At 74.4% G+C, this 57030-nt stretch carries 49 protein-coding genes and 2 pseudogenes (1 of these 51 only partly in view); 22 read left to right on the top strand and 29 right to left on the bottom strand.

Annotation, left to right across the window (positions count from 1 at the left end; genetic code table 11):
• From RM540_RS03070 to RM540_RS03060, 3 genes are all read left to right on the top strand, one after another.
• Positions 1 to 730, top strand: the 3' portion of a protein-coding gene (locus RM540_RS03070; protein WP_311662020.1) for an HAD-IA family hydrolase. 443 nt of this gene lie to the left of the window's left edge; the window shows 730 of its 1173 coding nt (coding positions 444-1173); the start codon falls outside the window, past its left edge; it ends in the stop codon at positions 728 to 730.
• A gap of 119 nt (positions 731 to 849) precedes the next feature.
• The gene (gene mreD, locus RM540_RS03065) at positions 850 to 1323 is read left to right on the top strand and encodes a rod shape-determining protein MreD (RefSeq protein WP_311662018.1); all 474 of its coding nucleotides are present in this window, start codon (positions 850 to 852) and stop codon (positions 1321 to 1323) included.
• A gap of 105 nt (positions 1324 to 1428) precedes the next feature.
• Positions 1429 to 1977, top strand: a complete 549-nt coding sequence (locus tag RM540_RS03060; RefSeq protein WP_311662016.1) for a YqgE/AlgH family protein — start codon at positions 1429 to 1431, stop codon at positions 1975 to 1977.
• Between the two features lie 417 nt (positions 1978 to 2394).
• Here RM540_RS03060 and RM540_RS03055 read toward each other — a convergent pair whose 3' ends face one another.
• The 8 genes from RM540_RS03055 to leuS form a co-directional block, all read right to left on the bottom strand.
• Complete coding sequence (locus tag RM540_RS03055) at positions 2395 to 3027, bottom strand: response regulator (RefSeq protein ID WP_311662014.1); 633 nt, start codon at positions 3025 to 3027, stop codon at positions 2395 to 2397.
• A complete protein-coding gene (locus RM540_RS03050; protein WP_311662012.1) occupies positions 3024 to 4754 on the bottom strand; it encodes a PAS domain-containing sensor histidine kinase in 1731 nt (576 codons plus the stop codon). Before RM540_RS03050 ends, RM540_RS03055 begins: the two co-directional genes overlap by 4 nt.
• A 66-nt stretch (positions 4755 to 4820) precedes the next feature.
• Entirely contained in the window at positions 4821 to 6008 is a 1188-nt protein-coding gene (locus RM540_RS03045; RefSeq protein WP_311662010.1) for a cysteine desulfurase family protein, read from the bottom strand.
• Positions 6009 to 6280: 272 nt separating this feature from the next.
• A protein-coding gene (locus RM540_RS03040) for an IS5 family transposase (RefSeq protein WP_311662008.1) occupies positions 6281 to 7050 on the bottom strand; the annotation gives its coding sequence in 2 pieces (ribosomal slippage) (positions 6281 to 6736 and positions 6739 to 7050; 768 coding nt in all).
• 306 nt (positions 7051 to 7356) lie between these two features.
• Positions 7357 to 8694: a cation:proton antiporter gene (locus RM540_RS03035; protein WP_311662006.1), complete on the bottom strand. Its 1338-nt coding sequence runs from the start codon at positions 8692 to 8694 to the stop codon at positions 7357 to 7359.
• A gap of 75 nt (positions 8695 to 8769) precedes the next feature.
• The gene (locus RM540_RS03030) at positions 8770 to 9492 is read right to left on the bottom strand and encodes an HD domain-containing protein (protein ID WP_311662005.1); all 723 of its coding nucleotides are present in this window, start codon (positions 9490 to 9492) and stop codon (positions 8770 to 8772) included.
• Positions 9489 to 10334, bottom strand: coding sequence for an NAD(P)H-binding protein (locus RM540_RS03025; RefSeq protein ID WP_311662003.1), 846 nt, complete (start codon positions 10332 to 10334; stop codon positions 9489 to 9491). Before RM540_RS03025 ends, RM540_RS03030 begins: the two co-directional genes overlap by 4 nt.
• A gap of 209 nt (positions 10335 to 10543) precedes the next feature.
• The gene (leuS, locus tag RM540_RS03020) at positions 10544 to 13330 is read right to left on the bottom strand and encodes a leucine--tRNA ligase (RefSeq protein ID WP_311662001.1); all 2787 of its coding nucleotides are present in this window, start codon (positions 13328 to 13330) and stop codon (positions 10544 to 10546) included.
• A gap of 269 nt (positions 13331 to 13599) precedes the next feature.
• On the opposite strand from leuS, the gene RM540_RS03015 reads away from it, so the two are divergent.
• Positions 13600 to 13980, top strand: a complete 381-nt coding sequence (locus RM540_RS03015; RefSeq protein ID WP_311661999.1) for an AMP-binding protein — start codon at positions 13600 to 13602, stop codon at positions 13978 to 13980.
• 125 nt (positions 13981 to 14105) lie between these two features.
• Here the strand turns inward: RM540_RS03015 and RM540_RS03010 are convergent, their stop codons facing one another.
• The 4 genes from RM540_RS03010 to hutU form a co-directional block, all read right to left on the bottom strand.
• Entirely contained in the window at positions 14106 to 14993 is an 888-nt protein-coding gene (locus RM540_RS03010) for a formimidoylglutamase (protein WP_311661998.1), read from the bottom strand.
• A gap of 329 nt (positions 14994 to 15322) precedes the next feature.
• Positions 15323 to 16543, bottom strand: coding sequence for an imidazolonepropionase (hutI, locus tag RM540_RS03005; protein WP_311661996.1), 1221 nt, complete (start codon positions 16541 to 16543; stop codon positions 15323 to 15325).
• Positions 16540 to 18129 (bottom strand): histidine ammonia-lyase, encoded by a 1590-nt coding sequence (gene hutH / locus RM540_RS03000; RefSeq protein ID WP_311661994.1) that lies wholly within the window; start codon positions 18127 to 18129, stop codon positions 16540 to 16542. The genes hutI and hutH overlap by 4 nt, the downstream gene beginning before the upstream one ends.
• 23 nt (positions 18130 to 18152) lie before the next feature.
• Positions 18153 to 19820: a urocanate hydratase gene (gene hutU / locus RM540_RS02995; RefSeq protein WP_311661992.1), complete on the bottom strand. Its 1668-nt coding sequence runs from the start codon at positions 19818 to 19820 to the stop codon at positions 18153 to 18155.
• Between the two features lie 131 nt (positions 19821 to 19951).
• Between hutU and RM540_RS02990 the strand changes: the two genes are divergently transcribed.
• The gene (locus RM540_RS02990; protein ID WP_311661990.1) at positions 19952 to 20389 is read left to right on the top strand and encodes an Lrp/AsnC family transcriptional regulator; all 438 of its coding nucleotides are present in this window, start codon (positions 19952 to 19954) and stop codon (positions 20387 to 20389) included.
• Positions 20390 to 20461: 72 nt separating this feature from the next.
• Here the strand turns inward: RM540_RS02990 and RM540_RS02985 are convergent, their stop codons facing one another.
• Both RM540_RS02985 and RM540_RS02980 read right to left on the bottom strand, forming a co-directional pair.
• The gene (locus RM540_RS02985; RefSeq protein WP_311661988.1) at positions 20462 to 21250 is read right to left on the bottom strand and encodes a phosphatase PAP2 family protein; all 789 of its coding nucleotides are present in this window, start codon (positions 21248 to 21250) and stop codon (positions 20462 to 20464) included.
• Positions 21247 to 21903 (bottom strand): hypothetical protein, encoded by a 657-nt coding sequence (locus RM540_RS02980; protein ID WP_311661986.1) that lies wholly within the window; start codon positions 21901 to 21903, stop codon positions 21247 to 21249. Before RM540_RS02980 ends, RM540_RS02985 begins: the two co-directional genes overlap by 4 nt.
• Before the next feature lie 50 nt (positions 21904 to 21953).
• On the opposite strand from RM540_RS02980, the gene RM540_RS02975 reads away from it, so the two are divergent.
• Together RM540_RS02975 and RM540_RS02970 are read left to right on the top strand one after the other, a co-directional pair.
• Positions 21954 to 22373, top strand: coding sequence for a CoA-binding protein (locus tag RM540_RS02975; protein ID WP_311661984.1), 420 nt, complete (start codon positions 21954 to 21956; stop codon positions 22371 to 22373).
• A gap of 118 nt (positions 22374 to 22491) precedes the next feature.
• Positions 22492 to 22965, top strand: a complete 474-nt coding sequence (locus tag RM540_RS02970) for a PaaI family thioesterase (RefSeq protein ID WP_311661982.1) — start codon at positions 22492 to 22494, stop codon at positions 22963 to 22965.
• A gap of 220 nt (positions 22966 to 23185) precedes the next feature.
• Here the strand turns inward: RM540_RS02970 and RM540_RS02965 are convergent, their stop codons facing one another.
• From RM540_RS02965 to RM540_RS02955, 3 genes are all read right to left on the bottom strand, one after another.
• Positions 23186 to 23779 (bottom strand): Ntn hydrolase family protein, encoded by a 594-nt coding sequence (locus tag RM540_RS02965; RefSeq protein ID WP_311661980.1) that lies wholly within the window; start codon positions 23777 to 23779, stop codon positions 23186 to 23188.
• Positions 23780 to 23857: 78 nt separating this feature from the next.
• The gene (mgtE, locus tag RM540_RS02960) at positions 23858 to 25246 is read right to left on the bottom strand and encodes a magnesium transporter (protein ID WP_311661978.1); all 1389 of its coding nucleotides are present in this window, start codon (positions 25244 to 25246) and stop codon (positions 23858 to 23860) included.
• A 48-nt stretch (positions 25247 to 25294) separates the two neighbouring features.
• A complete protein-coding gene (locus RM540_RS02955) occupies positions 25295 to 26263 on the bottom strand; it encodes a ribosomal RNA small subunit methyltransferase A (protein WP_311661976.1) in 969 nt (322 codons plus the stop codon).
• Positions 26264 to 26307: 44 nt separating this feature from the next.
• Between RM540_RS02955 and RM540_RS02950 the strand changes: the two genes are divergently transcribed.
• Positions 26308 to 26715: a hypothetical protein gene (locus RM540_RS02950; RefSeq protein ID WP_311661974.1), complete on the top strand. Its 408-nt coding sequence runs from the start codon at positions 26308 to 26310 to the stop codon at positions 26713 to 26715.
• A gap of 42 nt (positions 26716 to 26757) precedes the next feature.
• Here the strand turns inward: RM540_RS02950 and RM540_RS02945 are convergent, their stop codons facing one another.
• Both RM540_RS02945 and RM540_RS02940 read right to left on the bottom strand, forming a co-directional pair.
• Positions 26758 to 27414, bottom strand: a complete 657-nt coding sequence (locus RM540_RS02945; protein ID WP_311661973.1) for a Uma2 family endonuclease — start codon at positions 27412 to 27414, stop codon at positions 26758 to 26760.
• 25 nt (positions 27415 to 27439) lie between these two features.
• Entirely contained in the window at positions 27440 to 28540 is a 1101-nt protein-coding gene (locus tag RM540_RS02940; protein ID WP_311661971.1) for a vWA domain-containing protein, read from the bottom strand.
• 245 nt (positions 28541 to 28785) lie between these two features.
• Here RM540_RS02940 and RM540_RS02935 point away from each other — a divergent pair, with 245 nt between their 5' ends.
• Complete coding sequence (locus RM540_RS02935; protein ID WP_311661969.1) at positions 28786 to 29433, top strand: response regulator transcription factor; 648 nt, start codon at positions 28786 to 28788, stop codon at positions 29431 to 29433.
• Positions 29434 to 29574: 141 nt separating this feature from the next.
• On the opposite strand, the gene RM540_RS02930 is transcribed toward RM540_RS02935, so the two are convergent.
• Positions 29575 to 30222, bottom strand: a complete 648-nt coding sequence (locus tag RM540_RS02930; RefSeq protein WP_311661966.1) for a hypothetical protein — start codon at positions 30220 to 30222, stop codon at positions 29575 to 29577.
• Between the two features lie 164 nt (positions 30223 to 30386).
• Here RM540_RS02930 and RM540_RS02925 point away from each other — a divergent pair, with 164 nt between their 5' ends.
• On the top strand, positions 30387 to 31169 hold the full coding sequence (locus RM540_RS02925) for an enoyl-CoA hydratase (protein WP_311661964.1): 783 nt from the start codon (positions 30387 to 30389) through the stop codon (positions 31167 to 31169).
• A 122-nt stretch (positions 31170 to 31291) separates the two neighbouring features.
• Here the strand turns inward: RM540_RS02925 and RM540_RS02920 are convergent.
• A pseudogene (locus RM540_RS02920) lies at positions 31292 to 32394 on the bottom strand (ISAs1 family transposase).
• A gap of 301 nt (positions 32395 to 32695) precedes the next feature.
• Here RM540_RS02920 and ccsA point away from each other — a divergent pair.
• Complete coding sequence (gene ccsA / locus RM540_RS02915) at positions 32696 to 35224, top strand: cytochrome c biogenesis protein CcsA (RefSeq protein ID WP_311661962.1); 2529 nt, start codon at positions 32696 to 32698, stop codon at positions 35222 to 35224.
• A gap of 171 nt (positions 35225 to 35395) precedes the next feature.
• On the opposite strand, the gene RM540_RS02910 is transcribed toward ccsA, so the two are convergent.
• Together RM540_RS02910 and RM540_RS02905 are read right to left on the bottom strand one after the other, a co-directional pair.
• Positions 35396 to 36217 (bottom strand): ZIP family metal transporter, encoded by an 822-nt coding sequence (locus tag RM540_RS02910; protein ID WP_311661960.1) that lies wholly within the window; start codon positions 36215 to 36217, stop codon positions 35396 to 35398.
• A gap of 75 nt (positions 36218 to 36292) precedes the next feature.
• A complete protein-coding gene (locus RM540_RS02905) occupies positions 36293 to 36967 on the bottom strand; it encodes a metal-dependent transcriptional regulator (RefSeq protein ID WP_311661958.1) in 675 nt (224 codons plus the stop codon).
• Between the two features lie 188 nt (positions 36968 to 37155).
• Between RM540_RS02905 and RM540_RS02900 the strand changes: the two genes are divergently transcribed.
• From RM540_RS02900 to RM540_RS02890, 3 genes are all read left to right on the top strand, one after another.
• A complete protein-coding gene (locus RM540_RS02900) occupies positions 37156 to 37533 on the top strand; it encodes a thioredoxin family protein (RefSeq protein ID WP_432280799.1) in 378 nt (125 codons plus the stop codon).
• Between the two features lie 72 nt (positions 37534 to 37605).
• A complete protein-coding gene (locus RM540_RS02895; RefSeq protein WP_311661957.1) occupies positions 37606 to 39270 on the top strand; it encodes a TonB-dependent receptor in 1665 nt (554 codons plus the stop codon).
• Between the two features lie 159 nt (positions 39271 to 39429).
• Positions 39430 to 39867, top strand: a complete 438-nt coding sequence (locus tag RM540_RS02890; RefSeq protein WP_311661955.1) for a TonB-dependent receptor — start codon at positions 39430 to 39432, stop codon at positions 39865 to 39867.
• Between the two features lie 24 nt (positions 39868 to 39891).
• On the opposite strand, the gene RM540_RS02885 is transcribed toward RM540_RS02890, so the two are convergent.
• Positions 39892 to 40176, bottom strand: coding sequence for a hypothetical protein (locus RM540_RS02885; protein WP_311661953.1), 285 nt, complete (start codon positions 40174 to 40176; stop codon positions 39892 to 39894).
• Positions 40177 to 40614: 438 nt separating this feature from the next.
• Here RM540_RS02885 and RM540_RS02880 point away from each other — a divergent pair, with 438 nt between their 5' ends.
• Positions 40615 to 41013 (top strand): acyl-CoA thioesterase, encoded by a 399-nt coding sequence (locus RM540_RS02880; protein ID WP_311661952.1) that lies wholly within the window; start codon positions 40615 to 40617, stop codon positions 41011 to 41013.
• Positions 41014 to 41053: 40 nt separating this feature from the next.
• Here the strand turns inward: RM540_RS02880 and RM540_RS02875 are convergent, their stop codons facing one another.
• Together RM540_RS02875 and RM540_RS02870 are read right to left on the bottom strand one after the other, a co-directional pair.
• Entirely contained in the window at positions 41054 to 41383 is a 330-nt protein-coding gene (locus RM540_RS02875; protein WP_311661951.1) for an ArsR/SmtB family transcription factor, read from the bottom strand.
• Positions 41384 to 41714: 331 nt separating this feature from the next.
• A complete protein-coding gene (locus RM540_RS02870; RefSeq protein ID WP_311661950.1) occupies positions 41715 to 43625 on the bottom strand; it encodes an ABC transporter ATP-binding protein in 1911 nt (636 codons plus the stop codon).
• A gap of 153 nt (positions 43626 to 43778) precedes the next feature.
• Here RM540_RS02870 and mntA point away from each other — a divergent pair, with 153 nt between their 5' ends.
• Positions 43779 to 44621, top strand: a complete 843-nt coding sequence (gene mntA, locus RM540_RS16465) for a type VII toxin-antitoxin system MntA family adenylyltransferase antitoxin (protein WP_311661949.1) — start codon at positions 43779 to 43781, stop codon at positions 44619 to 44621.
• Positions 44515 to 44828: pseudogene (hepT, locus tag RM540_RS16385) on the top strand (type VII toxin-antitoxin system HepT family RNase toxin). The gene mntA and the pseudogene hepT overlap by 107 nt, the downstream one beginning before the upstream one ends.
• 132 nt (positions 44829 to 44960) lie before the next feature.
• Here hepT and RM540_RS02855 read toward each other — a convergent pair.
• Positions 44961 to 45878 (bottom strand): ribonuclease Z, encoded by a 918-nt coding sequence (locus RM540_RS02855; protein ID WP_311661947.1) that lies wholly within the window; start codon positions 45876 to 45878, stop codon positions 44961 to 44963.
• A gap of 199 nt (positions 45879 to 46077) precedes the next feature.
• On the opposite strand from RM540_RS02855, the gene RM540_RS02850 reads away from it, so the two are divergent.
• The 5 genes from RM540_RS02850 (at position 46078) to RM540_RS02830 (ending at position 54294) form a co-directional block, all read left to right on the top strand.
• A complete protein-coding gene (locus RM540_RS02850; RefSeq protein ID WP_311661945.1) occupies positions 46078 to 47070 on the top strand; it encodes an AAA family ATPase in 993 nt (330 codons plus the stop codon).
• Between the two features lie 554 nt (positions 47071 to 47624).
• A complete protein-coding gene (locus tag RM540_RS02845) occupies positions 47625 to 48890 on the top strand; it encodes a cytochrome P450 (protein WP_311661943.1) in 1266 nt (421 codons plus the stop codon).
• A 150-nt stretch (positions 48891 to 49040) separates the two neighbouring features.
• Positions 49041 to 50285, top strand: coding sequence for an aminotransferase class V-fold PLP-dependent enzyme (locus RM540_RS02840; protein WP_311661941.1), 1245 nt, complete (start codon positions 49041 to 49043; stop codon positions 50283 to 50285).
• 394 nt (positions 50286 to 50679) lie between these two features.
• Positions 50680 to 51450, top strand: a complete 771-nt coding sequence (locus RM540_RS02835) for a sigma-70 family RNA polymerase sigma factor (RefSeq protein ID WP_311661939.1) — start codon at positions 50680 to 50682, stop codon at positions 51448 to 51450.
• A gap of 783 nt (positions 51451 to 52233) precedes the next feature.
• Positions 52234 to 54294 (top strand): peptidylprolyl isomerase, encoded by a 2061-nt coding sequence (locus RM540_RS02830; RefSeq protein ID WP_311661938.1) that lies wholly within the window; start codon positions 52234 to 52236, stop codon positions 54292 to 54294.
• A gap of 58 nt (positions 54295 to 54352) precedes the next feature.
• Here the strand turns inward: RM540_RS02830 and RM540_RS02825 are convergent, their stop codons facing one another.
• Positions 54353 to 55924, bottom strand: coding sequence for an AMP-binding protein (locus RM540_RS02825; protein WP_311661937.1), 1572 nt, complete (start codon positions 55922 to 55924; stop codon positions 54353 to 54355).
• Positions 55921 to 56985, bottom strand: coding sequence for an o-succinylbenzoate synthase (menC, locus tag RM540_RS02820; protein ID WP_311661935.1), 1065 nt, complete (start codon positions 56983 to 56985; stop codon positions 55921 to 55923). The genes RM540_RS02825 and menC overlap by 4 nt, the downstream gene beginning before the upstream one ends.
• Positions 56986 to 57030: the final 45 nt, after the last annotated feature.

Below are 57030 nucleotides of genomic sequence, written 5' to 3'. Positions count from 1 at the left end.
CGACCTCGTCCGCGTGGTCGCCGACAAGCTGGGGCTCCCGCCGGCCGCCTGCGCCCTCGTCGGCGACACGGTCTACGACGCCGAGGCCGCGCTCCGGGGCGGGGCGGCGTTCGTCGGCGTGGCGACCTGGGTGTGGTCGGAAGACGACCTCCGCGGCGCCGGCGCCCGCGCCGTCTACGCGTCGACGGCCGCCCTCGTGGGCGACCTCGACGCGGCCCTCGCCGCGGCGGCGCCGGGCGACCACGCGCTCTCGGACGACGGGGCGGGGCGGCTCATGGACGCCGCGCTCGCCCAAGCCCGCGAGGCGTTCGAGGCCGGCGACGCGCCCATCGGCGCCGCCATCGGCCGGGGCGACGGGACCGTCGTGGCCGTCGGCCGCAACCGGGCGGCGACGGACGGCGACCGGCTCCGCCACGCCGAGACGGACGCGCTCCACGCGCTCGCCGAGCGGGGCGGCCTGGACGAGCCGGGCCTGGTGCTCGCGACGACGCTCGAGCCGTGCGCCATGTGCCTCGGGGCCATGACCGAGGCCGGCGTCCACGCGTCGGTCTACGCCCTAGCCGCCCCGCCCAACGGGGCCGCCGGTCACCTCTCCCCTCTCCCCGGGCGGACGCTCCCGCTCGTGGCGCGCGGTCCGGGCCGCGACGAGAGCCTCGCCCTCCTCCGCCGCGCGGCCGACCGCGACGGCGGGTTCGCCGCGCGCCTCGTGGCGGCCGTCGACGCCGAGTAACGTGGGCGGGGCGGCGCCCGGCCCGAGTCCGCCCCGCCCGCCGGGCGTCGCCTGCCGGTCCCCCTCCGGCTCCGTAGTTTCCGGCGTCCCGCCCTCTGGGTTTCCGCCCCGCCCGACGCATGCCGTACGTACTCCGCCAGGTCGCCGTCGGCCTGGCCGTGGTTCTCGCTCAGTGGCTCCTGAGCAACCTGGGCCTGTGGGGCGTCACGCCAGACGTGGTCTTACTGTACGTGGCCTACGTGGCGCTCCGGCGCGGCCGCGTGCCCGGGGCCGTCACGGGGTTCTGGACCGGGCTCCTGATGGACATCGTCGTCAACCCGTCGACGCTGGGCGTCAACGCGCTCCTCAAGACGCTCATGGGGTTCGTGGTCGGCCTGTTCCAGTCCGAGCAGGGCGAGCACCTGCGGCTTACGCCGGTGCAGGCGTTCGTCGGCGCGCTCGTCGTGGCGGTCGTCCACAACGGGCTGCTCACGATCCTGCTCGCGCTCGACCAGGGCACGCGGACGCCGTTCCTGGTCTTCGGGCTGTGGCTGGGCGGCGCGCTCTACACGGCGGCCGTGGCGCTCGTCGTGGCGCTCTTCCGGGGGCGGTAGCGGGCGGGGCGGGGGCTCGCACAGCCGGCCCCTACGCGAAGCTGCGCCGCCGGACCCGGCCCCTCTGCGCGTGCGTTGGACAGGCTGCCCCCCGCCCGTCGCCCGATGTCCGCTCCCACGCCCGGCTCCCTGCTCGTCGCCGAACCGCCGATGGCGGACCCCAACTTCCGCCGAGCCGTGCTCCTGCTCTGCGAGCACACGACCGAGGGCTCCTACGGGCTCGTGCTCAACCGGCCGACCGGCCTCTCGCTGTCGGAGGCCGCCGCCGACCCGCTCCCGTTCGACGCCGAGCTCGGGCTCGGCGGGCCGGTCCAGCCCGACACGCTCCACTACCTCCACCCCTACGACCACCTCGACGGCGCGCTCCCCGTCTGCGACGACGTGTTCTGGGGCGGCTCGTTCGACGAGGTCCAGGAGGGCGCGCGGGCGGGGTGGCTGGACGCCTCGCGGTTCCGCTTTTTCGTCGGCTACTCCGGCTGGGGGCCGGGCCAGCTCGACGCCGAGGTCGAGGAGGGCTCGTGGATCGTCCTCGACGGCTCGGCCGAGGTCGTGTTCGCCGAGGGCTCCGACGCCCTCTGGCGCGGCGTGCTCCGCCGGCTCGGCGGCGAGTACGCCCTGCTCTCGACGTTCCCCGACGATCCGCGGATGAACTGACGGGGCAGCGGGCAGCGGGCAGCGGGCAGCGGGCAGCGGGCAGCGGGCAGCGGGCCAAAGATGCACCACCCCGCCCGCAGAACGTGAGGGCGGGGCGGGGTGGCCGCCGTAGCGGCGTTGCATGCAACGCCGTCGGGCCGCCGCCCACGGGCGGGGCGGCGCGCGGGCGGGGCGGCGCCTACCCAAACCGCCCCGCCCGCGTCACAACCACCTCGCCCTTTGGGTCCTATCCCCTCTTGGCTGCGCCGACGCTGCGCGGTGGCCAGGAGGAGGGCTGCCGCCGCCTCAAGACGGCGACGTGCCCGCCCACGACCGCCCCGCCCGCTGCTCGCCGCCCGCTGCTCGCCGGCCCCGCAGGGGCGGGGTGGAACGAAAAGGGCACCACCCCGCCCGCGCGCCACCCAGTCCCCAGTCCCCTCACTCCACCAGCTTGTTCTCGAGGGCGTAGCGCGTGAGTTCGGAGTTGTTCGACATCCCCATCTTCTGGAGGAGCCGCGCGCGGTAGGTCGAGATCGTCTTGACGCTGAGCGAGAGGTCTTCGGCGATGCCGCCGACGGTCTTGCCCGAGGCCAGGAGCCGGAGCACCTGGTACTCGCGGTCCGAGAGCGCCGCGTGGGGCACGGCGTCGGGGTCCGCGTCGAGCGCGTCGAGGAGCGCCTCAGCGAGCGTGCGCGTGAGGAACCGCTTGCCCTGGGCCACGCGGCGGACGGCCTCGACGAGGTCGGCCTCGGCGCTCTCCTTCGTGAGGTAGCCCAGCGCCCCGGCCCGCACCACGCGCACGGCGTACTGGTCCTCGGGGTGGGCCGAGAGGACGAGGAGCGGGAGCCCTGGGAACTCAGCGTGGAGCGACTTGACGAGGTCGAGGCCGCTCGGCCCGGGCATGTTCATGTCCATCACGATCACGTCCACGCGCCCGTCGCGGACGGCCCGGAGCAGCGCGTCGCCGGAGTCGGCCTCGGCGACCACGTCGAGGCCGGGCGTCTCGCGGAGGAGCTCGATGAGCCCGCGGCGAACGAGGGCGTGGTCGTCGGCAATCGCGACGCGGGTCATGGGCGGGGCGGGGCGAGGGGGAGCGTGCACTCGACGACGGTGCCCCGGCCGGGCACGCCGCGGACGTCGAGCGTGCCGCCGAGCGCGCCGGCCCGCTCGCGCATCCCGAGCAGCCCGAGCGTCCGACGGCCGACGGCGTTCCCGTCAAAGCCCCGCCCGTCGTCGGCGACCGTGAGCCGGACCGCCCCGCCCCCGAGCGTGACGTCGAGTGTGACGTCGACGGACCGGGCGTCGGCGTGGCGGGCCACGTTCGTCAGCGCCTCCTGGAGCACGCGGAAGGCGGCCGTCGCCACGTCGGTTGGGACCTCGGCCGTGCCCTCGACGTCGAGCGACGTCGCGAGGCCGGTCCGCGCCGCGAACCGCTCGACCTGCCACTCGGCCGCGCTCGCGAGCCCGAAGTCGTCGAGTACGCCCGGCCGGAGGTCGGCGGCTACCTGGCGGACGTGGCCGATCGTCTCGTCGATCGTCTCGCGAAGCTCGGCCAGCCGCGCCTGAGCCTCGGCGTTGTCGGAGAGGCGCCGGCCGAACCACCCGATGCCGAGGCGGATGGCCGTGAGCTGCTGCCCGAGCACATCGTGGACCTCGCGCGAGAGCCGCGCCCGCTCCTCCTCGCGGACGTCCTGGAGGTGCGTCGCGAGCGCGCGGAGCTCGGTCCGCGACCGTTGGAGCGCCGCCGTCTTCTGCCGGAGCGCGGTCACGTCGCGGATCATCGAGATCACCTCGCCGTCGCCGAGCGGGGCGAGCCGGACCTCGCGGTGCCGCGTCTCGCCCATCACCTCGACCTCGTAGTCGTACGAGACGACGCGGCCGGTCTCGCGGAGGCGGCCCACGTTGTCCGCGAACTTCCGCGCGATGTCAGTCTGGATCACGTCCTGGAGCCGGCGCCCGAGCATGGCCTCGGCCGGGAACTCGGTCTCGAAGACGGGCGGCACGTGGAAGTCGACGACCCAGCCGTCGTGGCGGAGCCGCGAGACCACGTCGGGGAGCGCCCGGACGACGGCGCGGTAGCGGGCCTCAGAATCGCGGAGCCGCTCCTCCATCTCGACCCGCTCGGTCACGTCGCGCGTGCTGACGACGCCGTACGTCCGCCCGCCCGCGCAGGCGGGGCGGCCGACGCTCTCGACGACGCGAACGCAGCCGTCGGCGTCGCGCACGCGGTACTGGGTCGCGACCGGCGCCCCGCCCGCGGCCACCGCACCCACGTACGCCCGCCGCACGCGGTCGAGGTCGTCGGGGTGGACCGATGCGAACGGCTCGCGGCCGACGAGGTCCTCGGCGGGGGCGCCCGTCAGCTCCTCGGCGGCCGGACTTGCGTAGAGCGTCCGGCCGTCGGCGTCGGTGAGCGTGAGGAGGTCGGTCGCGCACTCGACCATCAGCCGGAACACGTCGGTCTCGTCCTGGGCCGCCGCGTGCCGCGCGAGCGCCCGCCGGACGGCCCGTCGAGCGTCTTCGGGCGGGGCGGACGCCGAGACGGCCTCGTCGGCCCCGGCCTGGAGCGCGGCCTCCTCGGCGTCGTCGCCGTCGGCCACGACGAGGGCCGGCGGCCGCTCACGGGGCCGGCGGAGCCAGTCGGCGGCGGCGGCGGGGTCGCCCGCGATGACGACGAGCGCGGCGCCGCCGCGGGCGGGGAGGTCGGCGGCCGCCGCGCACGAGTGGACGGCCGCGTCGAGCGCGGCGGCCCACGGAGCACGGGGGCCGAGCCAGAGGACGTCGCCGGAGAGGAGCACGGGGCCAGGGAGGGACGGGCCGGAAACGTACGCGCTGCCGGTGCCAGTTCCGCTAGGGACGCCAGACTACCCCGCCCCGCCCTGGCGCGCGACGACGCGGACGAGGGCTGCCGCCGCGGCGTCGACGTCGGCCTCGGTCGTGCCCCGCCCGAGCGAGAACCGAACGGTCGCCGCGGCCGTCGCGCGGTCGAGCCCTTGGGCGAGCAGGACGTGACTGGGCTCGAGCGCCCCGCTCGTGCACGCGCTCCCGGCCGACGCCGCGACGCCCTCCAGGTCGAGCGCCGTCAGCAGCATCTCGCCGTCGAGCGTGCCCCGCCCTACGCCGGGGCGGGGCGGGAACGAGAGGCTGAGGACGTGGGGGGCGGCGCCAGGCGGCGTGTTCAGGTGCACAGCGTCCCCGAACGCGGCGACGACGCGCGCGCGGAGCCGGTCGCGCAAGGCGCCGACCTGGACGGCGTGGTCGACGCGCTCGGCGTCGGCGAGCGCGAGCGCCTCGGCAAAGCCGACCACAGCCGCCACGTTCTCAGTCCCCCCCCGGCGCCCTCGCTCCTGCGCCCCGCCCGTCTGCACCGCCCCAAACGACGTGCCCGCGCGGACGTAGAGGGCGCCGACGCCTTTCGGCCCGCCCACCTTGTGCCCGGACAGCGAGAGGAGGTCGACGCCCAGCGCGTCGACGTCGAGCGGCAGGAGGCCCGCGGCCTGGACGGCGTCGGTGTGGGTGGCCGCCCCGCCCCGCTCCGCCACGCGCGCGATGTCCGCGACGGGGTTGACGGCGCCCGTCTCGTTGTTGACGAGCATGGCCGAGACCAGCCCCGTCTGCTCGGTGAGCGCGTCCGCGACGGCCTCGGCCGTGAGCCGCCCCGCCCCGTCGGGCGGGAGCACGATAACCGGGTATCCCTCGGCGGCGAGCGCCTCGGCGGTTCGCAGCACGGCCTCGTGCTCGGTCGCCGACGTGACAAGACCGCCCCGCCGGTTTGCGGCCCGCCCGGTCTCGCGGAGGGCCGCGCCGGTGAGCACGCCGCGGAGAGCGAGGTTGTCGGCTTCGGTCCCGCCGCTCGTGAACACCACCTCGCCCGGCTCGCAGCCCAGAACGCCCGCGATGCGCGCCCGCGCCTTTTCCACAGCCACGCGCGCGCGCCGCCCCGCCCCGTGCAGCGACGACGGGTTGCCGTGGTGCTCGCGGAGGTACGGGAGCATCGCGTCGAGCGCTTCGGCTCGGAGCGGCGTCGTCGCGGCGTGGTCGAGGTAGGGCACGGGCGGGGTTCGGGGTTCGGGGTTCGGGGTTCGGGGTTCGGGGTTCGGGGTTCGGGGTTCGGGGTTCGGGGTTCGGGGTTGCCCCGCGCCGGCCTGGTCCGTCGATGAAGACCCGCCCCGCCCGCAACGCGAGAGGTCGTAGGGGCGACCGTCAGTCGCCCGGGGGCGGGGCGGTGTCATATGCAACGGTGTTGGCCAACGGCCTCTGGGCGGGGCGGCCAAGGCCAGACCGCCCCGCCCGCATCCTCCACCACCCCTAGGCGACGTTGACATTAGGCGAGCAGGATGAGCGTCGAGACCGCGTGGACGACCGAGAGGTCGTTGCGCGCCGTCTGCTCGTAGCGCGTACCGATCCGCCGGTAGCGCTTCAGTCGACCGATCAAGCGCTCGACCTGGTTGCGCTCGCGGTAGACCTCGCGGTCGAACGGCGGCTTCGCCGACCGCGCACCGTTCGGCTTGATCACCGCACCGATGCCCCCCGCCGACAGCGCCGCCCGGTGCGCGTCCGAGTCGTAGGCCGCGTCGGCGAGCACGGCCCCCGCATCGAGCCCCGCGATCAGCGGCAGCATCTCGTGGCCGTCGGGGGCCTGCCCGCCGGTGAGCGCGAAGCGCACCGGGTTGCAGAGCGCGTCGCAGGCCACGTGAAGCTTCGTGGTCAACCCGCCGCGGCTGTGCCCGAAGCCTTCGCGGTGGTTGGCCAGCTCGCTGGGCCCCCCCTTTTTGGCCGCCTCGCAGCGTCCTGGTGCACGCGCAGGATCGTGGAGTCGACCATGAGCCATTCCAGGTCCGGGTCCTGGACGCTCTCGAAGAGGCGCTGCCAGACGCCGCGTTTGCTCCAGCGGTTGAAGCGTACGAAGACGGAGTTCCACTTGCCGAAGCGTTCGGGCAGGTCGCGCCACCGCCCGCCGTTGCTGGCGACGAAGAGCACGGCCTCGAGGAAGAGCTTGTTGTTCGTCGCGGTGCGGCCTCGGTCGCCGGGCTTACCAGGGAGCAGGTGCCGGATGCGGTTGAACTGCGCGTCGGAGAGCGTATGGCGAGGCATGGTAGCAGCAAGAAGGGGAGGCTGCTATCGGCACCGACCCGCCCAACTCAAATGTCAACGTTGCCTAGCCCCTCCTGGCCAGGAGGGGGACTGCCGCCGCCTCGAGACGGCGGCGTGCCTGCCACGACCGCCCCGCCCCCATTTGCCTGCTGCTCGCCGCCCGCTGCCCGCTCCGGTCCCACGGGGGCGGGGCGGAACAAATCGGGCACCACCCCGCCCACGCGACTTTCCACTTTCCACTTTCCACTTTCCACTTTCCACTTTCCACTTTCCACTTTCCACTTTCCACTTTCCACTTTCCCCGCCCTACGCCTCGTCGCCGGCCACTTGCGCCTTCCGCTCCTCGGAGCCGGCGCGGCGGCTGTACCACGCCATGACGGGCGTGACCGAGAGGCCGTGGACGACGACGCTGGCCGCGATTGTGACGAGGACGAGGCCCAGCAGGCGCTCCGAGAAGCCGTCGTAGAGCCCGTGCGTCTCGGCGAACATGAGGTAGTAGACCGACCCGATCCCGCGGACCCCGAACCACGCGACGAGCTCGCGCTGGAGGTCCGACGTGGACGAGAACGCGAGGCCTACGGCCACGGCCGCCGGGCGGACGACGAGGAACACGACGGGCACGAACCACAGCGCGTCGAACGACCACTCGGCCAGGTGCAGCAGCGCGCCCACCAGGACCACGAGCGCGACCGCCCCGATCCGCTCCAGCTGCTCGGCGAACCCGAGGATGGCTGACGCCATAAAGGCCGGGGCCACGTGCTCGTCGACGGCGACCTCCTCCTCCTCCCCGTTCTTCGCCATCGCCTCGACGTCCTCGGCCGCCTCGTCGCCCGTCTCGCGGCGCTCCTCGTAGCGGAGCGCGAGGCCGGCGGCGAAGACTGCGAGGAAGGCGTAGGTGCTGATGAGGAGGGCCACCCCGTAGGCCAGCGCGACGAGCCCGAGCGCGAGGAAGTCGTCGGTCCCGATCGCCTCCTTGTGCGTCTTGCGCAGGTACACGACGAGGCGCCCGACGCCGAGGCCTAGGACAGCGCCCAGCGCGATCCCCCCGAAGATGGCCCACAGCACGTCGACCGCCACCCACTTCCACCCAAACTCGCCCAGCTCGTGGAGGCCCAGGAGCCCCAGCCCGAGCATGACGAAGGGGAACGCGGCGCCGTCGTTGAACCCGGCCTCGCCGGTGAGCGAGAACCGGAGGCGGTCGGTGTCGTCGGGGTCCTCGATCTGGACGTCGGACGCGAGGACGGGGTCGGTCGGGGCGAGGACGGCGCCGAGCAGGACGGCCGCGCCGATCGGCAGCCCCAGCCCCCACACGCCGAGCGCGGCGATCCCGAAGACCGTCAGCGTCATCGAGATCGTCGCGAGGCGGAGCGGGAGCCGCCAGCGGCGGTCCGTGAGCGGCGTGCGGAGCTTGAGCCCGGCCGCAAAGAGCGACAGGATGACGGCGATCTCGGAGAGGATCTCCAGCGGCTTCGCCTGCTCGATAGGGTCGATCACGAGGAGCCCGATCCCGAGCGGCCCGATTCCCAGCCCGACCAAGAGGTAGAGCTGCGCCGTCGAGAGCGGGAGCCGCTTGAGCGTCGTGCCCCCCAGCGCCATGAGGGTGAGGAGCAGACCAGCAACGACGAACCAGAGCGAAAAGGGCACAGGCGGCGGGAGGCAAAAGAAAAGAGGGCGCCCTCCGACGCCGCGCCCCGCCTGAGGGTCCCCCGCCCCGCCCGCTCAGGAAGCGCCCCCGGCTTCGGACGCGAGCTGCGCCAGGAAGGCGCGGAGGAACGCCGCTCGGCGCTCGGCCTCGGCCCGCCCCGCCCGCGTGCGCATCGTGGACGGTAGGCGGAGCAGCTTTGCGTAGACGTGGTCCGTCGCGTAGCGTCGGTCGTCGAGCGGGCGGGGCGGCTCGGGCGGGGCGGCATCTGGCGGGGCGGCGTCCGGGTCGGCCCACGTCGGCACGGGATCGGTCGGGTGCGTGAGCGCCGCGCCCAGCGCCCCGGCCGTCGCGTAGCACCGGGCCACGCCGATCGCACCGAGCGCGTCGAGTCGGTCGGCGTCCTGGACCACGCGCGCCTCCAGCGTCCGCGGCTCGACGCCGGCCGAAAAGCTGTGGGCCTCGATGGCGTGGGCGACCGCGGCGACGCGCGCCTCGGGCTCGCCGTGCTCCCGGAGCCACGCCGCCGCCCGCTCGGCCGCCCGCCGCGACGCCTGCGCGCGGGCGGGGTGGTCCTTCGGGAGCACGACGCAGTCGTGGAGCCACGCCGCCGGGAGCACCACGTCGAGGTCCGCCCCTTCGTCGCGCCCGATCCGCCCCGCCCACGCGACGACGCGGCGGACGTGGGCGAGGTCGTGGGCGGCGTCGCCGGCGACGTGCTCCCGCAGGAATGGCTCGCAGAGCGCGGCCCACCGCCCCGCCCGAGCGTCGAGGTTGCCGTCTGGGGGCGGGGCGGTCACGCCCACGCCTCGCGGTAGTCTTCAGCAAACTCGCGGAGCGAGCGGGGCGGGCGCCCGAGCAGCCGCTGGACGCCGTCGGCGAGGCGGCCGGCGAAGCCGAGGCGGGCGGACGTGTACAGTCCCATCATGACGGCGGCGTAGCCAGGTTCGGCGCCACGGGCGCGCTCGTGGCGGTAGAACTGGACGAGGCCCGGCCGTGTGTAAACGACGCGGCGGCCGAGGACGTCAGAGAGCACGGCGGCCACGTCGAAGTAGTCCAGCGACTCCGGCCCCGTCAGGTCGTAGGCGACGGCGCCCGCCGCCGGCGTCCGGTCGGCGTCCGTCAGCCAGACGGCCGCCGCGTCGCCCACGTCGCGGGCGTCTACGAACGACGTCCGCCCCGCCCCCGCCGGCACCACGATCTCGCCGTCGCGGACGTCGGCGGCGTGGACGTCGGAGAGGTTCTGCATAAAGTAGCTGGCCCGGAGCAGCGCGGTCTCCATCGACGACGCCTCCAGGTGCTTCTCGATGCTCCGGTGCGGGAGGACCGGGTTGCTCTCGGCGCCCAGGACGGACAGGAACGCGATGCGGCGCACGCCGGCGGCCTGGGCCGCGTCGATCACGCCGTTCATGTTCGCGCCTTTGCCCGGCGGGAGCATGAGGAATACGTTGTCCGCCCCCTCAAACGCCGGCCCGTACGTCTCGGGCTTTGTGACATCGAACGCGACGGACGCGGCGCCGTCCGGGAGATCGCGGTCGCCCGCGTGGCGAACGGCGGCGACGGCCTCGTGGCCGTCTTGGAGGAGGCGGCGGAGCACGGCGCTGCCTACGGTTCCGGTGGCGCCGGTGACGACGGTTTTCATGACGACGGGACCCCGGGCGGGGCGGCTGGAAACTCAGGACCACCCCGCCCTCGGTCCCAGGCGGGGTGGCCTAGACTCGGGGCGGGGCGGGCGGGTTCTCTCCGCCCCGCCCGCGCGGCCGTTGCCGGGGATCGGCGCCGCCCCGCCCCCCGCGTTCCCCCACGGGCGGGGCGGTTGCGGGCGGGGCGGGCGTCCAGCGGGCGGGGCGGCTACGCCACGACAAAGTTGACGAGCCGGCCCGGCACGGCGATCTCCTTGCGGACCGTGCCTTCGGAGAGGTAGCGGGCGACGTTCTCCTCCTCACGCGCCGCGGCGAGCATCGCGGACTGGTCAGCGCCAGCGTCCACGGTCACGGTCCCGCGGAGCTTGCCGTTGACCTGGACCGCGATCTCGACGGTGTCGGCCTGGAGGAGCGCTGGGTCGTACTCGGGCCACGGCGCGTAGGCCAGCGACTCGTCATGGCCCAACCGCTGCCACAGCTCTTCAGCGAGGTGCGGGGCGAACGGGGCGAGCAGGAGCACGAACGGCTCGACCACGCTCCGGGGCACGTGCTCCCACTTGGTCGCCGCGTTCACGAACTCCATCATGGCCGCGATGGCCGTGTTGAAGCGGAGGCCGTCGACGTCGTCCGTCACCTTCTGGATGGTGGCATGGAGCACGCGGAGCTGCTCGCGCGTCGGATCGGCGTCCGAGACCGCCACCCCGCCCTCGCGGTCGAGGACGAGGCGGTAGGCCCGCGCGAGAAAGCGGTGGACGCCGTCGACCGAGCGCGTATTCCACGGCTTCGTCTGCTCCAGCGGACCCATAAACATCTCGTACAGCCGGAGCGAGTCGGCCCCGTACTCGGCCACGATGTCGTCCGGGTTGACCACGTTGCCGCGGCTCTTCGACATCTTGTGCGCCCGCGACTGCACGCGGACGTCCGGGTACTCCCGGAGCACGAAGCCTTCTCCGCCCTTTTCGACCTCGTCGTCGCTGACCGTGACCGCCACGAGGCTGGAGCCGTCGCGGGCGTCCTGCCACGCGATCTCGTCGTCGTCCGTCGGCGCGGCGTGCTCCGCCGAGACCCAGCCGTAGGCGTCGCCCGACTCGTCGAGGCGGCGGAACGCCGTGTGCTCTACGCCGCCCAGGATCATGCCCTGGTTGACCAGCTTCTGGAACGGCTCGTCGGTGCTGACAACGCCGGCGTCGTAGAGCACCTTGTGCCAGAAGCGGGCGTAGAGCAGGTGCAGGACGGCGTGCTCCGCCCCGCCCACGTAGAGGTCGACCGGCATCCAGTACCGCTCCTTTTCGGGATCGACGGGCGCCCGGTCGTTGTCGGGGTCGATAAAGCGGAGGTAGTACCAGCACGAGCCGGCCCACTGCGGCATCGTGTTCGTCTCGCGCCGGGCGGGGCGGCCGGTCGCGGGGTCCGTCACCTCGACCCACTCCTCGATGCCCGCGAGCGGGCTCTCGCCGGTCCCCGTCGGGGTGTAGCGGTCGACCTCGGGGAGCGTGACCGGGAGCATGTCCTTGCCCAACGCGTGCGGCTCGACGCGGCCGTCCTCGTTCTCGACGTGGAGGACCGGGATCGGCTCGCCCCAGTAGCGTTGCCGGCTAAAGAGCCAGTCGCGGAGCTTGTACTCGGTGCGGCGCCGGCCCACGCCGTTGTCGTCGAGCCACGCGAGCACGGCGTCCGTGGCGGCCGGCGTCTCGAGCCCGTCCAGCGACGTGCCGCGGTCGGCGATGTCGGCGACCGCCCCGCCCGAGGCGTCGGAATGGAGGTGGCGGCCGTCGCCGGTGTAGGCGTCGGTCCAGTCGCGCGTGCGGTCGAGGTAGGCCGCGTAGAGCTCGGTCTCGTCGTCCGTCGACACGTCGGCGGGCGCGTGCGCCTCGATCCACGAGGCCGGCGGCTTGACGACCGTGCGGACCGGGAGCCCATGCGCGACGGCGAACTCGAGGTCGCGCGCGTCGTGGGCGGGGACGGCCATGATGGCGCCGGTCCCATACGTCGATAGGACGTAGTCGGCAATCCAGATGGGGATTTTCTGGCCGTTGACAGGGTTTGTCGCGTGCGCGCCCGTGAACACGCCCGTCTTCGCCTTCGACTCGATTCGGTCCCGCTCCGTCTTGCGCGCCGTCGCCTCGACGTAGTCGCGGACGGCGAACACCTGGTCCTCAGTCGCGATCTCGGCCACGTAGGGGTGCTCCGGGGCGAGGACCATGTAGGTCGCCCCGAAGAGCGTGTCCGGCCGGGTCGTGAACACGCGGAGCGTGAGCTCGTCGTGGCCGAACACGCGGAAGTCGACCTCGGCGCCCTCGCTCCGCCCGATCCAGTTCCGCTGCATGGCCTTGACGGACTCGGGCCAGTCGAGCCCGTCCAGCCCGTCGAGCAGGCGGTCGGCGTAGTCCGTGATCTTCAGCATCCACTGCCGCATCGGGCGCTGGACGACCGGGTGCCCGCCGATCTCGCTCCGCCCGTTGACGACCTCCTCGTTCGAGAGCACGGCCCCGAGCGCCGGGCACCAGTTGACTGGGGCGACCGACTCGTAGGCCAGCCCGCGCTCGTAGAGCGTGAGGAAGATCCACTGCGTCCACCGCACGTAGTCCGGATCCGTCGTGTTGATCTCGCGGCTCCAGTCGTAGGAGAACCCGAGCCGCTGGAGCTGGCGCCGAAACGTGCCGACGTTGCGCTCGGTCGTCTCGCGCGGGTGCGTCCCCGTCTCGATGGCGTACTGCTCGGCCGGCAGGCCGAAGGCGTCCCAGCCCATCGGGTGGAGCACGTTGAACCCCTGCATCCGCTTGGTGCGGGCGACGATGTCGGTCGCCGTGTAGCCCTCGGGGTGGCCCACGTGGAGGCCGGCGCCCGACGGGTAGGGGAACATGTCGAGCGCGTAGAACCCGGGCTTGCTCGCGTCGAAGCCGGCGTCGCCGGGGCCGGGCTGGCGGAAGGTCTCGTGGTCGCGCCAGTAGGCCTGCCACTTGCGCTCGATCTCGTCGTGGGGGTATCCGGCCATGCTCGTGTCGTGGGTCTCGGGGGCGGGGCGGCCGAAGCTACGGCGGCGCCTCGGCGGGGGTCCCGGGACCGCCCCGCCCCGCCAGGGCGCGCGGGCGGGGCGGGGGCACCGCGCGCGGCGTCTGCCGGAGCGGGCGGGGCGGCCGAGCGCTCTCCACCCCGCCCCCTGTTCACGGGGCGGGGCGGCCCCGAATTCCGAGGCCGGTCGGACCCGAAGGGCCGGTTGGTCAATTTACACGGCCTGTTCCTTCCGCCCCGCCCCACCCCGCCATGTCTGCCCAGGCCTTCCGTGACGCCCGCGACACGCTCCTCGACACCCGCACCGACCTCGCCGCGGCCCGCGAGCGGTTCACGTGGCCCACGCTCGACCGCTTCAACTGGGCGCTCGACGGGTTCGACGCCTGGGCCGCGGAGCATGCGGACGCCCCGGCACTTTGGATCGAGGGCGATGAGGGGACCGCGGCCCGGCTCTCGTTCGGGGAGCTGTCGGACCGCTCGGACACGTTCCTCCGCCGCCAGGGCGTCGGGCGGGGCGACCGCGTGCTCCTCATGCTCCCCAACCGCGTCGAGCTGTGGGAGGCGGAGACGGGCGAGGGCCGCCGCCCGAACGAGTTCTGGGAAGAGGACTTCGAGGCCGAGCTCCGCGGGTAGGACCGCCCCGCCCTCTGGCGCTCGGGCGGGGCGGAGGAGCGCTTCGACGCGCGCGGCCGGCGGGCGGGGCGGTCGGCCGGAGCGCCTCCGGTCCCACGGGGCCGTGCCGCGCGGGCGGGGCGGCGTCAGGCCGGAGGTGTCCGCGCGGCGAGGCCGCGGAGGACGTGCCAGACGGTGAGCGCGGCCAGCACCACCGTCCGCCCGTCCGTGTCGTGGGCCGGATTCAGCTCGACGACGTCGACCGACTGGACGTGTGCGCTCCGCCCACACACCTCAGCCGCCCGGAGCCACACGGCGGTGGAGAGCCCACCCACGCCCGGCGCGCTGACGCCCCGCGCGGCGTCGACGGCGTCGAGGTCGAACGAGGCCAGCGTCGGCCCGTCGAGGGACGCGACGAGGGCGTCGGCGCGCTCGGCCGTCAGGTCGTCCGCCCACACCACCCCGCCCGACGCCTCGGCAATCGCCGCGTGGTCGGCGGCGACGCGCCACGGGAGCAAGCCCGCGACCGTATACCCGCGGCACAGGCCCGAGTCGTGGTCGAGCAGCTGGCGGAACGGCGAGCCCGAGTGCCCCCGACCATCCGCCGGGGGGCGGACGTCGGCGTGGGCGTCCCAGTTGAGCGCCCGCACGGGCCGCCCCGCCCGCACGTAGCCAAGAAAGTGGCCGTACGCCGTCTCGTGGCCGCCGCCGAGCACGATGGGCACGACGCCGCGCGCGAGGAGCCCGCCGACGCGCTCGCCCAGCCGGGCCTGGTCGGCCTCTAGGTCGCCCGTCACTTCGACGTCGCCCACGTCGGCCGTGCGCTCGAGCAGGCCGACGAATGGGGCGGGGCGTCGGGCGTCGGGCGTCATCCGCGCCAGCGCCGCGCGGATCTCGGCGGGCGCCTGCGCGGCTCCGGGCCGCCCGCCGTTGCGGCGGACGCCCTCGTCGGACGGGAAGCCGACGAGGGCGACGCGTGTGTCAGTGGCGAGCGGGGCGTCGCGGAGCCAGTCGCCAAGGCGGGGGTCGGACATGGTGAAGGGCGGGCAGCGGGCAGAAGATGCACCACCCCGCCCACGCCGGGGGCGGGGCGGGGCGGGGCGGGGCGGGGCGGGGCGGGGCGGCACCGGGCGGGGCGGCGCCTGCCCAAACCGCCCCGCCCTCGTCACAACCACCCCTAGCCCCTCCTGGCTGCGCCGACGCTGCGCGGTGACCAGGAGAGGGACTGCCGCCGCCCTCTTTAGGCCTCAACGGCGCCAACGATCGCCCCGCTCGCTGCTCGCCGGCCCCACAGGGCAGGGCGGAACAAAACGAGCGCCACCCCGCCCGCACCCCTCATCCCTCATCCCTCATCCCTCATCCCTCATCCCTCATCCCTCATCCACACCGTCTCGCCCGCGGCCACGGCGCGGGCCGCCGGCTCGGCGCGCCAGCCCGCGAGCCACGCGTACAGTGAGGGCGCCTCGAACACGGCGACGTCGGCCACCCCGCCCGGCACGAGCGTGCCGACGCCGTCCAGGCGGAGCGCGCGGGCGGCCTCGACGGTCGCGCCGCGGAGGGCCTCGGCCGGCGTCATCCGCTGGCGCGTGCAGGCGAGCCACATCGCGAGCGGGAGGCTCGCGCTCGGCGCCGAGCCCGGGTTGAAGTCGGTCGCCACGGCGACGCGCACGCCGGCGTCGAGGAGGCGCCGCGCGGGCAGTGGCTCCTGCCCCAGCACGAGCGTCGCGATCGGAAGGCTCACGGCGACCACGCCGGCCGCGGCGAGCGCCGCCCCGCCCGCGTCGGACACGTACTCGAGGTGGTCCGCCGACGCCGCGCCCACGCTCGCCGAGAGCGCCGCCCCGCCCGTGTCGCTGAGCTGATCGGCGTGGAGCTTGGCGCCCAAACCGTGTGCGGCCGCGGCCGCGAAGATCGTCCGGGCCTCGGAGCCGGTGAACGCGCCCTGCTCCACGAACACGTCCACGAACGCCGCCAGCCCGTCGGCTGCGGCCTTCGGGATCATCTCGTCCACGACTAGGCGGACGTAGCCGGCCCGGTCGTCGGCATACTCGGGGGGGACGGCGTGCGCGGCGAGCAGCGTCGACACGATCCGCTGCGGCCCCGCATCCGCCAGCCGCCGGTGGACGCGCAGCGTGCGCATCTCGTCGGCGACGGTCAGCCCGTAGCCGCTCTTGGCCTCGACCGTCGTCACGCCCTGGCGGAGCATGGCGTCCAGACGCTCCCGCCCCGACGCCTCCAGGTCGGCGTCGGACGCCGCGCGCGTGGCCCGGACGGTCGACAAGATGCCGCCGCCCCGCCCGGCGATCTCCAGGTAGGGCGTCCCCTCGATGCGCTCGACGAACTCGCCCGAGCGGTCGCCCGCGTGGACGAGGTGCGTGTGGCAGTCCACGAGCCCCGGCACCACGAGCCCGCCGTGGGCTGACAGGCGCTCGGCATCCGCAAAGCGGGCGGGGAGGTCGGCCTCGGGACCGGCCCACACCACGACGCCCTCGTCCCACACGAGGGCTGCGCGGTCGACGAGCCCGGCGCCCGGGTCGTCGGGCGGGCACGTCGCCAGCTGGCCGATGTCGGTGAGCGCGGTCATGGGAGCGGCCCTGTTTGGGTTTCGGCCGCGGCGACGAGGGCGCCGGAGCGGACGAGGTCCGTGGCCGCCTCGAAGTCGGCCTCGAAGGCGACGTCGTCGGTCCGCTGCGCCACGCGCTCGCGGAGCACGGCGTGGGCCGCCTCGACGCCCCGCCCCGCCCGGAGCGGGCGCCGAAACGCGAGCGCCTGCGCCGCGCACAGCGCCTCGACGGCCAGGACGCGCTCGGCGTTCTCGACCACGCGGAGCGCCTTACGCGCGCCCCACGCGCCCATCGAGACGTGGTCCTCCTGCCCGCGCGACGACGGGATCGAGTCGACCGAGGCCGGGTGGCACAGCGTCTTGTTCTCGCTCACGAGCGCGGCCGCGGCGTACTGCGGGATCATGAACCCGGACTGGAGGCCCGAGCGCTCGACGAGGAACGGCGGGAGCCCGTCGCCGCCGTCGACCAGGAGGTACGTCCGGCGCTCCGAGATCGAGGCCCACTCGGCGACGGCGATCGCCGCCGTGTCGAGGGCGATTGCGAGCGGCTGCCCGTGGAAGTTGCCCGCCGAGACCACGTCGGCCGCCCCGCCCGCCCCGCCCTCTGCCGGGGGCGGGGCGGCGACCTCCGAAGGAGACTGCGAAGCAACCTCCGCAGGAGATTGTGCAGCAAACACGAGCGGGTTGTCGGTGACGCTGTTCAGCTCGCGCTCGACCACGCCGGCCGCGAACGCGAGCGCGTCGCGGCTGGCGCCGTGGACCTGCGGCACGCAGCGGACCGAGTACGGGTCCTGCACGCGGCCGCAGGCGGCGTGGCTCGGGCCGATCTCCGACCCGTCGAGCAGGCGGCGCACGGCCTCGGCGGACTGCGCGTGGCCCGGGTGCGGGCGGAGCGCGGCCACGCGCGCGTCGAACGGCCGCGCTGAGCCCAGCCGGGCCTCCAGCGTCATCGCGGCGACCACGTCGGCCGTCGTCGCCAGCCGGCGCGCGCGCTGCGCGACCTCGACGGCGTAGGCGAGCATAAACTGGGTCCCGTTGATGAGCGCCAGCCCGTCCTTGGCGCCCAGCGCGACGGGCTCCAGGCCCGCCTGGCGGAGCGCGTCGGCGGCGGGGGCGGGGCGGCCGTCGTCCCACACCGAGCCCTCGCCGATCAGCGGGAGCGTGAGGTGTGCGAGCGGGGCGAGGTCGCCCGAGGCGCCCAGGCTCCCCTGCTGCGGCACGACCGGCACGAGGTCGGCGTCGAGCAGCGCCAGCAGGCCGGTCACAACGGCCGGACTGACGCCCGAGAAGCCCCGCCCGAGCGCGTGCGCCTTGAGCGCCAGCATCCGCCGCGTAAGCGCGGGCGGGGTGGGATCGCCGACGCCGCAGGCGTGCGACCGCAGCAGGTTGACTTGGAGCTGCGCGACGTCGTCGGGGCCGATCCGCTCTGACTTGAGCGCGCCGAAGCCCGTGTTGAGGCCGTAGTGCGCGCGGCCGTCGGCGAGCGCGGCTTCGACGAGCGCGCGGCTCTGGGCGACGCGGCCGTCCGGCCGGGCCAGGTCGTCGGCGAGCGCCGCGAGCGACGCCGCGAGGTCGGCGTCGAGCGTGTCGAGGCGCAGCGCCGGCATGTCGAGTTCGACCACCCCGCCCATCACTGCGGGTCCCCCGCCGAGGGGAGGTCGACGCCCCGCTCGCGCGCCGTGTCGAGGGCGACGTCGTAGCCGGCGTCGGCGTGGCGCATGACGCCGGTGCCGGGGTCGGCCGTGAGCACGCGCTCCAGCCGGCGCCCGCCGGACTCGGTCCCGTCGGCGACGCACACCATGCCGCTGTGCATCGAGTACCCGATGCCCACGCCGCCGCCGTGGTGGAGGCTCACCCACGACGCGCCGCAGGCCGTGTTGAGCATGGCGTTCAAGAGCGGCCAGTCGCCAATCGCGTCGGAGCCATCGAGCATCCCCTCGGTCTCGCGGTTCGGGGAGGCCACGCTGCCCGTGTCGAGGTGGTCGCGCCCGACCACGAGCGGCGCGCTCACGCGGCCCGTTTCGACGAGCCAGTTGAACCGCTCACCCGCCTCGGCCCGCTCGCCGTATTCGAGCCAGCAGATCCGCGCCGGGAGCCCCTGGAACTGCACCTTCTCCTGCGCCAGCCGGATCCAGCGGTGCAGGTGTTCTTTCTCGGGGAACAGGTCGAGGAGCGCCGCATCGGTCGCCGCGATGTCGGCGGGGTTGCCCGAGAGCGCGGCCCAGCGGAACGGGCCGGAGCCGCGGCAGAACAGCGGGCGGATGTACTCGGGCACGAACCCCGGGATCTCGAACGCCTCGGTCCGCCCGCGCCGGTCGGCCACCTGCCCGCGCAGGTTGTTGCCGTAGTCGAACGCGACCGCGCCCGCCCGCTGGAGCGCCAGGAGCGCGTCGACGTGCGTTTCCATGCTGTCGAGGACGGCCTCCTCGTAGGCCGCCGGGTCGGCTTCGCGGAACGCGTCGGCCTCACCCAGCGAGACGCCCGCCGGCAGGTAGCCCACGCGGAGGTCGTGCGCGCTCGTCTGGTCCGTCACCACGTCGACCGCTACGCCGCGGCGGACCAGCTCGGGCAGGACGTCGGCCGCGTTGCCGACGAGCCCAACCGAGAGCGCCTCGCCCCGCTCGCGGGCGCCCTCGACGGCGTCCAGCGCCTCGTCGAGGCTGTGCGCGAGCCGGTCGCAGTAGCCGGTCTCGACGCGGCGGCGGATGCGGCTCTCGTCCACGTCGACGCCGAGAAAGGCCGCGCCGTTCATGGTCGCCGCGAGCGGCTGCGCCCCGCCCATCCCGCCCAGCCCGGCCGTGACGACGAGCCGGCCGCTCAGGTCGCCCCCGAAGTGGCGGCGCGCGCACGCCGCGAACGTCTCGTACGTCCCCTGGAGGATGCCCTGCGTGCCGATGTAGATCCAGCTCCCGGCCGTCATCTGGCCGTACATGGTCAGGCCCGCCGCCTCGTGCTCGCGGAAGCGGTCCCACGTCGCCCAGCGCGGGACGAGCCAGCTGTTGGCGATGAGCACGCGCGGGGCCTCGTCGTGCGTGCGGAACACGCCGACCGGCTTCCCGCTCTGCACCAAGAGCGTCTCGTCGTCCTTCAGCCGCCGGAGCGTCTCGACGATCCGGTGGAACGAGGGCCAGTCGCGCGCGGCCTTGCCCGACCCGCCGTAGACGACGAGGTCCTCGGGCCGCTCGGCGACCTCGGGGTCCAGGTTGTTCATCAGCATGCGCAGCGCGGCCTCCTGGTGCCAGCCCTGGCAGGAGAGGTCGGTGCCGCGCGGGGCGCGAATGGGCGGGGCGGTCGTCATCGAGGGCGGGGCGGGGTGGCGCCTACAGGCTAGGACCGCCCCGCCCTCGCGCCCAAGGGCCGACCGATGGTACTGTGCCCGTCTCGCCTTCGATCCGATGGCGACCGCCCCGCCCTACGTTCGCTTTGGATATGGACACGCTCGACCACCGCCTGCTCCGCGAAGTCCAGGCCGACGCCCGCCTGAGCTACGCCGAGCTCGGCCGGCGCGTCGGGCTCTCCCCGCCCGCGGTCGCCGAGCGCCTCCGCCGCCTGGAGGCGTCCGGCGTCGTCACCGGCTACCACGCCGCCGTCGACCCCGCGCGGCTCGGGCGCCCGGTCCAGGCCATCCTCCACATGCAGGTCGACCGCGCCCGCTTCCAGCGGAGCGTCGAGCAGATCCAGCAGCTCGACGACGTGCTCCAGTGCTACCGGACGACCGGGAGCAGCTCGCTCGTCATGGTGGTCGCCGTCGCGTCGACCGAAGCGCTGGAGGCGCTCATCGACCGCCTGCTCCCCTTTGGCGAGCCGGTGACGCAGCTCGTGCTCTCGGTGCCGGTCCCGCGCCGGCCGGTGGCGCCCAACTCGTAGCGCCCCAGCCACGGGCGGGGCGGTGCCGCGCCTGTGCCGCGCCTCCTGCGCCCGCCCCGCCCGCTTTTCTCTCTACGCCGTTCGGGATGCCGTTCGGGCGGGGTGGCGCTGCGGTCCGGCGTCGCCCGGCTGCGCCCTCCGCCCGTTCCCGCCGCGGAACCGGGTCTCGACGAGGTCCACGATGAGGAGGCTCGCGACCAGCCACGCGGCGCCCGAGAGCCACCCCGCCACGACGTCGGTCAGAAAGTGGACGTTGAGGTAGACGCGCGAGAGGCCCACGGAGATGATGAGGAGCGGGCCAACGACGGCGGCGAGCGCGCGCGCCCACGCCTTCTCGGTCAGCCGCCAGACGAGGTAGACGAGCATCCCGTAGAACACGGTCGACGCGAAGGCGTGGCCGCTGGGGAAGCTGTAGCCCTCGGCCGGGATCACCTGGTCGACCGGGCGCGCGCGGTGGAACAGCCCCTTCAGCCCGAGCACCACGAGCCCGCCGCCCCCGCTCGCGAACGCGACGCGGAAGGCGGACCAGTACCGCTTCGCGGCGACGAGCGCGAGCGTCGCCACCACGACGAAGGTGATGAGCGTGAGGTTGTTGCCGAACCACGTCACGGCGACGCCCAGTTGCGGATCGGCCCCGAGCGCGTTGAAGACGACCTCGTGGGCGCGGGCGTCGAGCCGCGCGAGGTCGTCGCCTTCGGAGACGGCGTCGACGACCTCGACGAACCCCCACAGGAGCAGGGCGACGGCCACGAACGCGAGCGTGGCGCTGAGCCCGTACGGCACGCCCCGCTCCAGGCGGCGGCGGAGAAAGCGGGCGATGGCGGCCGGGGCGGGGCGGTCGGTCACGGGGCGGCGGGTCAAAACAGGAGGACGACGAGGGCGACCGCCCCGCCCAGGATCACGAGCCCGTTCAGCGCGAACAGGCCGACGAGCGCGAGCGCGAACGGGAGGCTGGCGAGGCGGAGAAAGCGGGCGGCCCCGACAATTCGGACCCACGCTCCCTTCGACGTGAGCGCGAGCCCGCGCGCCGCCCACAGCGCGCGACCCACGCGGAGGAGCCGGCTCCGCCCCGCCCGGCGGGGACGCGCCTCGGCGGGTTGCGCGGCGTCGGCGCGGCCGGTCGCCGCGAGCGCCGCGTCGCGGAGCTGGCCCGGCAGCGAGGCGAGGTCGGCCAGCGTCCACCCTGCGAGCGCGGCGGCGGCGGCGGGGACCAGCAGGAGGAGGGCCACAATGACGGCCACCCCGCCCACAGCGCCGGACCGCAGCGCGCCCTCGAAAAGGGCGAGCCAGATGACGGCCGCGGCCACGGCGCTCGCCGCCGCCGTCCGGTACGCGAACCGCACGAGCGCGCCGACGCCGGGGACGATCCGGCCCAGCCGCGCGAGCGCGCCGGGCGACGCGGCCTCCAGCGCCGCCCCGCCCTCGCCGCCGGGCGGGGCGGCCGTCTCCAGCACGGCGGGCGCCTCGGGCGCGAGGGCCGGGCGCAGACTGCCGGGGCGGGGCGCGGAATCCACGGGCGGGGTGGGCGGGTTGGACACGCCCCCCTTACGCCACCACGTACGCTTTGAGTTCGCCCGACCTCGCCGACGCCCTCCGCTCCGCCCGCACGATCGCCGTCGTCGGCTGCTCGCCGCGCGGGTTCCAGACCAGCCACCGGATTGCCCAGTACATCCAGCGCGCCGGCTACCAGATGGTGCCCGTCAACCCGAACCACGACGAGATCCTGGGCGAGACGGCCTACCCCGACCTCGCCTCGATCCCCGACGACGTCGTGGTCGACATCGTCGACGTGTTCCGCCGGTCCGAGTTCACCGCCGACGTCGTCCGCGACGCGTCGAGCCGCATGGAACGGACCGGCCAGACGCCCCTCATCTGGACCCAGCTCGGCGTCCACTCCGCCGAGGCCGAGCGGCTCGCCGCCGAGGCCGGCCTCCCCTACGTCGCCAACCGCTGCCTGATGGTCGACCACGCGGCGTTGGTGTGAGGGATAGAGGAATAGGGAATGGAGGGATGAGCAGACTCGTCATCCCCCGCTCCATCCCAACCCGCCCCCCCGGCCCGCCCGCTCTGCCCATCCCTCTACCCCTCCTCCTCCCTCCTTCATGTCCGTCCCCCCCGCCATCGACACGCAGAAGCTCCTCGACGCCATGAAGGGGGGCGGGGCGGCCGGCCTGAAGGTGCCCCCGCCCGTCTTCGAGGACATGGAGGCCGAGGTCCGCGACTACCGCCCCGGCGACGCCGAGCGCGACGGCGTCGGCGCGTCGATGCGGACGCGGTTCCCGGTCCTGGAGCGCTACCAGAACCCGATGGGCGTGATGCAGGGCGGGATCGTGGCCGCGGCCGTCGACAACGTGGTCGGCCCGCTGAGCTACCTCGTCGCCCCGCCCAGCGTGACGGCCCAGCTGTCGATGACCTACCTCGCCCCGGCCGCGCCCGGGACGGAGTACGTCGAGGTCGAGGCCCGGCTCGTCTCGCGGGCGGGGCGGCAGCTCGTGTTCGACGCCACGGTCACGGCGCCGGACGGGACCGAGATCGCCGTCGGGCGGCTCACGAACACGATCGTGCGCCGAGGCTGAGGACCGCCCCGCCCGCGTGGCGGAGTGGCGCGGGGCGGGGTGGCGCGCACCGGCATTTCCCGCCCCGCCCGCCGCGCCGGCACGTTGTCTTGACCATCGCACCGCAGGGACCGCGCCGTAGGGACACCATGCGTGGTGTCCCCGAACGGGGCACAGGGCCGCGGATCCGCGCCCGCGTGGCGCGAGGGCGGGGTGGCCTCGCACCGTTCCCGCCCCGCCCCTACGCCGCGTCCATCACGACCGTCTGCACGGGCGGGGCGGAGGAGCGGTCGAACAGGCACCCCGCCTCGACGCCCAGCGCCGCGAGCGCGCCGGCCTCCACCCCGCCCCGCTCGGCCTCCGGCCACCGCGCGTACATAGCGCCGAGCGCGTAGGGCGCGCCCGAGCCCATGGCCCAGAACCGCGAGAACTCGTGGACCTCGCGCATGTCGTAGACCCCGAAGATCCCCGTCGGCGCGGCGACCACGAGCGACACCTGCGTCGACTCGTACGGGTCGCCCTCCTGGCCCGAGTCCGGGAGCAGGTAGTAGTCCTCCTTGAGGACCGGGTGGAGCGCGCGGAACGTCTCGAAGAGGCCGCGCCGGCTCCCCAGGTCGGCGTCCTCCATCCGCTCCAGCGCGTCCTGGATCACGAGGACGTGGGCCGTGTAGCCGACGATGCCCACGTACGCCTCCCCGCCCGGCGTCTCGACGCGGACGATCTTCTCGCCGGCCGCGTCCATCTCGGGCGGCAGCCGCGTCTCGTCGAACGTGGTGAGCGCGTCGGCCGCGATTGCGATGCGGCCCCCGACACGGGCGACGGTGATCGTAGACATAGGGCGGGGTGGTTCGGGGTACGAGGTACGGCTGCTGACCCTCCACGTGCTACGTACCCGGTACCGAGTACCCCGTACCTACAGGTACAGGAGCGTCGCGACGGCGAAGAAGATGGTCAGGCCGAGGATGTCGTTGGAGACCGTGATGAACGGCCCCATCGCGAGCGCCGGGTCGATCCCGACGCGGCTCAGGCCCAGCGGGACCGTCGCGCCGATGAGCGTCGAGAGCACGATGACGACGAGGAGCGCGAGCCCGGACGTGAGCGCGAGCCGGGCGGGGTCCTCGCCGAACCCCGACACAACGACGATGAGCGCGAGCGCGAGAGCCAGGACGACCCCGTTCAGGAGCGCTACGGCCAGCTCCTTCCCCAGCCGACGCGCCAGGTCGCTCGACCACAGGTCGCCGGACGCCAGCCCCTGCACCGCGATCGCCGACGACTGGATGCCCGCGTTGCCCGCCATCGCCATCACGATGGGGATAAAGAGCGCGAGCACCGGGGCCACCTGCAGCGCCTCCTCGAACCCCACGATGACGAGGCCCGACACGTAGGCCCCGCAGAGCCCGAGCAGCAGCCACACGAGCCGCCCCCGGCTGACCGCGAAGACGGACGACGACAGCTCCTCCTCGCCCGTGATCCCGACCGCCCGCTGGATGTCCTCCTCGGCCTCCTCGCGGACCACGTCGAGCACGTCGTCGACCGTGATCCGCCCGACGAGGCGGCCGCCGGCCGAGACGACCGGGAGCGCGACGAGGTCGTACCGCTCCATGACGCGGGCGACCTCCTCCTGGTCGAGGTCGGGCTCGACCGCGATCGGGTCCGGCTCGGCCACGTCGGCCACGAGCGCGTCGGCGCGGGCCAGGAGCAGGCGCTTGAGCGGGACCACGCCCACCAGCCGCCCCGCCCCGTCGAGCGCGTAGACCACGAACACGGGGTCGACCGTGGCCGCCTTCTCGCGGACGGCCTCGGTCGCCTCGGCGACGGTCGCCGACGCCGGGACGGCGACGAACTCGGTCCCCATGAGCCCGCCGGCCGTGTCGTCGCCGTAGCTCAGCAGGGCCTCGACGTCGAGCGCGTCTTCGAGCAGGACGAGCACCTTTTCGACCTGGTCCAGCTCGATGTCGGCCAGCACGTCAGCCTGGTCGTCGGTGTCGAGCGGGTCGATGAGGGCGACGAGCGCGTCCGTCGAGAGGCCGTCGAGGAGCCCGCCCCGCTCGGCGCCCTCGAGCTCGGGGAGCACGAGGCTCCGGGCCTCGCCGGGCATCCACGCGAACACCTCGCGGGCGGCGCCCAGCGGGAGGTGCCGGAGCAGCGTCGCCTGGTCGGCTGCCCGGAGGTCGGCGACGAGGTTGAGGACCATACCCCGCTCGCCGCCCTCGACGAGCGCCTCCACGTTGCCGACCACCTCGTCGTCGACGACCGGCCCGCCGGGCGGGGCGGGGTCGAGCGCGGGGGCGGCGTCGGTCACGGGCGGGGTGGGCAGGCCGCCCCGCCCGAGCCCCAGGCGGGGCGGGCGCTAGGCGGCGTCGAAGTGGCGGGCGAGGCGGACGAAGTCGGCCGGCGAGACGGCCTCGGGGCGGAGCGTGGCGGCCCACTCGGGCACGGCCACGCCAGCGGCCTCGGCGACCGTCCCGAGGCTGTTGCGGAGCATCTTCCGCCGCTGGCCGAACGCGGCGCGGACGACCCGCTGGAGCGCTGGGAAAGCTACGTCCGGCGGCTCGGCCGCCCCAAAGTCCAGGGCGACCACGGCGCTCTCCACGGCCGGTTTGGGCCGGAAGCAGTGGCGGGAGACGGTGAAGAGCGTGCGCGTCTCGGCGTAGAGCCCGAAGTACACCGAGAGCGTCCCGTACGTCTTCGACCCGGGCGGGGCGGCCAGCCGGTCGGCCACCTCCTTCTGCACCATCACGACCGCCCGCGCCACGTGCTCCCGGGCGTCGAGCAGCGCGAACAGGATGGGCGAGGTGATGTAGTACGGGAGGTTGCCGACGACGTAGAGCGCCTGCGGCGCGGGACTGGGGACTAGGGACGGGGGACTGGGGGGACGCGCGTCGGGCGCCCCGCCCCGCTCGACCGCCCCGCCCCGCGTTAGCGGGGTGGTCTGGGGAGAGTCCCCCTCCTGGACAGGAGGAGCTAGGGGTGGTGGACGACGCGGGCGGGGCGGTCCGCTTGCCGCCCCGCCCTCTTGCCCCTCGTCTCGTCCCCCTTCGCCCGCGAGAGCGCCCCAGTCCGCCTCCAGCACGTCGCCCTGGCGCACGTCGAGGGCGGGGTGGGCGGCGCGGAGGTGGGCGACGGCCTCGGGGTCCACCTCCAGCGCGACGAGGTCCGGGTAGCGCTCCAGGAGCACGCCCGTCAGCGCCCCCTCGCCCGGCCCGATCTCGACCACGCGCGCGCCGGGAGGGGCGGCCACGGCGTCCGCGATCCGGCGGACCGTGTTGGGGTCGGTCAGGAAGTGCTGGCCGAGGCGCTTTTTCGGACGGACGGACACGGGCGGGGCGGTAGACTGGACGCCCTCAGAGCCCCGCCGACCCCGTGACGTTCCCCCGCCTCGCCCGCGCCGCCGTTCTCGGCGCCCTTTTCGCCGCGCCGGTGGCGGCCCAGGACGCCCCCGCCGACTCGGCCGCCGCCCCGCCCGCGGCCGTCCGCCTCGACGTGCGGCGGCTCGACGTGGACTCACTGAGCGTCACGGCCCGGTCGCTCGACGCCCGGCTCAACCTCGACGCCCACGTCGGCGACCTGGTGCGGATCGAGGCCGGCGTCCGCGTCCGCCTCGACAGCGTCGACGTCGACATCCGCGGCGCCGAGGCGGTCGCCGACCTCCGCATCCAACTCGACGCCGTGGTCCGGGTGCTCCTGGAGGCGCTCGCGGCCGTCCGCGAGACGCCCGCGCTCGTTGAGGGCGCCCCCGACGCGGCGGCGGGCGGGGCGGGGCGGGACTGAGCGGCGGGCGGCCTCCGCCCCGCCCTCTCGGCCGGCCTCCGGCTACTCTGTCCCGGGCTCCTCCGCCTCCAGGAGCGACCGCAGCAGCGCGAACGCGCTCGGGAGCGGGTCCTGAAACAACACCTGCGGGTCGAAGCGGAAGCCCCCGACCGCCCCGCTCTCAAACACGCCGCCTGAGAGCGGGGCCGCGCGGTAGACGCCGCCGGCCTGGTACGGCTCGCCGTCGAGGCGGTAGAACGCGGCCTCGCGGCGGACGGGGTCCACGAGCCAGTACTCGGGGACGCCGACGCGCTCGTAGCCCTCGAACTTCGTCTCGCGGTCGCGCCGCCCGGACGACGGCGACACGATCTCGACGGCGAGGTCGACTGGCGCCCGCGCGTCCTTGACGTCCAGGATGCCGAGCCGGTCGGCCCGGATAAAGAGGACGTCGGGCTCGTAGCCGTTCTCGTCGTCGACGCGCATCGTTGTCCGCGACCCGAACACCTCGCCGAGCCCCCTTGCTTCAGCGTAGCCCTCCAGGAGGATGAGGAGGAACTTGAACAGGCGTTCGTGGAGGACGCTCGTAGACATGTCGATGACGGCATTCCCGTCGATGAGGTCGCCCTTCATCCCGTCCGGGAAGAGGGCGACGTACCGCTCGTACGGCGTCATCTCGGCCGGCGCGTCGGCTGAGGGCGGGGCGGGAGCGGGGCGGGGCAAGGCCATGTCGAGAACCTACGGCACGTTAGCGGACCCGCTTCCGCCGGTTGCGGACGTAGTCCTCGAACAGGAACCCGCCGAGCTCGTCGAGGCCGGCGTAGTACGCCCGCCCGTGGTTGACCTCGGTGAGCTGGCGCACGAAGTCCTGGAGGTACGGGTCGCGCGCGATCATGAACGTCGTGATGGTCACGCCCTCGCGGCGGCAGATGGCGCCCTCGTCCAGGACCTTGTTGATGATCTTGCGGTCGAGCCCGTAGGCGTTCCGGTACATCCGGCCGTTCTCGACGTGGCACGACGGCTTGCCGTCGGTGATCATGAAGATCTGCTTGTTCCGGTTCTTGCGGCGGCGCAGGATCTGGCGCGCGCGCTCCAGTCCGGCCCGGGTGTTCGTGTGGTACGGGCCGACCTGGAGGTAGGGAAGGTCCTTCATCTCGACCTCCCACGCCTCGTTCCCGAACGCCACGATGTCGAGCGTGTCCTTGGGGTAGCGCGTCGTGATGAGCTCGGCGAGCGCGAGCGCCGTCTTGCGGGCCGGCGTGATCCGGTCCTCGCCGTAGAGCACCATCGAGTGGCTTAGGTCGATCATGAGGACCGTGGCCACCGACGTGTGGTGGTCGGTCTCGAACACCTGGAAGTCGTCCTGCTCCAGCGAGAACTCGCCGATGCCGCCGCGGCGGAACGCGTTCGAGAGCGTGCCGGTGACGTCGAGGTCGTGGACGTCGTCGCCGAACGCGTAGGGCCGCGTCTCGGGCTGGCGCTCCGAGCCCGCGCCGGCGAACGGCGTCTTGTGGTTGCCCCGCCCCGCCTTGCGGAGCGACGTGAAGATCTCCTCGAGCGAGCGCTCGCGGAGCCCGCGCTCGGCCTTGGCCGTGATGGACACGACGCCGCTCTCCTCGTCGCGGTCGATGTAGCCCTGGTTTTTGAGCTCCTCGATAAAGTCGCCGAGCCCCATCTCGTCGTCGGTGACGCCGTACTCGTTGTCGATGGCCGTGAGCCACCGGAGGGCCTCGTCGGCGTCGCCGCCGGTGTGGAGGAGGAGCTGCTGGAAGAGGTCGAGGAGCGTGTCGAACGTCGAGCGCTGGCTGCCGTGGCGCGCGTCGTCCCACTCCGAATAGCGGAACCGCATGGACGTAGAGGAATCGTTGGAGGCACAGCACGACGAACGCGCCGCCCCGTTCCGCCCGTGCCCACCTGCGGCGTCCGCCCCGCCCCCCGCGAGCGGGGCCGGTGGGCGGGGCGGTTCCAGCCGTCCCCCCATGCCGGGAGCCTCCCGTAGCCCCGTATTCTTTACGGCCCGGCCGGGCGTGCGAGGACACCGACCGCCCCGCCCGCCGAGTTGTCGGTGAACCTCCCCCCTTAGACGGTCCCCCCATGAAGCGCCGCGTCTACCTCGTCGAAGACCACCCCGTGACCCGCGAGGGCCTCCGCGCGCTCGTGGACAAGACCGCCGACCTCGCCGTCGTGGGCGAGTCGGGCGCGGGCGCCGACGTGCTCGACGGGATCGAGCGGACGTCGCCGGACGTGGCCGTCGTCGACATCACGATCGCGGGGACCGACGGGATCGAGCTCACCAAGCAGATCCGGGCCGTCTACCCCGACCTCCCGGTCCTCGTGCTCTCGGCCCACGCCGAGACCGTCTACGCTGAGCGGGCCGTCCGCGCCGGCGCGCGGGGCTACGTGATGAAGCAGGAGCCGCCGGGCGTGCTGCTCGCCGCCATCCGCTCGGTCCTCGACGGCGACCTCCACCTCTCGGACGCCATGCGCGACCGGGTCGTCGGGAGCTACCTCACGTCGTCGGCGCCGGCGTCGTCGGCCGTCGACGAGCTCACCGACCGCGAGCTCGAGGTGTTCCGCCACTTCGGCCACGGCATGACGACGGTCCAGGTGGCCGACGTGATGATGGTGAGCCCCAAGACGGTCGAGACCCACCGCGTCCACGTCAAGCAGAAGCTGGGCATCGAGACGACGAACGAGTTCGTGCAGCGGGCGACGCTCTGGGTGTCCCAGAACGACGCGTAGACCGCCCCGCCCGGGCACCGCGTGGGCGGGGTGGCGGCCGTGGGGGCGACCGCCGGTCGCCTGAACCGGCCGCGCCCACGGAAACCCGCCGCCCCGCCCACGACGTGCGGGCGGGACGGCGGGACCGACGGGCGGGGCGGGTCAGTCGGGGAGCCCGAACGCGGCCTGGACGGCCTCGTAGTCGCGGAGGTCGACGCGCGCGGCGGCCTGGTTGGTGAAGAACAGCTCGTCGGGGATGACGACGAGGCGGAGATCGATCTGGTCCGGCCCGTCCTCGACGCGCTGCGGGAGGATCAGGTTGAAGAGCGCGTTCGGGTCGGCGAACCTCGACGAGGGGATCGAGGAGACGACGTCGAAGTAGAGGTTGCCGTTGTCGAACGAGTACTCGTAGCTCGCGAGCAGCGTCGTCGCGAGGATGTCGCCGTCGGACACGTCATCGTCGTTGGTGTCGCCGAACACGATGTCGTTGAACCCGCGCGTGAGCGGGAGCGCGGCCCACGTCCCGTTTTCGGCCCCACCGGTGAGCGAAACGAGCTCGACGTCGATGTAGAGCATGACGAGGTCGCCGTCGCCCGCGGTCGCGAGCGCGTCGCCGAGCGCGTCGCCGGACGTCTGCGCGTTGCCTCCGTAGAACGTGGCCCTCAAGCCGTCCGGGCTGGGGTCGAAGGTCCGGGCGTCGAACCGGAGGTCGGTCACGAACACCTCCAGCGCGGTGTCGTCGACGTCGTTCGAGTCGCAGGCGCCGAGCGTGAGAACGAGGGCGGCGAGGAGGGAGAGGCGGCGTAGCATAGGGGTCCCGGGGGGCGGGGAGAGGGAGGTGCTGGACAGGCCGCCCAGAGGCGGGACCGGGTAACGCCGCCGGGCGGGGCGGATCGTATGGGCCGGGACCCCGCCCCGCCCCGCCCCGGTAGAGGGGCCGCCCCGCCCGTTGCTCCCCGGCCCGCCCCGCCCCCATGTCCGAGACCGCCCCCGACCACGTCGCCGTCGAGGCCGCCGGCGACGGCGTCCGCCACCTCGTCCTCGACCGCCCCGCCAAGAAGAACGCGCTCACGCGCGCCATGTACGCCCGCCTCGCCGACGCGCTCACCGAGGCCGCCGACGACGCCGACGTCCGCGTCGTCGTGCTGAGCGGGCGGGGCGGCGTGTTCACGGGCGGCAACGACCTGGGCGACTTTATGGAGGAGCCGCCGACGGGGCCGGACAGCCCGGTCTTCCGGTTCCTCTCGGCCGCCGTCGGGTTCCCCAAGCCGCTCGTGGCCGCCGTCGCCGGCCCGGCCATCGGGATCGGGACGACGGTCCTCCTCCACTGCGACCTCGCCTACGCCGCCGCGGACGCCGTCTTCAAGATGCCGTTCGTGGACCTCGGCCTGGTGCCCGAGGCGGCGTCGAGCCTGCTGCTCCCGCGCCTCGCCGGCCCCGCTCGGGCCGCCGAGCTCCTCCTGTTCGGCGAGTCGTTCACGGCCGAGACCGCCCGCGAGATCGGCCTGATCAACGCCGTCGTCGGCGGCGACGTGGTCGGCCACGCGGTCGAGCGGGCGCAGGCGCTCGCGCAGAAGCCGCCGGCCGCGCTCCGCCAGACGAAGGCGCTCTTGCGGCGGGCCTCGGCCGACGAGGTCGGCGAGACGATCGCCCACGAGGGCCGCCTGTTCGTCGAGCGCCTGGGCTCGCCCGAGGCTGCCGAGGCGTTCACGGCCTTTTTCGAGAAGCGCGCGCCGGACTTCTCGGCGTTCGAGTAAGAGGCTGTTTGGATGTCCCCCCCCCTACCGGAGGAAGGCCGGGTGGGGGACAGATGTCGACCCGGGGCGGGGCGGGTGGATCGTCCCCACCCTCCCGACCTCCCCCCGCTGGGGCAGGGCTGTTAAGTTCTGAGGATCGCGAGCATCGCGCGCACCCGGTTCGCCAGTCGCGACCGCGCCGCCGTCGGCGACCACTCCCCGTTGTGACGCAGCACCGACAGCGTCGCGCCCCGGATCAGCGAGAGCACCGCCGCGCCGGCCTTCGAGCGCACGCCCCCGGCGTCTTCGTTCTGGAGCACGTCCTTGCACCAGTGCAGCCGGTTCTCGACGTGCCAGTGCGAGCGGACGAGGTCGGCGAGCACAGCGGCCCCGTCGGTCCGGCTCGTCACGTAGAGCCCGGTCCGTTCGTACACCGCCCCGTCGCGCACGCCCGAGCGGGTCACCCGGACCACGCGCCCGACCTCCGGCCACTCGCCCTGCCACGCGGGCGGCTCGTAGACCTCGACGACTCGGCGGACGAGCCGCCCCCGCGTCCGTTCGGTGGTGTCGCTCACCGACAGCGGCGCGCCCGAGGTCTGCGCCTCGGACTCGGCGTAGAGCCGGGGCGCGTTCCGCTTCAGCTTGACGAGCCAGTCGCCGCCGGCGTCGTGGACGGCGCGGAGTGTTTTTTTGAGCAGTGCAGCGCGTCGAGCGTCACCGTGGCCCCCGTCAGGTCGAGCGCGGCGGCCAGGTCGGCGATGAGGTCCTGGGCGGCTGCGATCTCGCTCGTGTCGCCGTTGCGGTAGGCCGTCGCCGAGGCGACGATGCCGGAGCGGACGCCGTAGGCGGACGCGAGGGCCACGAAGTCTTGCTCGGCGGTCGCGTGGCCGTCGGCGTCGAGGCCGGAGACGGTCGAGCGGACGGCCTTGGCGTCGAGGGCGAGGACCTCGCCCTCGGGGAGCCGGTCGGTGGCCCAGGCTCGGAACGCGGCCGAGAGCGCGGCGGGGTCGACGGCCTGGAGCACGGCCCGGACGGTGACGTGGGACGGCAGCGCGTGGCGCTTGAAGCCGAGGTGCTCGCGGAGCGCGTCGGCGTTGTCGCGGAGGAAGCGGCTGATGGGCCGGTAGCCGTGGTGGCCGCTCATCGTGGCCATGACGGCGCCGCCGAGGATGGCGTGGAGCGGGTGGCGGAGCCCCTGGGGGCGGCGCGGGTCGGGGACGGTCGCGAGGTGGTCGAGCAGGGTCATGCGCAGAACTTACCAGCCCTGCCCCGCTGGGGGGAGGAGAATGCTGTACAGTCCCAAACAACCTCCAAGAGGCGGTAGGGTCCGGCCACCCCGCCCGCCGAGCAGCGCGGGCGGGGCGGTGGCAGGCACGCGCGGGTGGGACGGGCATCACGGCGGACGCGCGGGCGCCGCCCCGCCCGTCCGGCACCACCCCGCCCGTCCCCAGAAAACGCGCCGTCCCACCCCGTCAATCCACGTCCGGCGCACACGACCGGGCGGGGTGGCCGCGTAGTTTCAAGCCCCGCCGAACCCCCGCCTAGACATGGTCGGACCTATCGGGCACGTCGCCCTCGTCGTCGCGTTTGTCGCCTCGCTGGCCGCGCTCGTCAGCTTTGCCCTCTCGTCGCGCGACCGCGCGGACTCGGCCTCGTGGGCGCGCGTCGGGCGGTGGAGCTGGGCGGCCATGGCCGGGGGCGTCGCCGTGGCCTCGGCCATGCTGTGGACGGGCCTCTTCGGCTACCACTTCGACCTCGCCTACGTCTACCAGCAGACGTCGACGGCGATGCCGTTCCGGTACAAGTTCTCGGCGTTCTGGGCCGGCCAGGAGGGGTCGCTCCTGCTCTGGGGGATCATGACGACCGTCGTCGGCGGACTCCTCATCCGGTGGTCCACGCGCGCCGCGGGCGGGGCGGAGACGGTCGGACCGCAGGCGGGCGGGGCGGCCGCCGAGGCGCGGCGGCTCTTCGCCGGCCCCGTCCTGGCCGTGGTCGCGCTGTGCCAGGCGTTCGTGCTGTCGATGATCGTCGGGCTCAAGCTCGGCCCCGTCACGATCGGCGCCAACCTGTTCCAGCCGCTCGCCGAGCGGTTCCCCGACGCCCCCATGCTCCAGGTCGCCGGCTTCGTCCCGGCCGACGGGCAGGGCCTGAACGACCTGCTCCAGAACCCGTGGATGACGATCCACCCGCCGATGGTGTTCGTCGGGTTCACGCTGCTCATGGTCCCGTTCGCGTTCGCGGTCGCCGGCCTGTGGCGGCGGCGGTACACGCAGTGGGTCCGCCCCGCCCTGCCGTGGGCGCTCGCCGGGTCGGGCGTGCTCGGGGTCGCCATCATGATGGGCGGGTGGTGGGCCTACGAGACGCTCTCGTTCGGGGGCTGGTGGGCGTGGGACCCCGTCGAGAACTCGTCGTTCGTGCCGTGGCTGTTCGCCGTCGCCGGGCTGCACGCGATGGTCGTGCAGAAAAAGACGGCCGGCGGCCACAAGGCGGCCCTCTGGCTGACGGTCCTCGCCTTCCAGCTCTGCATCTACTCCACGTTCCTCACGCGGAGCGGCATCCTGGGCGACGTGAGCGTCCACAGCTTCGTCGACCTCGGGCTCTACAACCAGCTCCTCCTCTGGATCGGGACGATCGGGGCGCTCGGGTTCGGGCTCCTCGTGTGGCGCTGGCGCGACCTGCCCGCGCCGGCCACCCCGCCCGCGGCGCTCAGCCGCGAGTCGCTCGTGTTCACGGGCGCCCTGCTCCTGGCCGTCGCGGGCGGGGTGATCGCGTTGGGCACGAGCGCGCCGATCCTGGGCCGGCTCTTCCGCGACAACCCGAGCGCGGTCCCCGTCGCGTTCTACAACACGTGGACGCTCCCGCTCGCCGTCGGCGTGGCGTTCCTGGCCGGGATGGGCCAGCTGTTCTGGTGGCGCAAGATGACGGTCGAGGACGCCAACCGCGTGCTCGTCCGCCCGGTCCTCGCGACCGTCGCCTGCACCGTCGCCGTCATCATCGCGACCCCGTTCGTCCAGGAGACGGTCGACCTCGGCCCTGGGCTGGGCGTCGAGGCCCCGCGCGTGGCGTCGGCCGAGGCCGGGCTCCTGCCGGGCGGGGTGGGAGACTTTTTCGCGACGCACGGGACGAGCATCCTGCTGCTCCTCTTGCTGTTCTCGGCCTTCTTCATGCTCTGGGGCAACCTCTCGGTCATGCTCCGGGTCGGGCGCGGCAACGCGAAGATGGTCGGCGGCTCGCTCTCGCACGTCGGGTTCGCCGTGCTGCTCCTCGGCATCTTTGCCTCGTCGGTCTTTAACGACCCGATCTCGGACGGCGCCGGGACCGACATCCAGGGCAGCCGCGAGAACGTCGTCGTCCCGCTCGGGCGGACGGTCGCGGCCGACGGCTACCGCTGGACGTACACCGGCCAGGACGTGAACGAGGACGGCCGCCCGGTCTACCTCATGGACGTCGTGGACCGCCAGGGGCGCGCGTTCCAGACACGGAACGTGGTCTACAAGGACGGCCGCGACCAGTGGATCCAGCACCCTGACGTCCGTGAGGGGTTCACGCGCGACCTCTACGTGGCCGTCTTCCCGTCGGCCATGAACGAGCAGCCCGAGGGCGAGACCACGGCGACGCTGGCGCCCGGCGACTCGGTCCGCCTGGCGACCGCGGGCAACGAGCACGCCTACACGGTTCGGTTTACGAACTACGAGCTCGACGTGGACGCCGACGCGGCCGGGCTCGACCGCGACGCGGTCGACCTCGCCGTCGCCGTCCGCCTCGACGTGACCAACGAGACGACGGGCGAGACGCGCGCGCTCTTCCCGGTCTACGTCATCACGACGGACGGCATGCAGGAGTACGTCCAGAACCGGGCGACCGACTGGGGGCTCGGCGTCGCCTTCGTGGGCATGCAGGTCGACGACGGCTCGATCCGGCTCATGTTCGACGGCGCGCACCTGGCGACTGAGGAGTGGGTCGTGGTGCAGGCGTACGAGAAGCCGTTCATCTCGCTGCTCTGGATCGGGACGGGGCTCCTCGGGTTGGGGTTCGCCGTGTCGTTCCGGCGCCGGCTGGGCGAGGCCCGGCGGTAGGGCGCCGCCCCGCCCGCGCGCTGTGGGCGGGGCGGACGTCTCCGCACCGGGTCGACGGGCGTGAGCGGCCTGCCGCCCCGCCCCTGCGTCCTCTCGGCGGAGGGCTGACACCGAGTGGGGTGGTTCCGACCAGCGTCGCGGGGCGGCCGCCTCCACCTCACCCTTGCACGGTCAGCCGAGCGCCACGTCGAGCGTCATCATGACGGCGAAGCCGCCGAGGGCCGCCATCGTCGCGAGGTCGCCATAGCGCTCCTCCGCCTGGCTCTCGGGGACCAGCTCCTCGATGACGACGAAGATCATGGCGCCGGCCGCGAACGCGAGCGCGTAGGGAAGCAGCGGGCGGACGGCCAGGACCGCGAGCGCGCCCAGGACCGCTGACACCGGCTCGACGACGCCCGAGAGCTGGCCGTACCAGAACGCCCGACCGCGGCCCATCCCGTCGCCCCGGAGCGGCATCGAGACGGCGACGCCCTCGGGGAAGTTCTGGAGCCCGATCCCGATCGCCAGCGCGACGGCCCCGGCGAGCGTGGCGCCCCCATCGATGCCCGCCGCCGCCGCCCCGAACGCGACGCCGACGGCCAGCCCCTCGGGCACGTTGTGGAGCGTGATGGCCGTGACGAGGAGCGTCGAGCGGCGCCACGTGCTCGGGACCCCTTCGGTCTCGCCGCGCATGCCGTGGAGGTGCGGGAGCACGGCGTCAGCGAGCCGGAGCACCGCCCCGCCCGCGAGGAACCCGACGACGGCCGGGACCCACGGGATCATCCCCTGCGCCTCGGCCATGTCGATGGCGGGCGCGAGCAGGCTCCAGAAGCTGGCCGCCGTCATCACGCCGGCGGCGAACCCGAGCATCCCGGCCAGGAGCGCCCGGTTCACCGTCCGCGTGACGAACACGAGGGCGGCGCCGGCCGCCGTCATGCCCCAGGTGAACAGGCCGCCGTAGAGCGCCTGCTGCCACGGCGGGAGGTCGCGGACGAGGTCGTAAGCAGTATCCATTGAGAGGAGATAGGAGTGGGGGGGCCAACGACGCCTCGTTGGCTCGGGCGGGGCGGTCTCCCCGCCCGTCGCCTGCTACTCGCCCACGTCGTCGAGGAAGAGGAAGGGCGGGGCGGCGGCGCCCAGCGAGACGGTCTCGCCGGCGCGGTCGCCCGAGAGCAGGTGGAGCACGACGGCCCCGTCGTCGCCGACGGCGTCCAGGCGGAACCGGGTGCCGGGGTAGAGGCCCGCCCCGCCCACGGCGCGGAGCAGGTCGGCGTCGTGGTCGCTCACGCGCGCGACGGTCGCCGCCTGCCCGGGCTCGAGGCGCGCGAGCGGGAGCAGGTCGCGCTCCGAGAGCACGAGGTCGGGCGAGGGGATCGGCGCCCCGTGCGGGTCGTGCGTCGGGTGCCCGAGCGCGGCGTCCATCCGCTCTTCGAGGTCCTCGGAGAGCACGTGCTCCCACGCCTCGGCCTCGTCGTGGAGCCGGTCCCACGGGACGCCCAGCGCCTGGTGGAGGTAGGTCTCGACGAGCCGGTGGTGGCGGATCGTCTCGACGGCCACGAGCCGCCCCGCCTCGGTCAGCCGCGCGCCCTGGTACTTCTCGTGGGCTACGAGGCCCGAGGCCGCCAGCTTTTTCAGCATCCCCGTCACCGACGCCGGCGACACGCCGAGCCGGTCGGCCAGGGCGCTCGTCGTGGCCGCCTCGCCCGAGCGGCCGAGGTCGTAGACCGACTTGAGGTAGTCCTCGACGGCGGGCGTGTGCGACATGGGAGCGGGGGCCAGAGGGCGGGGCGGCCCGGGGTCAACGCGGGAAGGTCGGTGCGGGTGCGGGGCGGGGCGGTGAAGATTTTAGGCTTGCCAAAACTAGATTGTTGTTTTAGGTTAGCCTAAATATCTCCTGCCTCGCCGCCCCGCCCGCCCTCGCGCAGGTCGAGTGGGCGCCGCTTCCCGCGGCCTTGGAAGCAGCCGAGGCCGAGAGCCGCCCCGCCCTCGTCTACGTGCAGGCCGCGTGGTGCGGGCCGTGCCGGCGGCTCGAACGCGAGACGTTCGCGGACCCCGCCGTACAGGACCGGCTGCGGCGCTTTGCCCGCGCGCGTCTCACGGTCGACGACCGCGACCGGGCGCACCGCGTCGGGCCGTGGCGGCTGAGCGAGGCCGAGTGGGCGGCGCACTACGGCGCCGAGGCCGCGCCGACGCTCGTGCTCCTCGCCCCCGACGGGACCGTCCTCGGCCGCCAGTCCGGGTCCTTGTCGCCCAGCGGCCTGCTCCCCATCCTCGACGCCGTGCTCGCCGCGACGGCGCCCGCCCCGCCCGCCGACGAGGCGAGGCGGTGAAGCCGCGTCCGCCCGCCGGCCGCCGGCCCGCCTTGCTCTCCTGCTTCCGCTTTTCCGCCCCGCCCATGCCCCGTGTCTTCTACGGCCTCGCCCTCGTCGCCCTCCTGTGCTCCTCGGCCGCGGCGCAGACGGTCGAGGGGAGCGTCACGTCGGGCAGCGCCTCGGTCCCGCTCGCGACCGTCCGCCTCGTCGGCGGGCGGGGCGGCCGCCGACGCCGACGGCCGGTTCCGGCTCCGGCTCCCCGGCCCGGGCACGTTCACCGTCTCGGTCTCGGCCGTCGGCTACGCGCCGGTCCAGCGCAGGGTGACGGCCGGAGCGGGCGAGACGATCCGCCTCGACGTCGACCTCGACGCGGCGACGTACGAGGCCGGCGCCGTCGTGGTCACGGGCACGCTCGAGCAGATGGCCGTCCGCGACTCGCCGGTCAAGGTCGAGGTCGTGCCCGCCCGGTTCCTCGAGACCACGCCGTCGGCCAACGTCATGGACGCCGTCGAGCGCGTGAACGGGCTCTACCAGCAGATCGACTGCGGCGTGTGCTACACGAACAACATCCGCATCAACGGGATCGACGGGCCGAACACGGCCGTGCTCATCGACGGCATGCCGGTCATGTCCAGCCTGGCGACGGTCTACGGCCTCAACGGGATCTCGCCCATGCTCATCAAGCAGGTCGAGGTCGTCAAGGGGCCGATGTCGACGCTCTACGGGTCCGAGGCGCTCGGCGGCGTCATCAACATCATCACCAAGGATCCGTCGACGGCGCCCCGGCTCTCGACGAACGTGTTCTCGACGACGCACGCCGAGATGGCCGCCGAGTTCGCGGCCGTCCCGCTCCGGGGCCGCACGAGCGCGCTCGTGAGCGGCACGCTCTTCCACGTCGCCGACTACCACGACAACAACGGCGACGGCTTTTCCGACCGCCCGTTCGAGACGCGGCTCGCCCTCTTCGGCAAGGCCACGCGCCAGGACACGCAGGGGTTCGAGCGGGCGAGCCTCGTCGCCAAGGCGTACGTCGAGGACCGCGCGGCCGGCTTCGAGCCGTTCCTCGACGACGTCGGCGGCCTGCGCGGCTCGGACCGGGTCTACGGCGAGTCCATCTACACGCGCCGCGCCGAGCTCATCGGGACGTGGACGCCCCGCCCCGACCTCACGGTCCGGGCCTCCGGCGCGCTCCACGACCAGGACTCGTACTACGGCGACGTGCCCTACGCCGCGACCCAGGCCGACGGGTTCGGCCAGGTCGTCTGGACGCCGCCGACGGAGGGGACCGCGCTCGACGGCCACAACCTGCTCGCCGGCGCCGCCCTCCGCGCCATCCGCTACGACGACGGCTCGGCCGCGACCGGCGTCTACGACGACGCCGGCGCGCTCGTCGAGAACCGCCCCGACACGCGCGTCGTGCCGGGCGTGTTCGTCCAAGACGACTGGCGCGTAAACGAAAGACTCCCCCTGCTCGGCGGCCTCCGCGCCGATGTTCAGCCGGGCTACGGCGTCATCCCGTCGCCGCGGGCTGCGGTCAAGTGGCGGCCGGCCGAGGCCACGACGGCCCGGCTCAACGTGGGCACCGGCTTCCGCGTCGTCAACCTGTTCACCGAGGACCACGCGGCGTACACCGGCGGCCGGGCCACGCTCATCCTGGAGGACCTGGAGCCGGAGCGGAGCGTGAGCGTGACCGGGAGCCTCCAGCAGATCTTGGGCGCAACGTCGCCCGTGACGGTCGACATCGACGCCTTCTGAACCCGGTTCTCGAACAAGATCGAGCCCGACTACTCGGTCCCGGGCGAGATCCGCTACGCCAACCTCGACGGCGGCGCGACCACGCGCGGCGTCGCGCTCCAGGTCTAGGGGTCGCTGGGCCGCGCCCTCCGCTACACCGTCGGCGCGACGGTCCTCGACGTGTTCGTGGAGCAGGACGGCGAGACGCGCCCGCTCGAGTTCGCGCCCGACTACCAGGGCACGGCCGGCGTCACGTGGGAGGCCCCGGGCGGGGTGGTCCTCGACTACTCGGCGCGGCTGAACGGGCCGATGGCGCTGCCCCAATACGGCCCGGACGTCGCGGCCGCCTACCAGGCGGCGACGGGCGCCTCGCTCTACACCGAGTCGCCGGTCTACACCGTCCACAACCTCCAGCTCACGAAGGACCTCCAGTTTGGCGGGCGGATGGCCCAGCTCTACCTCGCGATCGAGAACGCGTTCGACTACAAGCAGTCGAGCCCCCTCATTGGGTTCTACGAGGGCGTGCCCGGGTTTAGCCCCACGTTCGACACGGCCTACGTCTACGGCCCCATCGAGGGCCGGCACTTTGGGGCCGGCGTCCGCTTTACGCTGCCCTAGCCGCCCCGCCCGCGCCGACGTCGCTCACGGGGCCAGGTCGAGAGGCGTCCCGGCCGGAAGCGACTCGGCGGCGACGATGGCGAGCGAAGCGCTGTCGAGCGTGAGGCGGACCGGCGTCCCCGGCGCGATCCCGTCGAAGGCGCCCGGCTCCTCGACGCGCATCCCCATTTGCATGGCGTCCATCCGCCCCGGGATCGTCTCGTGGTCGACGAGCGCGGCCTGCCCCTCGAACTGCGGCCCGACGTAGACGCCGCGGACGGTGAGCGTGGGCGGGGCGGGCTCGGCGCACGCGGCGACGGCGAGGAGCACGCCGAGCCACCCCGCCCACAGAAAGCGACCTCCCCGCCCTCGGCGGGGGCGGGGCGGGAGGCGGCCGGCGCGGGCGGGGCGGCTCAGCAGGCGGCGTCCAGCGGCGCCACGCCGAGCGTGCAAAGCCGGGGCTCCGGCACGACGCTCGGGGCTTGGTAGGGATACCGCCCGGTGCCCGATCGGCTGCGAGGCGCGGACGGCCTCCTGGGTCTGGACGCCCCCGGCCGCTCCGAGCCGGCCGCGCCCGGAGACGACGGCGAGCGGTCGCCTTGCGAATGAGGTCGGAGACACGGGCGGGGTGGAAGGCCAGGGGCAGCGGTGGGGAACTCGGGCCGGGGCGCCCGGTGCCAGCACGCCCCGCCCCGCTCTCCGGGTCCACCCTTCGGATCCGCACCCGGTCGACGGGCGGGCCGTGCTCTCCCTCCCGACTCTTCGCTCGTGACCCACACCACCCGCATCCCCATCCGCTGGGGCGACCTCGACGCCCTCGGCCACCTCAACAACGCGACCTACCTCACGCTCTGCGAGCAGGCCCGGATCGAGATGCTCGCCGACGTCGGCGCGGGCGACTGGGACGACGCCGGCCCCGTCCTCGCCGCCGTCTCGCTCCAGTTCCGGCGCCCCATCCACTACCCGGCCACGGCCGTCGTGCGGACCACGCTCGGCACGCCCGGCCGGTCGTCACTCCCCTTCACCTACGCCATCTCGGTCGAGGGCGACGAGGACACGACGTACGCCGAGGGCGAGGGCACGCTCGTCTGGGTCAACACGCAGACGGGCGCGTCGACGGCCCTCCCTGCCCCGCTCCGCGAGGCCGCCGAGGCGCCAGCGTCCTGAGACAGCACGCGGCCGACGCGTAGCCCCCGAACGGGGCGCTTCAGCAGCAGGCGCCGTCGCAGCACGCGTGGAGCCCGTCCAGGAGGCCGCCGAGGGCGGCGGACGCCGCGGCCACCCCGCCCCCGTCGAGGCAGTAGCACGAGCGCGTGCCGTCGGGCGTGCCGCGCACGAGCCCGGCCTCGCGGAGCACCTTGAGGTGCTGCGAGACCGTCGACTGCGCGAGCCCGACGACTTCGACCACCTCGCCGCACACGCACGTCCCCTGCGCGCCGAGCGTGCGGAGGATGGCGAGCCGGGCGGGGTGGCCGAGGGCCTTGGCCCAGCGGGCGAGGTCAGCGTCTGTGGCGGCGGCGGAAACGGTGGCGGTCATGGGCGGGGAGGGCAAAAAAAAGGGGCGGGGCGGTCGGGCCGAAGCCGCGCCACCCCGCCCGGTTCGCGGGCGAGGCGGCTAGCAGCCGCAGTCGCAGGCGCTGCCGCAGCAGCACCCGTCGTTGCAGCAGTCGCAGTCGCAGCAGGCGTTGGTCTTCATCGGTCTCGGGGGTTGGTGGAACAGGTTTATCGTCGATCGACGATGAATGGTACGACGCCTCTGGCTCCTTGTCAAGCCGCCCCGCCCCACGTCGCACCGTTGCAGGGCGGGACGAGAGCGGGGCGGCCGGGAGGCACCACCCCGCCCCCGCTTTGCCGCGCGGGCGGGGCGGTCAGGCCGCGGCCCGCTCCTGGTCGGCGTACTGGAGCTCGTAGAGCCGGCGGTAGAGGCCGCCCTGGGCCAGGAGCGCCTGGTGACTGCCCCGTTCGCGGACCTCGCCCTTGTGGAGCACGAGGATGGTCTGGGCGTCCTGGACCGTCGAGAGCCGGTGCGCGACGACGAGCGCCGTCCGCCCGTCCATGAGCACGTCGACCGCGCGCTGCACGGCCTCCTCGGTCTCGGTGTCGACCGACGACGTGGCCTCGTCGAGGACGAGGACGGCCGGGTCGTAGAGCAGCGTGCGGACGAACGACAGGAGCTGGCGCTGCCCGAGCGACAGCGTCCCGCCCCGCTCGCCGACGTCGGAGGCGTAGCCGTCGGGGAGCCGGTCGATAAAGCGGTCGGCGCCGACGAGCTCGGCGGCCCCGACCACGCGCTCGCGCGGGACGTCGGCGCCCAGCGTCACGTTCTCCTCGATGGAGCCCGAGAACAGGAACACGTCCTGGAGCACGAGCCCGACCTGCCGGCGGAGCTCGTCGAGCGGGAGGTCCTTCACGTCGATCCCGTCGATGGTCACGCGCCCGCGCTGGGGCTCGTAGAACCGGAGCAGCAGCGAGAGGATGGTCGACTTCCCCGAGCCCGTCGCCCCGACGAGCGCGAGCGTCTCGCCGGGCTCGGCCACGAACGAGACGCCGCGCAGGACCCAGTTCCAGTCCGGGAGGGATGGGGGATGAGGGGATGAGGAGGGATGAGCAGAGTCCTCGCCGCCGGCCGCCCCGCCCCTCGTCTGCCCATCCCTCTCGATCCCCGATCCCTCCCCATCCCTCTCCGCCTCCGGCAGGCGCTCGTAGGCGAACCACACGTCCTCGAAGGCGATCCGGCCGCGGGCGCGGCCGCCGTCGAAGTGGGCGGGGCGGGGCGGGGCGGCCAGCGACTGGTCGTCGTCGAGGAGGTCGAACACGCGCTCGGACGCGGCGAAGGCGGCCTGGATCGAGTTGAGCTGGTCCGACAGGTTGCGGACCGGCTCGAAGAACATGCGGACGTACTGGACGAACGCGATGAGCGTCCCGACCGTGACCGCCTCGCGCATGGCCTCGGTCCCCCCGAACCAGACCACGAGCCCGAGCGCGACCGACGCGATGAGGTCGACAACGGGGTAGAACAGGGCGTAGTAGTAGACCGTCTGGACGTGGGCGTCGCGGTGGGCCGCGTTGACGTCCTCGAACCGGCGCTGCTCCTCGCCCTCGCGCCCGAAGATCTGGACGACCGACATGCCCGAGACGTGCTCCTGGAGGAACGCGTTGAGCCGGCCGACCTGCTTGCGCGTCTCGCGGTAGGCCCGCCGCATCTTGCGCCGGAACACCTCGGTCGCGAGCACCATCGGCGGGAGCGCGAGGAGCGCCACGAGCCCCAGCTCCAGGTTCAGCGACAGCATGAAGTAGCCGATGAACAGGAGCCGCCCGAGGTCCCCGATCATGGTCACCGCCCCGGCCGAGAGGAGGTCGGCGAGCGCCTCGATGTCGGACGTGGCCCGCGTGATGAGCGTGCCGATGGGCGTCTTGTCGAAGAACGCGAGCCGCTGGCGCTCGACGAACCGGAAAACGCGCGTGCGGAGGTCGTAGAGCGCGTGCTGCCCGACCCACTGCGTGAGGTAGGTGAGCGCGAACGACGCGACCCCCTCGCCGAGCAGCACGAGCCCGATGAGCGCGACGACGCGGAAGAGGCCGGGCAGGTCGCCGGTCGTGATGTGGTCGTCGACGGCGATCTGGACGAGCCGCGGCCGGAGCGGCCCCAGGAAGGCGACGGCGAGCGTCAGCGCGAGCGCGCCGGCGACCTGCCAGCGGTACGGCCACAGGAGCGCCCCGAGCCGGCGGGCGAGCCGGCGGGGCGGCCGTTGGTTGGTGTCGGGTGCGTCCTCTGCCACGGGGCACGGTACCCCGCCCCGCCGCGCCGCGGTTCCTGCCCCACCCCGCCCGCGAGCGACGGACTCGGGCGGGGCGGTCCGACACAGCGGGAAGAGCCCGCCCCGCCCCACCCGCAGGCGGGCATCTCGGGCAGAGTCAGACGGTCTTCATGCGTGACCGGGGCAGAGGTCGGGCGGGGCGAGGAGTTCCCCTCCTGGTCAACCGCCAGGTCAGCGCAGCCAGGAGCGGCCAGGGGTGGTTGTCGAATCGAGCGACCAGCTCCGACTCCGCGCACGAGGCACTCTGCCGCTGAACGAGGCGCGTGGCGCCCCGCCCGGCCGGGGGCGGGGCGGCCGGTCGCCCTACCTCGCGCCGTGGCCCCGCCCGACCTCCGTCCCCTCCTCGACCGCGTGCCCAGCGCGCAGGCCGTCTACCTGTTCGGCTCGCGCGCGGGCGGGGCGGGGCGGGCGGACAGCGACCTCGACCTCGCCGTGCTCCCGCCCCGCCCGATGGACCCGGTCGAGCGGTTCGACGCGCAGGAGGCGCTGGCCGCCGCGCTGGGCGTCGACGTCGACCTCCGCTCGGCCTCGACGGTCATGCGCGCCGAGGTACTGCGGACCGGCCGCGTGGTCTACGACGCCGACCCGACGGCGCGGGCGTTGGCTGCGCCGTCCCTCCGGGGTCTGGGAAGTCTGGACGATGTTGGCCTACGCGCTCTTGAACGAGGAGCGGCAAGGGATCCTGGACGACGTCCGCGAGCGGGGCCGCGTGCATGGCTGACGACGTCGTCCTCAGCCGGAGGCCGGCGTAGCCAACAAGGCCGCGGCGATCGAGCGGTGCCTCCGGCGCGTGCCCGAGGAGGCCGCCGCCGATCCTGGGCTCGCGGACCAGACGCGGCAGGACGCGGTCGTGCTCAACCTTCAGCGGGCGTGCCAGGCGGCCATCGACCTCGCCATGCGCCGCGCCCGCGTGGGCGGGGCGGGCGTGCCGCAGACCAGCCGCGACGCCTTGGCTAACGCCGTCCCTTCGGGGTCCGCCTCCTCGTCGAGGCCGGCAGTCTCCCCGCCCCGCTCGGGGACCGGATGCAGCGGATGGTCGGGTTCCGCAACGTGGCCGTGCACGACACCCCCGGAGGGGACGGCGCAGCCAACCAGGCCGTCAGCCTGCCCATCGTCCGGGCCATCGTGGCGGACCACCTGGGCGACTTGGCTGCGCCGACCTGACGGGTCGAGGCGTTCGTCCGGTGGGCGCTCCAGGACTGAACCGCCCCGCCCGAGCGGGCGGGGTGGTGAAGCGGCCCGACCGGAGCCGCCCCGCCCCCACGCGAGCGGGTCGCCGGCCTACGGGCGGGGCGGCTACCGCCGGACCTCATAGCGCTCCAGCTCCTCGGCCGCGTCCGCGTTCTCGAACACCTCGCGGGCCTCGGCCACGAGCGGGGCGGCATCGGTGTAGCGGGCCGAGAAGTGCGTGATGAGGAGCCGCCCCGCGTGTGCGTCGCGGGCGACCTCGGCCGCCTGCCGCGCCGTCGAGTGGCCGACGTCGGCGGCCCGCTCGGCGTGCTCGTCGGTGAACGTGGCCTCGTGCATGAGGAGGTCGGCGCGGTCGGCGAGGGCGCGGCCGCCGTCGCAGGGGACCGTGTCGAGGACGTAGGCGAAGGCGGCGCCCGGCTTGGGCGGCCCGACGAGCCCGTCCGGCGCGAGCGTCCCCCCGCCCTCCAGGTCGACGGCCTCGCCGCGCTTGAGGGCCTCGTACTGCCACCCCTCGGTGACGCCGGACGCGCGGGCGCCCTCGCCGTCGATGGAGCCCGGCCGCTCCTTTTCCTGGTACCGGAAGCCGGCGCAGAACACGCGGTGCTCGAGCGGCCGCGCCTCGATCGTCACGTGCTCGTCCTCGTACACGACGGCGTGCTCGAAACCCTCCTCCAGCTCGACGTAGCGGATCTCGTAGGGGCCGCCGTCGCCGAACCCGGGGATGGCGCCCAGGATGGACGCGAGCCCGGGCGGCCCGACGATCGTCAGCGGGTCCTCGCGCTCCAGGAGCGCCAGCGTGGTGAGGAGGCCGGGGAGCCCGAAAAAGTGGTCGCCGTGGAGGTGCGTGATGCACACGGCGTCGAGCCGGCCCCGCGTGAGGTCGCCGCGGACGAGCTGGAGCTGGCTCCCCTCGCCGCAGTCGAACAGGACGCTCCGCCCCTCGCGGCGGACGACGGTCCCGGCGAGGTGGCGGGTCTTGGTGGGGAGCGCGGAGCCGGTCCCGAGCGGGACGACGTGAAACATGGGGGCGGGGCGGAGAGCGGCGGGGCGTCAACCGGGGCGGGGCGGCGGGGGTCCCGCGGCGAGCGTCCTGAGGCGGCAGTCGGGGCGGCCCTCCCCGCCCTCGCCGCGGGCGGGGCGGCAGCGGGCGGGGCGCGTTCGGGAACTCGGGGGGCGGGGCGGCGCGTGGTGCGAGCTTCCCCCCGCCCCGACCGCCCCGCCCATGCCCATCGACCCGACCGACCCCGCCGCCGTCGGCGCCCTCTCCGACGCTTACGGCCGGCTCCGCCGCGAGGTCGGCCGCGTGGTCGTGGGCCAGGAGGCCGCCGTCGAGGGGCTCGTGGTCGCGCTGCTCGCGCGCGGGCACGTCCTGCTGGTTGGCGTGCCCGGGCTGGCCAAGACGCTCCTCATCCGCACGCTCTCGGACGCGCTCGACCTCTCGTTCAGCCGCGTCCAGTTCACGCCCGACCTCATGCCCGGCGACATCACCGGGACCGAGGTGGTCGACGAGGACCGCGAGACGGGGCGCCGGAGCTTCCGCTTTGTCCAGGGGCCGATCTTCGCCCACGTGGTCCTGGCCGACGAGATCAACCGGACGCCGCCGAAGACGCAGGCGGCGCTCCTGGAGGCCATGCAGGAGCGCCAGGTGACGGCGGCCGGCCACCGCTTCGAGCTGCCCGACCCGTTCTTCGTGCTGGCGACCCAGAACCCGATCGAGCAGGAGGGGACCTACCCGCTGCCCGAGGCCCAGCTCGACCGCTTCATGCTCAACCTGTGGCTGGACTACCCGCCGTTCGCCGACGAGGTGGCCGTCGTCAAGGCCACCACGGGCGACGCGCGGGGCGGGGCGGAGCCCGCGCTCTCGGCCGAGGACCTCGCCGCGTTCCAAGCCCTCGTCCGCCACGCGCCCGTCGCCGACCACGTCGTCGAGCACGCCGTCCGCCTAGTGTCGCGGACGCGGCCGGGCCGCGAGGGCGCGCCGGGCTTCGTGACGCAGTACCTGTCGTACGGGGCCGGGCCGCGCGCGAGCCAGTACCTCGTGCTGGGCGCCAAGGCGCTCGCGCTCCTCGACGGCCGCGTGACGCCGCTCGCGGCCGACGTCGACCGGATCGCGGTCCCGGTCCTCCGCCACCGGATCGTGACCAACTTCAACGCCGAGGCCGAGGGCGTCTCGGCCGTCGACGTGATCGGGCGGATCGTGGGGCTGGGGGAATAGAGCGGGAAGCGGGAAGCGAACGTGCGGCCGCCCCGCCCGAGCGGTGGGCGGGGTGGGACCGTAGGGGCGGCCGGCGGTCGCCCGTGGGCGCACGGCACGCCGCCCCGCCCGCACCGCGCGGGGGCGGGGCGGGGCGGGGCGGCAACCGTAGCGGCGTTGCACGCAACGCCGTCGGGCCGCGGCACCGCCATCAGGCACCACTCCGCCCTTCGAGTCCGTCCGCGCCATGAGCGGGGCGAATGCGACCGCCGGTCGCCCGTCCGAGCACGGCGCGTGATGCGGGGCGGGGCGGCATCGGGCGGGGCGGGGCGGTGCCAAGGCTGAACCGCCCCGCCCTCGTCGCAACCACCCCTAGCCCCTCCTGACCAGGAGGGGGACTACCGCCGCTCCTCGTAGACCTCGGTGTCGTCTCGGGCGCCCCTCTCCGTGGGTCCGCCCGCGGCCCTTGCCCTGAGCAGCGCGCCCGGGAAACCCCCGTCGGCGCCAAAACGCGGGGCGGGGCGGACCCTCCCGGCGCCGCGCGCCTTTGGAGCCCCACCCTCCCCACCCCGCCCATGCCCGCGCTCCCCCAGACCGCCGCCCTCGACAGCTCGCTCGCCTTCATCAGCGACCCCTACCGCTTTATCGCCCACGAGTGCCACCGCCTCGGGACCGACGCGTTCGAGACGCGCCTCATGTTCGAGAAGGCCATCTGCATGACGGGGCCGGAGGCGGCCCGCCTGCTCTACGACACGGAGCGGTTCGAGCGGCGCGGGGCCATGCCCGGGCTCGTCGTGCGGACGCTGCTCGGGAAGGGCGGCGTGCAGGGGCTCGACGACGCCGAGCACCTCCACCGCAAGACGATGCTCATGTCGCTCATGACGCCGGACCGGATCGAGAGCCTGGCCGACCAAACCGCCGCCGAGTGGACCGCGGCCGCCGAGAGGTGGGCGGGGCGGGACGAGGTCGTCCTGTTCGACGAGGCGTGCGAGGTCCTCGCGCGCGCCGTCTGCGCGTGGGCCGGCGTCCCGCTCCCCGAGAGCGACGTGGACAAAAGGACGCGCCAGCTCACGCTCCTCTTCAACGGGGCCGGGTCGATCGGGTGGCGGCACGTGGCCTCGCGGATCGCGCGCAAGCGGGCCAACGCATGGGCCGAGGGGCTCGTCGAGGACGTTCGCGCCGGGCGGCTCCAGCCGGCCGAGAACACGGCGGCCCACGTGATCTCCTGGCACCGCACGCTGGACGGGCAGCTGCTGGACGCCCACATTGCGGGCGTCGACCTGCTCAACATCCTCCGGCCCGTCGTCGCGATCGCCGTCTACGTGGCGTTCATTGGCCACGCGCTCCACGCCCACCCCGCCGTCCGGGACGCGATCGCCGGCGGCGCGGGCGACGCCGCCGCCGAGCGGTTCGTCCAGGAGATCCGCCGCGTGTACCCGTTCTTCCCGGCCGTGGCCGCCCGCGTGCGGCACGACTTCACGTGGGAGGGCTACACCTTCCCCAAGGGGCGGCGCGTGATCCTCGACCTCTACGGGACGGACCAGGACCCGCGCACGTGGGACGACCCGGAGGACTTTCGGCCCGAGCGGTTCAAGAGCTGGGACGAGAGCCCGTTCAACTTTATCCCGCAGGGCGGCGGCGACCACTTCGAGAACCACCGCTGCGCGGGCGAGTGGATCACGATCCGCTTGATGAAGGAGACCTCCCGGTTCCTGGCCGGCCTCCCGTACCGCGTCCCCGAGCAGGACCTCCAGGTCGACTTTTCGCGCCTGCCGGCGCTGCCGAAGAGCGGCCTCGTCCTCCGCGACGTGGGCCGCCCCGCCCCGACCGCGCAGGCGTAGCGGCGCGGTCGCACAGGAGCCGCCACCCCGTCCGCCGAATCCGCTCACACGGGCGGGGGTAACGGGCGGCGTGCTGTGGCACGAGGGCGGGGCGGCTGCAACCGGCGCCGCGGGCGCGAGTACCCGCCGCCCCGCCCTCCACCCCGCCCGATGCTCGACCTCCGCGACCGCTTTGCCACCCCGCCCCCGCCCGCCGTCGAGCTCCGGGCGTTCACGCACGGGCTCATGCCGCGGACCGTGCCGGCCATGATGCAGGCGTTCTGCGACGACTGGGCCGAGCGCGGCGTCGACGCCTGGAACCGCGTGCCCGACCGCTGGGACCTGGGGACCGACGTCGGGTGGTGGTCGCTGCCCGAGGCGCTCGGCGACCGCTGGCTTGCCCCGCTCCTCGGCGCCGAGCCGGGCACGTGCATCCTCCAGCCCAACGTGCACTGGACGGTTCAGTGCCTCCTCTCGTGCGACGAGCCGTTCGAGGGCGCGGGCGGGGCGGGACGGACCGAGGTCGTGCTGACGGACGCCGAGTTCCCGTCGGTCCGCCACTCGGTCCAGCGGTGGGCCGGGCTCCGCGACGTGCGCCCGGTCGAGGTGGCCGCCGGGGCGGACGGGTTCGTCGACGTCGACGCGGTCTGCGACGCGGTGACGGACCGGACGGCCTGGGTGGTCGTGTCGCACGTCGGGTTCGCGACCGGCGAGGTCCTGACCGACGACGCCCTCCGCCGGATCGCCGACGCCGCCCACCGCCACGGCGCCCTGTTCGCCATCGACGGCTACCACGCGACGGCGTCGGTCGTGGTCGACGCGGCGGCGCTCGGGGCCGACGTGTACTTCGGCGGGCTCCTCAAGGAGGCGTGCGGGTCGACCGGGAACGCCTACCTCTGGGTCCACCCCGGGCTCGATCTCCGCCCGCGCCTGGCGGGGTGGCTCGCCGACGCCGACCCGTTCGCGTTCGCCGACGCGCCGGCCGACCACCCGGAGGTCCGCCGGCGGTTCCTGGCGGGCACGACGGCCGTGGCGTCGATGTACCACGCGGTCGAGGGGCTCCGCGTGCTGCTGGGCGAGGGCATCGCGGCCGTCCGCGCCGACACGCTCGCCAAGGGCGCGCGCGCCATCGAGCGGGCCGAGGCGCTGGGTCTCGGCGTCCGCTCGCCGCGCGAGGCCGAGCGGCGCGGGGCCATGCTCGTCCTCGAGGTCGAGCACGCCGACCGCCTGGCCGCGTGGCTCAAGTCCCAGGACGTCTACGCTGATAGCCGGAAGGGCCGCGTCCTCCGCCTCGCCCCGTTCGTCTGGAACCCGCCGGCCGACGTCGACCGCGCGTTCGACGCCGTCGACGAGGCGCTGCGGACGGGCGCGCACATGGAGTACGAGGCGCCGGCCGAGGGCGGCCCGGTCACCTAGAAGACCCCCCGGGCGGGTACGGGGTACCGGGTACGAGGTACGGTCCGATTCCGCCTCGGCGCTCGCGTACCTCGTACCGAGTACCCCGTACCTCCCCGAACCTAGGCGGGCGGGGCGGATGGAGCCGCCCCGCCCCGATTCTACCCGCCCCGTTACGAATGCGTGCTCGGCGGAGACGGGCGCCCGGCGCACCGGGCGGGGCGGACGGAGCGCCGGAAACGAGCGCGAACGCCGTTTGACGGGGCGTAGCGGGACTGTGGGGGTTCCCTCAGCGCCCCCTGAAGGCCGTCGGCGGCGGCAGGGGGCGGGGCGGGCGGGCCGTGGCACCGGGCTTGCAGAAGGGGGAATCGTCGCTCGACGCGGCCTCTTCCCTCCCACCCGGCCCGCCACACCCATGACCTCTTCGCTCCAGGACGCCGTCGAACGCTACGTCGTCGAACGAGACGCCGAGACCAGCCACGTCGACGAGCACGCGCGGGCCGTCGCCGTCGCCGCCCTCCCGCTCGTCCGCTCGCTGGCCCGCCGCATCACGCTGCCCGACCACCCGCTGGCCACCTACCGCGACCTCGAGAACGCGGGGATGCTCGGGATGCTCCAGGCGCTCGGGTCGTACGACCCCGACCGCGGGACGCCGTTCGCGTCGTTCGCCTTCGGCCGCATCCGCGGCGCCCTCGTCGACTTCCTGCGGACCATCGACTGCCTCTCCCGCGACCGCCGCCGCCGCGTGGCCGAGGCGTCGCGGACGGCCGAGGTGCTCAGCCAGGAGCTCGGGACCGAGCCGCGCGCGGCCCAGGTCGCCGGCCGGCTCGGCGTGAGCGTCCGGTCCTACAACCGGCTCCTCGGCGACGCCCAGCAGCGGTTCGCGCTCTCGCTCTACGACGGCGGCGACGACCGGCCTACGCCGCTCGACGTCGTCGCCTCGCCCGACGCCGAGCCCGCCGACGCCAGCGCCGAGGCCGCCTCGACCAACGGGTTCGTGGGCGCGCTCGTCGGGCGGCTCCCCGAGCGTGAGCAGCGGATCGTCCACCTGTATTTTTTCGAGGGCCTCACGCTCCGCGAGATCGCCGGCGAGTTCCACCTGACCGAGGCCCGCATCTCGCAGGTCCTCTCGAAGACGCTCCGCACGCTGCGCGGCCAGTTCGAGACCCACCGCGTGGCCGCCTAGACATCCACCGCCCCGCCCCCGCAGGCCGTCCTCGGAGGCGGCGGGCGGGGGCGGCACCGAGTCCCCAAAGGGGAGAGAGAGAGGCGGGCCGAGGCTCGGGGTTCGCCCCGCCTCGGCCCGCTTTTTTGTGGGGAACGGGGAACGGGGAACGGGGAACGGGGAACGGGGAACGGGGAACGGGGAACGGGGAAGATGACCGCCCCGCCCCACGGATGCCAGGGCACCACGTAGCGCCGTTGCATGCAACGGCGTCGGGCGGGGCACCGGGCGGGGCGGACGTCGGGCGGAACCGTCCCGCCCGCCCGACGACCACCCCTATCCCCTCCTGGCTGCGCCGTCCCTTCGGGGTGGCCAGGAGGGGGACTGCCGCCGCCTCGGGACGATGTCCTGCCGTCCCTGGCCGCCCCGCCTCCGGGTTCACCCCGCCCCCGCCGGGTTCGCCGCCCGCCCCACGGGCGGGGCGGCACTGGGCGGGGCGGCAGCGGGCGGGGCGGCGCTGCCCCCGAGCCCACCCCGCCTCGGGTTCGCCACCCGCTTCACGGGCGGGGCGGCCAATCGGCGTGCCCCACCCCGCCCCTCTGCCCGTTCCCATTTCCCTATTCCCCGTTCCCGGCGAGCCGAGCGAGCCCCCACCCCGCCCCGCTCGTTTTTTCCCCGGGGCGCCACACGGCGCGGGCTAGCTTCCGGGTTCCCTGAGTCGAGCCGGCGCTGCCGGCGCCTAGCGCTTGCGGCGACCGCCGCCCCCCAACCCCCGCGCACGCGGAGCGAGACATGGCCGGAGTGATGAACAGCATTCGAGAGCGGGCCGGCGGCGTGCTCGTCGGCGTCCTCGTCGTCGCCTTCGGCGGCCTGTGGGCGCTCCAGGACTCGGGCGCGTTCGACAACGTCGGCCGCGGCCGCGACGGGCGGACGATCGGGACGGTCGACGGCGTCGCCATCGACGGCGAGCTGTTCAACAACGCGGTCCAGCAGCAGGTCCAGGCGTACCAGGCCCAGGGCGTCCCGGTCTCAAACGGGCTCCAGGCCCAGATCGAGAACCAGGTGTTCGACGCCCTCGTCGACAACGCGCTCGTCGAGCGCGAGATGGACCGGCTGGGCATCCAGGTCACCGACGACGAGGTCTACGAGCTCATCGAAGGACCGAACCCCGACCCGCTCATCCTCCAGGTGCTCGGCGACGGCCAGGGCGGCGTCGACCGGGCCGCGCTCCAGCAGGTCGTCGAGGACCCCCAGTACACCGAGCAGCTGATCGCCATCGAGGAGCAGGTCCGCCGGAACCGGCGCCAGGCCAAGCTCGCCGCCCTGATCGGCGCCTCGGCCCGCGTCTCCGACGCCGAGGTCGACGCCGCGTTCGTCCGCCAGAACCGGCGGGCCGGCGCCGAGTTCGTCGCCCTCCGCTACGCCGACGTCCCCGACAGCGAGGTCCAGGTAAGCGACGACGACCTCCGCGACTACTACCGCACGCACGAGGCCGACTACGAGCGGCCGGCCACCTACGCCGTCGAGTACGTGGCCTTCCCGAAGACGCCGACGGCCGAGGACTCGGCCCGGGCCACGGACGAGCTCCGCGGCCTCGTCGCCGACTTCCGCACGGCGCCCGACCCCGTCTCGTTCGCGCGGCGGAACTCGTTCGGCGGCGAGGTCGAGGCCCAGTACGTCGGCGCCGGCGACCTCCCGGCCGCGCTCGCGACGGCCGTGTTCCAGAACCCGACCGCCGGCCGCGTCGTCGGCCCGGTCGTCGCCGGGGGGCAGGCGTACGTCGCCCGCATCACGGGCGTCCGCCCCGCCAGCGAGCCCTCACTCCGCGCCCGCCACATCCTGCTCCCCGCCGGCCAGGCCGAGCGCGCCCGCGAGGTCAAGCAGCAGATCGAGTCCGGCCAGCTCTCGTTCGAGCAGGCCGCCCGGCAGTTCTCGACCGACGAGAGCAACAAGGACCGGGGCGGCGAGCTCGGGTGGTTCGGGCGCGGCCAGCTCAACCCCGAGTTCGAGCAGGCCGCCTTTGCCGCCCCGCTCGGGCAGGTCGTGGGTCCGGTCGAGACGCCCTACGGCGTCCACCTGATCGAGGTCGAGGACCGGGCCGACCAGGAGGTTGAGCTCGTCCGCGTCTCGCGCCCCGTCGAGGGCGACATCGACCGCGTGATGGGCGAGGCCGAGGACTTCCAGGCGTTCCTCGACCTCGAAGACCAGGACTTTGCCGAGGCCGCCCGGGAGCGCGGGACCGCCCCGACCGAGACGCAGATCCAGGCCGACCAGATCGGGATCCCCGGCCTCGAAGTCGGCCGCGAGCTGAACCGCTTCCTCCGCCGCGCCTCCGAGGGCGCCGTGTCGGACCCGATCGACGCCGGCGACAGCTTCATCGTCGTCCGCCTCGTCGACGAGCGGCCCGAAGGCGTGGCCCCGTTCGACGAGGTCCGCGACCAGATCGAGTCGGCCGTGCTCCTCGACAAAAAGGAGGCCGTCCAGAAGGAGAAGCTCCAGCAGGCGCTCGCCGCCGGCTCGCTGCCCGGCATCGCCCAGGCGGCTGGGACGGACGTCGAGCGGGCGTCGGACCTGTCGCTGGCCGACCCGGTCGTGCCGCAGTTCGGGCGCGAACCGCGGGCCGTCGGCGCCGCGTTCGGGCTCCAGCCCGGCCAGCGGAGCGGGGTCATCGGGGGCGACCAGGCCGCGTTCGTCGTCCGCACGACGTCGCTCGTCGGCGGCACCGACGCCGAGCTGACGCCGGAGCTCCGCGAGCAGATCCGGCAGCAGCTCCTCCAGCAGAAGCGGCAGCGCGTGCTCCAGGCGTGGCTCGAAGGGCTCCGCGACGACGCCGAGGTCGACGACTTCCGGGACGACTTGCTGTAAGGAGGGATGCGGGATGAGGGGATGGGTGAGGGATGAGCAGAGGGGCGGGGGCATCTGCTCATCCCTCCGCTCCTCTATTCCTCCCCATCCCTCCCGCCCTCTCCGCCAGGGCGGGGCGGTCCGGTTTCATGCCCCCCGCCCCGCCCCAGGCGTAAACGGCGACGGGCACCATGAAGCCGGGGAGCGTCCGGCGGAGCGCGGCCCGCAGGCCGTCCGCGTCGGGCGGGGCGGCGCTCGTGGTGCGCACGAAGGCGGCGGGGCGGTGCCCGAAGTCGGCGTCGGGGACGGGCACGACGACGGCCTCGGCGACGCCGTCGAGCGCGAGGAGCGCGGCCTCGATGGCCTCGGGCTGCACGTTCTCGCCGCCCGACACGAACATGAGTCCGCGCCGGCCCGTCACGACGAGGCGGCCGGCGTCGTCCAGGTGCCCGAGGTCGCCGGTCGCGAACCACGCACCGGGCGGGGCGAGGCCGTCCGGCCCGAGGTAGCCCGCGAAGAGGGCCGCCCCGCCCACCTCGATCTCGCCACCGGCGGTGAGGCGGAGCGCGCGGCCGTCGAGGACGGCGCCCGACGTGGCGAGGGCGGGGCGGCCGGCGCCGGCCGCTGTCGCGGTGACGGTCGACGTCATCTCGGTCAGCCCGTACGACGTGGCGACGGGCAGGCCGCGGGCGGCGGCCTCGTCCAGCAGGCTAGCGGGGATCGCGCTGCCGCCGAGGAGCACGGCGCGGAGGCTCGCGGCGCCGCCAGCCGCCCCGCCCAACGCGTCCAGGAGGCGGCGGAGCTGCGTCGAGACGAATGAGGCATGCGTCGGCCGCAGCACGCGGACGGCCTCGGCCGTGCTCATGCCCTCGCCGGGGAGAACCATCGCGGCGCCTTCGAGCGCGCACCGGACCACGACGCCCAGCCCGCCGACGTGGTACAGCGGGAGGTCGAGGAGCCAGCGGCCGTCCGCCCCCAGTCCAAGGCGCCGGTTCACGCCGCGCGCGCTCGCCACGTGGTTGCCGACCGTGTGGAGCGCCGCCTTCGGCACGCCCGTCGACCCCGACGTATGGACGACGGTAAAAGGGGTTTGGGGGTCGAGGGGTTCGGGGGTCGGGGTTCGTGCGCCGCCCCGCCCCGCTCCCGCTCCGCCCTCCCCCGCCCCGCCCTTGCGTAGCGTCGTTGCACGCAACGACGTGGTCGAGGATGCCACCGCAGACTGGGCGGCCTCCCCCGCCCCGCCCCGCTCCTCTGCCCCGCCCCGCCCCGCCCGCGCGAGCGCGTCGAGCGGGGTGGTGTCGAGGCCGGTCGGGGCGCCGTCAGAGCCGTCGGCCACGAGCGCGTCCAGGCCGAGACGGTCGAGCGCGTCGGCGACCGCCGCCGCCGGCCAGCGCGTCGAGAGCGGGACGAGCGTCGGCCCCGACCGGAGCGCGGCGAGCGTCAGCACCACGAGGTCCGGCGAGGTCTGGGCGCGGACGGCGAGCGGGGCGGCGCCCTGCCACACGTCGGGCGCCCGGGGCGGGGCGGCGAGGCGCGCGGCGCAGGCGCCGACGCGGGCGTCCAGCTCGGCCCACGTCCACACCGCGTCGGGCGTGACGAGGGCGGGCGCGCTGGGGCGGGCGCGGGCGTGGTGGCGGACGGGGTCGGTCACGGGACCCGCACCTCGGGCGAGGCGGCGAACAGGGCGGGCAGGTCCACGCGCGGGCGGTCGAGCGGGAGCGGGGGCACGACGTCTTCCGCGAGCCAGCGGTACGTGTCGAGACCGGCCGGCTCGGCGCCCGTCGCGGCGGCGAGCGCGGCGACGCCCCGGAGCCCGACGCCGCTCTCGAACGACGCGCTGAGCACGGCCCGCACGCCGACGGCACGCGCGGCGGCGGCGAGGCGGAGCGCGGCCGCGAGCCCGCCCACGAGCGTCGGCTTGAGGACGGCCGCCGCCGCCCAGCCCCTCACGTGCGCCGCCCCGCCCGGCTCCTGGAGCGTCTCGTCGAGCGCGACCGGCAGGCCCGTGTCGAGCCACAGGGCGGGGTGGTCGCCGGCGTCCGGCGTCGGCTCCTCGACGTAGTCGAGCGGGACGCCCTCGACGGCGCGGGCGAAGGCGCGAGCCTGATCCGCCGTCCACGCCCGGTTGGCGTCCAGGCGCAGGACCGCCCCGCCCAGGGCTCCGCTCACGGCGCGGACCGTCTCGGCGTCGTCCTCGATGGCCTGCCGCCCCACCTTGAGCTTGGCCGCGGCCCAGCCCTCGGCCGCCAGCCGCCCCGCGTGTGCGACGACGGCCTCGCGGTCGCCCATGAGCAGCCCGTTCAGCGGGAGGACGACCGGCGGGTCGGGGTGGAGCGCCTGCGGGAGCGTCCGCCCCAGGTCCTGCGCGGCGAGGTCGGCGAGCGCGAGGTCGAGCGCGAACCGGGCCGACGACGGCAGGCCGGCCGCGTCGAGCGCGGTGTGGAACGGGCCGTCCGGGCGGAGCACGTCGCGCGCGTCGAGGTCGCGGCCGTCGAGGGCGGGGAGGAGCGCGCGGAGGGCGGCCTCGGCCTCGGCGACGGTCTCGCGGCTGAACCCGGGGAGCGGGGCGGCGTCGCCCCACCCCGCCCGACCGCGCTCGTCGTGGAGGCGGAGCAGCACGCCCTCGCGCGTCTCGCGCCGCTCGCCGTTCCACACGACAGCGTCGGTGAGCGGGAGCCGGTAGGGGTGGAGGTCGAAGGAGGCGACGCGCACGGGCGGGGTGGATCAGTGGATCAGTGGATCAGTGGATCAGTGGAT

This window comes from Rubrivirga litoralis (genome assembly GCF_031846415.1).
GTDB classification, from domain to species: domain Bacteria; phylum Bacteroidota; class Rhodothermia; order Rhodothermales; family Rubricoccaceae; genus Rubrivirga; species Rubrivirga litoralis.
The sequence above is the reverse complement of the archived record's forward strand: the minus strand, read 5'-3'. Positions and strand labels throughout refer to the sequence as shown.

Coding starts and splice junctions, on each gene's coding strand:
- mreD (WP_311662018.1), top strand. CDS start 850: ATGCCGTACGTACTCCGCCAGGTCGCCGTCGGCCTGGCCGTGGTTCTC.
- RM540_RS03060 (WP_311662016.1), top strand. CDS start 1,429: ATGTCCGCTCCCACGCCCGGCTCCCTGCTCGTCGCCGAACCGCCGATG.
- RM540_RS03055 (WP_311662014.1), bottom strand. CDS start 3,027: ATGACCCGCGTCGCGATTGCCGACGACCACGCCCTCGTTCGCCGCGGG.
- RM540_RS03025 (WP_311662003.1), bottom strand. CDS start 10,334: ATGAAAACCGTCGTCACCGGCGCCACCGGAACCGTAGGCAGCGCCGTG.
- leuS (WP_311662001.1), bottom strand. CDS start 13,330: ATGGCCGGATACCCCCACGACGAGATCGAGCGCAAGTGGCAGGCCTAC.
- RM540_RS03015 (WP_311661999.1), top strand. CDS start 13,600: ATGTCTGCCCAGGCCTTCCGTGACGCCCGCGACACGCTCCTCGACACC.
- RM540_RS03010 (WP_311661998.1), bottom strand. CDS start 14,993: ATGTCCGACCCCCGCCTTGGCGACTGGCTCCGCGACGCCCCGCTCGCC.
- hutI (WP_311661996.1), bottom strand. CDS start 16,543: ATGACCGCGCTCACCGACATCGGCCAGCTGGCGACGTGCCCGCCCGAC.
- hutH (WP_311661994.1), bottom strand. CDS start 18,129: ATGCCGGCGCTGCGCCTCGACACGCTCGACGCCGACCTCGCGGCGTCG.
- hutU (WP_311661992.1), bottom strand. CDS start 19,820: ATGACGACCGCCCCGCCCATTCGCGCCCCGCGCGGCACCGACCTCTCC.
- RM540_RS02990 (WP_311661990.1), top strand. CDS start 19,952: ATGGACACGCTCGACCACCGCCTGCTCCGCGAAGTCCAGGCCGACGCC.
- RM540_RS02970 (WP_311661982.1), top strand. CDS start 22,492: ATGTCCGTCCCCCCCGCCATCGACACGCAGAAGCTCCTCGACGCCATG.
- RM540_RS02965 (WP_311661980.1), bottom strand. CDS start 23,779: ATGTCTACGATCACCGTCGCCCGTGTCGGGGGCCGCATCGCAATCGCG.
- RM540_RS02940 (WP_311661971.1), bottom strand. CDS start 28,540: ATGCGGTTCCGCTATTCGGAGTGGGACGACGCGCGCCACGGCAGCCAG.
- RM540_RS02935 (WP_311661969.1), top strand. CDS start 28,786: ATGAAGCGCCGCGTCTACCTCGTCGAAGACCACCCCGTGACCCGCGAG.
- RM540_RS02930 (WP_311661966.1), bottom strand. CDS start 30,222: ATGCTACGCCGCCTCTCCCTCCTCGCCGCCCTCGTTCTCACGCTCGGC.
- RM540_RS02925 (WP_311661964.1), top strand. CDS start 30,387: ATGTCCGAGACCGCCCCCGACCACGTCGCCGTCGAGGCCGCCGGCGAC.
- ccsA (WP_311661962.1), top strand. CDS start 32,696: ATGGTCGGACCTATCGGGCACGTCGCCCTCGTCGTCGCGTTTGTCGCC.
- RM540_RS02910 (WP_311661960.1), bottom strand. CDS start 36,217: ATGGATACTGCTTACGACCTCGTCCGCGACCTCCCGCCGTGGCAGCAG.
- RM540_RS02905 (WP_311661958.1), bottom strand. CDS start 36,967: ATGTCGCACACGCCCGCCGTCGAGGACTACCTCAAGTCGGTCTACGAC.
- RM540_RS02875 (WP_311661951.1), bottom strand. CDS start 41,383: ATGACCGCCACCGTTTCCGCCGCCGCCACAGACGCTGACCTCGCCCGC.
- RM540_RS02855 (WP_311661947.1), bottom strand. CDS start 45,878: ATGTTTCACGTCGTCCCGCTCGGGACCGGCTCCGCGCTCCCCACCAAG.
- RM540_RS02850 (WP_311661945.1), top strand. CDS start 46,078: ATGCCCATCGACCCGACCGACCCCGCCGCCGTCGGCGCCCTCTCCGAC.
- RM540_RS02845 (WP_311661943.1), top strand. CDS start 47,625: ATGCCCGCGCTCCCCCAGACCGCCGCCCTCGACAGCTCGCTCGCCTTC.
- RM540_RS02840 (WP_311661941.1), top strand. CDS start 49,041: ATGCTCGACCTCCGCGACCGCTTTGCCACCCCGCCCCCGCCCGCCGTC.
- RM540_RS02835 (WP_311661939.1), top strand. CDS start 50,680: ATGACCTCTTCGCTCCAGGACGCCGTCGAACGCTACGTCGTCGAACGA.
- RM540_RS02830 (WP_311661938.1), top strand. CDS start 52,234: ATGAACAGCATTCGAGAGCGGGCCGGCGGCGTGCTCGTCGGCGTCCTC.